General features: G+C 49.3%; 44 protein-coding genes (2 of these 44 only partly in view). 27 read left to right on the forward strand and 17 right to left on the reverse strand.

Annotation, left to right across the window (positions count from 1 at the left end; translation table 11 throughout):
• The 8 genes from LQ567_RS00665 to LQ567_RS00700 form a co-directional block, all read left to right on the forward strand.
• On the forward strand, window positions 1-1118 hold the end of the coding sequence (locus tag LQ567_RS00665; protein ID WP_231002108.1) for a SusC/RagA family TonB-linked outer membrane protein. It extends 2026 nt beyond the left edge of the window; only the last 1118 of its 3144 coding nucleotides appear in the window; its start codon lies off the left edge, out of view; the stop codon is at window positions 1116-1118.
• A gap of 21 nt (window positions 1119-1139) precedes the next feature.
• Window positions 1140-3080 carry a RagB/SusD family nutrient uptake outer membrane protein gene (locus tag LQ567_RS00670; RefSeq protein ID WP_231002110.1) on the forward strand — a complete coding sequence of 647 codons (1941 nt, stop codon included), beginning with the start codon at window positions 1140-1142 and terminating at the stop codon, window positions 3078-3080.
• Between the two features lie 43 nt (window positions 3081-3123).
• Complete coding sequence (locus LQ567_RS00675) at window positions 3124-4293, forward strand: DUF5000 domain-containing lipoprotein (protein ID WP_231002112.1); 1170 nt, start codon at window positions 3124-3126, stop codon at window positions 4291-4293.
• A 128-nt stretch (window positions 4294-4421) separates the two neighbouring features.
• The gene (locus LQ567_RS00680; protein WP_231002114.1) at window positions 4422-5630 is read left to right on the forward strand and encodes a DUF4998 domain-containing protein; all 1209 of its coding nucleotides are present in this window, start codon (window positions 4422-4424) and stop codon (window positions 5628-5630) included.
• Window positions 5631-5663: 33 nt separating this feature from the next.
• Entirely contained in the window at window positions 5664-6380 is a 717-nt protein-coding gene (locus tag LQ567_RS00685; RefSeq protein ID WP_231002116.1) for a basic secretory family protein, read from the forward strand.
• Window positions 6381-6472: 92 nt separating this feature from the next.
• On the forward strand, window positions 6473-8752 hold the full coding sequence (locus LQ567_RS00690) for a GH92 family glycosyl hydrolase (protein ID WP_231002118.1): 2280 nt from the start codon (window positions 6473-6475) through the stop codon (window positions 8750-8752).
• 40 nt (window positions 8753-8792) lie between these two features.
• Window positions 8793-10130 (forward strand): glucosidase family protein, encoded by a 1338-nt coding sequence (locus LQ567_RS00695; protein ID WP_231002120.1) that lies wholly within the window; start codon window positions 8793-8795, stop codon window positions 10128-10130.
• Between the two features lie 471 nt (window positions 10131-10601).
• Window positions 10602-13742 carry a GH92 family glycosyl hydrolase gene (locus tag LQ567_RS00700; RefSeq protein WP_231002121.1) on the forward strand — a complete coding sequence of 1047 codons (3141 nt, stop codon included), beginning with the start codon at window positions 10602-10604 and terminating at the stop codon, window positions 13740-13742.
• 1088 nt (window positions 13743-14830) lie between these two features.
• Here LQ567_RS00700 and LQ567_RS00705 read toward each other — a convergent pair.
• Window positions 14831-17398 carry a M1 family metallopeptidase gene (locus LQ567_RS00705; protein WP_231002123.1) on the reverse strand — a complete coding sequence of 856 codons (2568 nt, stop codon included), beginning with the start codon at window positions 17396-17398 and terminating at the stop codon, window positions 14831-14833.
• A 119-nt stretch (window positions 17399-17517) separates the two neighbouring features.
• Between LQ567_RS00705 and LQ567_RS00710 the strand changes: the two genes are divergently transcribed.
• The 7 genes from LQ567_RS00710 to LQ567_RS00740 all read left to right on the forward strand — a co-directional run bounded on the left by LQ567_RS00710 (window position 17518) and on the right by LQ567_RS00740 (window position 26274).
• Window positions 17518-19236, forward strand: a complete 1719-nt coding sequence (locus tag LQ567_RS00710) for an FAD-dependent oxidoreductase (RefSeq protein ID WP_231002125.1) — start codon at window positions 17518-17520, stop codon at window positions 19234-19236.
• 324 nt (window positions 19237-19560) lie between these two features.
• On the forward strand, window positions 19561-20871 hold the full coding sequence (gene rimO / locus LQ567_RS00715) for a 30S ribosomal protein S12 methylthiotransferase RimO (protein ID WP_231002127.1): 1311 nt from the start codon (window positions 19561-19563) through the stop codon (window positions 20869-20871).
• An 815-nt stretch (window positions 20872-21686) separates the two neighbouring features.
• A complete protein-coding gene (locus LQ567_RS00720) occupies window positions 21687-23039 on the forward strand; it encodes a PhoPQ-activated pathogenicity-related family protein (protein WP_231002129.1) in 1353 nt (450 codons plus the stop codon).
• A gap of 116 nt (window positions 23040-23155) precedes the next feature.
• Window positions 23156-23701: a dihydrofolate reductase family protein gene (locus tag LQ567_RS00725; protein WP_231002131.1), complete on the forward strand. Its 546-nt coding sequence runs from the start codon at window positions 23156-23158 to the stop codon at window positions 23699-23701.
• A 106-nt stretch (window positions 23702-23807) separates the two neighbouring features.
• Entirely contained in the window at window positions 23808-24407 is a 600-nt protein-coding gene (locus LQ567_RS00730) for a hypothetical protein (protein ID WP_231002132.1), read from the forward strand.
• Between the two features lie 72 nt (window positions 24408-24479).
• On the forward strand, window positions 24480-25418 hold the full coding sequence (locus LQ567_RS00735; RefSeq protein ID WP_231002133.1) for a helix-turn-helix domain-containing protein: 939 nt from the start codon (window positions 24480-24482) through the stop codon (window positions 25416-25418).
• Between the two features lie 91 nt (window positions 25419-25509).
• Window positions 25510-26274: an SDR family NAD(P)-dependent oxidoreductase gene (locus LQ567_RS00740; protein ID WP_231002135.1), complete on the forward strand. Its 765-nt coding sequence runs from the start codon at window positions 25510-25512 to the stop codon at window positions 26272-26274.
• A gap of 92 nt (window positions 26275-26366) precedes the next feature.
• Here LQ567_RS00740 and LQ567_RS00745 read toward each other — a convergent pair whose 3' ends face one another.
• From LQ567_RS00745 to LQ567_RS00755, 3 genes are all read right to left on the reverse strand, one after another.
• Window positions 26367-27128: an SDR family NAD(P)-dependent oxidoreductase gene (locus LQ567_RS00745; protein WP_231002138.1), complete on the reverse strand. Its 762-nt coding sequence runs from the start codon at window positions 27126-27128 to the stop codon at window positions 26367-26369.
• Between the two features lie 10 nt (window positions 27129-27138).
• Window positions 27139-28851, reverse strand: coding sequence for an IlvD/Edd family dehydratase (locus tag LQ567_RS00750; protein ID WP_231002140.1), 1713 nt, complete (start codon window positions 28849-28851; stop codon window positions 27139-27141).
• A gap of 349 nt (window positions 28852-29200) precedes the next feature.
• Window positions 29201-30097 carry a LysR family transcriptional regulator gene (locus LQ567_RS00755; RefSeq protein ID WP_231002142.1) on the reverse strand — a complete coding sequence of 299 codons (897 nt, stop codon included), beginning with the start codon at window positions 30095-30097 and terminating at the stop codon, window positions 29201-29203.
• Between the two features lie 97 nt (window positions 30098-30194).
• Here LQ567_RS00755 and LQ567_RS00760 point away from each other — a divergent pair, with 97 nt between their 5' ends.
• The 5 genes from LQ567_RS00760 (at window position 30195) to LQ567_RS00780 (ending at window position 33779) form a co-directional block, all read left to right on the forward strand.
• Complete coding sequence (locus tag LQ567_RS00760; protein WP_231002144.1) at window positions 30195-30812, forward strand: NAD(P)H-dependent oxidoreductase; 618 nt, start codon at window positions 30195-30197, stop codon at window positions 30810-30812.
• On the forward strand, window positions 30809-31693 hold the full coding sequence (locus LQ567_RS00765) for an NAD-dependent epimerase/dehydratase family protein (RefSeq protein WP_231002145.1): 885 nt from the start codon (window positions 30809-30811) through the stop codon (window positions 31691-31693). Before LQ567_RS00760 ends, LQ567_RS00765 begins: the two co-directional genes overlap by 4 nt.
• A 15-nt stretch (window positions 31694-31708) precedes the next feature.
• The gene (locus LQ567_RS00770) at window positions 31709-31993 is read left to right on the forward strand and encodes a putative quinol monooxygenase (RefSeq protein ID WP_231002147.1); all 285 of its coding nucleotides are present in this window, start codon (window positions 31709-31711) and stop codon (window positions 31991-31993) included.
• A 76-nt stretch (window positions 31994-32069) separates the two neighbouring features.
• The gene (locus LQ567_RS00775) at window positions 32070-32750 is read left to right on the forward strand and encodes a type 1 glutamine amidotransferase domain-containing protein (RefSeq protein ID WP_231002149.1); all 681 of its coding nucleotides are present in this window, start codon (window positions 32070-32072) and stop codon (window positions 32748-32750) included.
• 21 nt (window positions 32751-32771) lie between these two features.
• Window positions 32772-33779, forward strand: a complete 1008-nt coding sequence (locus LQ567_RS00780; RefSeq protein WP_231002152.1) for an aldo/keto reductase — start codon at window positions 32772-32774, stop codon at window positions 33777-33779.
• Window positions 33780-33873: 94 nt separating this feature from the next.
• Here the strand turns inward: LQ567_RS00780 and LQ567_RS00785 are convergent, their stop codons facing one another.
• The 3 genes from LQ567_RS00785 to dcd all read right to left on the reverse strand — a co-directional run bounded on the left by LQ567_RS00785 (window position 33874) and on the right by dcd (window position 37057).
• On the reverse strand, window positions 33874-34698 hold the full coding sequence (locus LQ567_RS00785) for a glycoside hydrolase family 16 protein (protein ID WP_231002153.1): 825 nt from the start codon (window positions 34696-34698) through the stop codon (window positions 33874-33876).
• Between the two features lie 383 nt (window positions 34699-35081).
• Window positions 35082-36404 carry a dihydrolipoamide acetyltransferase family protein gene (locus tag LQ567_RS00790; protein WP_231002155.1) on the reverse strand — a complete coding sequence of 441 codons (1323 nt, stop codon included), beginning with the start codon at window positions 36402-36404 and terminating at the stop codon, window positions 35082-35084.
• A 116-nt stretch (window positions 36405-36520) separates the two neighbouring features.
• On the reverse strand, window positions 36521-37057 hold the full coding sequence (dcd, locus tag LQ567_RS00795) for a dCTP deaminase (protein ID WP_231002157.1): 537 nt from the start codon (window positions 37055-37057) through the stop codon (window positions 36521-36523).
• Between the two features lie 55 nt (window positions 37058-37112).
• Here dcd and LQ567_RS00800 point away from each other — a divergent pair, with 55 nt between their 5' ends.
• Window positions 37113-37721, forward strand: coding sequence for a 4'-phosphopantetheinyl transferase family protein (locus tag LQ567_RS00800; protein ID WP_231002159.1), 609 nt, complete (start codon window positions 37113-37115; stop codon window positions 37719-37721).
• 377 nt (window positions 37722-38098) lie between these two features.
• On the opposite strand, the gene recN is transcribed toward LQ567_RS00800, so the two are convergent.
• The 7 genes from recN to LQ567_RS00835 all read right to left on the reverse strand — a co-directional run bounded on the left by recN (window position 38099) and on the right by LQ567_RS00835 (window position 48601).
• Window positions 38099-39754 carry a DNA repair protein RecN gene (recN, locus tag LQ567_RS00805; RefSeq protein ID WP_231002161.1) on the reverse strand — a complete coding sequence of 552 codons (1656 nt, stop codon included), beginning with the start codon at window positions 39752-39754 and terminating at the stop codon, window positions 38099-38101.
• A gap of 247 nt (window positions 39755-40001) precedes the next feature.
• Window positions 40002-40757 (reverse strand): zinc ribbon domain-containing protein, encoded by a 756-nt coding sequence (locus LQ567_RS00810; RefSeq protein ID WP_231002163.1) that lies wholly within the window; start codon window positions 40755-40757, stop codon window positions 40002-40004.
• A 54-nt stretch (window positions 40758-40811) separates the two neighbouring features.
• A complete protein-coding gene (locus LQ567_RS00815) occupies window positions 40812-41906 on the reverse strand; it encodes a Nif3-like dinuclear metal center hexameric protein (RefSeq protein ID WP_231002165.1) in 1095 nt (364 codons plus the stop codon).
• Window positions 41907-42325: 419 nt separating this feature from the next.
• Window positions 42326-42646: a hypothetical protein gene (locus LQ567_RS00820; RefSeq protein ID WP_231002167.1), complete on the reverse strand. Its 321-nt coding sequence runs from the start codon at window positions 42644-42646 to the stop codon at window positions 42326-42328.
• Between the two features lie 259 nt (window positions 42647-42905).
• A complete protein-coding gene (gene tnpA / locus LQ567_RS00825) occupies window positions 42906-43367 on the reverse strand; it encodes an IS200/IS605 family transposase (protein WP_231002169.1) in 462 nt (153 codons plus the stop codon).
• A 348-nt stretch (window positions 43368-43715) separates the two neighbouring features.
• Window positions 43716-46094 (reverse strand): hypothetical protein, encoded by a 2379-nt coding sequence (locus tag LQ567_RS00830; RefSeq protein WP_231002171.1) that lies wholly within the window; start codon window positions 46092-46094, stop codon window positions 43716-43718.
• Between the two features lie 110 nt (window positions 46095-46204).
• Window positions 46205-48601, reverse strand: coding sequence for a hypothetical protein (locus tag LQ567_RS00835; RefSeq protein WP_231002172.1), 2397 nt, complete (start codon window positions 48599-48601; stop codon window positions 46205-46207).
• Between the two features lie 200 nt (window positions 48602-48801).
• On the opposite strand from LQ567_RS00835, the gene LQ567_RS00840 reads away from it, so the two are divergent.
• The 6 genes from LQ567_RS00840 (at window position 48802) to LQ567_RS00865 (ending at window position 55182) form a co-directional block, all read left to right on the forward strand.
• Window positions 48802-49356 carry a nucleotide exchange factor GrpE gene (locus LQ567_RS00840; RefSeq protein ID WP_231002174.1) on the forward strand — a complete coding sequence of 185 codons (555 nt, stop codon included), beginning with the start codon at window positions 48802-48804 and terminating at the stop codon, window positions 49354-49356.
• Window position 49357: 1 nt separating this feature from the next.
• Window positions 49358-50515, forward strand: a complete 1158-nt coding sequence (dnaJ, locus tag LQ567_RS00845) for a molecular chaperone DnaJ (protein WP_231002176.1) — start codon at window positions 49358-49360, stop codon at window positions 50513-50515.
• A gap of 103 nt (window positions 50516-50618) precedes the next feature.
• Complete coding sequence (locus LQ567_RS00850; protein WP_231002178.1) at window positions 50619-51470, forward strand: DUF1835 domain-containing protein; 852 nt, start codon at window positions 50619-50621, stop codon at window positions 51468-51470.
• Window positions 51471-51483: 13 nt separating this feature from the next.
• Window positions 51484-51852, forward strand: a complete 369-nt coding sequence (locus LQ567_RS00855; protein WP_231002180.1) for a DUF4260 domain-containing protein — start codon at window positions 51484-51486, stop codon at window positions 51850-51852.
• Window positions 51839-54361: a DNA gyrase/topoisomerase IV subunit A gene (locus LQ567_RS00860; protein ID WP_231002182.1), complete on the forward strand. Its 2523-nt coding sequence runs from the start codon at window positions 51839-51841 to the stop codon at window positions 54359-54361. Before LQ567_RS00855 ends, LQ567_RS00860 begins: the two co-directional genes overlap by 14 nt.
• A 173-nt stretch (window positions 54362-54534) precedes the next feature.
• Window positions 54535-55182: an MgtC/SapB family protein gene (locus LQ567_RS00865; RefSeq protein WP_231002184.1), complete on the forward strand. Its 648-nt coding sequence runs from the start codon at window positions 54535-54537 to the stop codon at window positions 55180-55182.
• 161 nt (window positions 55183-55343) lie between these two features.
• On the opposite strand, the gene LQ567_RS00870 is transcribed toward LQ567_RS00865, so the two are convergent.
• The 3 genes from LQ567_RS00870 to LQ567_RS00880 all read right to left on the reverse strand — a co-directional run.
• The gene (locus LQ567_RS00870; protein ID WP_231002186.1) at window positions 55344-56702 is read right to left on the reverse strand and encodes a Gfo/Idh/MocA family protein; all 1359 of its coding nucleotides are present in this window, start codon (window positions 56700-56702) and stop codon (window positions 55344-55346) included.
• A gap of 410 nt (window positions 56703-57112) precedes the next feature.
• The gene (locus LQ567_RS00875; protein ID WP_231002188.1) at window positions 57113-57415 is read right to left on the reverse strand and encodes a cell division protein ZapA; all 303 of its coding nucleotides are present in this window, start codon (window positions 57413-57415) and stop codon (window positions 57113-57115) included.
• A gap of 15 nt (window positions 57416-57430) precedes the next feature.
• Window positions 57431-57671, reverse strand: the 3' portion of a protein-coding gene (locus LQ567_RS00880) for a hypothetical protein (protein WP_231002190.1). The gene runs 50 nt beyond the window's last position; 241 of the gene's 291 nt are visible here — the last part of the coding sequence; its start codon lies beyond the right edge, outside the window — the gene reads right to left on this strand; the stop codon is at window positions 57431-57433.

Consider the following 57671-nt stretch of genomic DNA (forward strand, 5'->3'; position numbering starts at 1 on the left):
TTTACCTGTCCAATGTAAGTCTGAATGATGACAATTACCGGTATTACTTTGGAGAGAACTATGCCCAATCGCGTCCGGGTGTGTCCATATCCAGGTATCCCAATGAAGGCATTACCTGGGAAAAATCAAAGAAAGTAAATGTGGGGATGGACCTGGGCCTGTGGAACGCGTTCAATGTAACGGTAGATGCCTATAAGGAGCGCCGCAGCAATATCCTGATGGTGCGGTCCTATATTCCCACCACGATGGGATTGGGTCCCAATGTAAGTGCCAACGTAGGGGTGGCTGAAGGTTTGGGTGTGGATGTGGCCATGGATTATAACAAAACCTTCGGCAGGTCCTGGTTACAGGCCCGCGGTACATTTACCTATGCCGCCAGTAAACTGCTGGTAAATGAAGAACCGGAGTACCCGGCAAACATGCAGTACCTCTCCCGTGTTGGCCAGTCGCTGGGACAGGTATACGGACTGGTTGCAGAGCGTTTGTTTGTAGACGACGAAGATGTAAAGAACTCACCCAAACAAAACTTTGGCGAGGTGAGGGGCGGAGATATCAAATACCGCGATCTGAACGGCGACGGACAGATCACCAACCTGGATATGATCAACGGCCTGGGATACCCGGTCACTCCCGAGATCATTTATGGATTTGGCTTCTCCTTTGGCTTCGGCAATTTTGATATCAGCACCTTCTTTCAGGGCTCTGCACGTTCTTCGCTCTTCATCGATCCCGCGGCCATTTCTCCCTTTGTGGCAGACGGGGCCAATCAGCATGGCCTGCTTAAAGTGATCGCCGACGACCACTGGTCGGAGGACAACCGCAACCTGTATGCCTTTTGGCCAAGGCTGGGGCTTACCCAAAATAACAACAACAACCAGCAATCGAACTGGTGGATGCGCAACGGTGCCTTCTTGAGAATGAAAAGTGCGGAGCTTGGCTATAATATCGGCACCAAAGGATTGAAGAAGTACCGGATATCCGGACTGCGGCTTTACGCCAACGGCAGCAACCTGTTTTTGATCAGCGCCTTTAAGCTTTGGGATCCGGAGCAGGGTGGCAATGGATTGGGGTATCCCATTCAACGGGTATTCAATTTCGGAATCAACGTTCAGCTATAATACAGATAAAACCAAAAATATATGTACGCAATAGATCGCCATTTACAAAATATAAAAATAACCCGGAAGGGGCTGCGCATCCTCTGCTTATGCGGGGTACTGGCACTGGTGGCCTCCTGTAAAAAAGGCTTCCTGGATCTGGTGCCGGATAATGTGCCCACACTGGATCATGCATTTTCCAACCGGCTCGAAGCCGAAAAATATTTATATACCTGTTATGCTTTTCTGCCGCAGGAAGGACACCCGGATAAAAATCCTGCCTTCAGCGGCGGAGATGAAGCCTGGACCTACTGGCCGATGATCGAGGATTTTTTTTACCGCGATCCTTATCATATTGCCCGCGGTGAGCAACGGCAAACAGAACCCTATATGAATTACTGGGATGGCTATGATGGAAAGTCGCTCTGGCAGGGAATCCGCACCTGCAATATCTTTCTTGAAAATATCGACCGCATAGCAGATCTGCAGCCCTATGAAAAAACCAGGTGGATTGCCGAGGCTAAATTCCTGAAGGCCTATTTTCACTGGTACCTGTTCCGCATGTATGGCCCCATCCCGATCATGGATCAAAACCTGCCCATTACCACCGCACCCGCCGAGGTAAAAGTGTACCGGCAGCCGGTAGATTCCGTGGTCAATTATATTGCCGGGCTCATTGATGAAGCCGCTGCCGGCGATAATAATACCGGGCTGCCGTTAACGATTACCAGCACGGCCACCGAGCTTGGGCGCATTACCAAGGTGGCGGCGCTGGCTATAAAAGCCCGCCTGCTGGTTACGGCGGCAAGCCCGTTGTTTAACGGCAACAATGATTTTACCGGGTTAAAAAATAATAACGGCCAGGTACTGTTTAACCCGCAGTATGATGCCGGCAAATGGACACGGGCCCGCGCGGCCTGTAAGGTGGCCATCGATGCGGCGCAGGCTGCCGGTTTAAAACTGTACTATTTTAATCCGTCCATTATTACCGTGGATAATGCTACCCGTATTGAAATGAATATCCGGAACGCGGTATGTGAAAAATGGAACAGCGAGCTGATCTGGGGACTCACCACGGGCGGCGATCCTACTTTTTGGCTGCAGACCTATGCCTGCCCGCAGCTGGACCCCAACCAATTTAACATAAACCTGAAAGGTAAACTGGCACCGCCCATGAAAATGGCCGAGCTGTTCTATACCAAAAACGGTGTACCCATCGAAGAGGATAAAACCTGGGACTATACCAACCGGTTTCACCTGAAAACGGCCACCGGCAAAGACACCGGTATCCAGGAAGGATATCAGACCGTGGCACTGCATTTTGACCGCGAGCCCCGGTTTTATGCCGATATGGCTTTTGACGGTTCCAAATGGTTTATGCGCAACGGGAACTATAACATCCAAAGTAAGCTGGGCGAATACTCCGGCAAAAAGCAAAGCCGCATCTATTCCGTAACCGGGTATTTTACCAAGAAGATCGTAAACTGGAACCTGGTTTACAGCAACACTTCTTTACAGGTAGAATCCTATCCCTGGCCCGTGATGCGGCTGAGCGATCTGTACCTGTTATATGCCGAGGCGTTGAACGAATCCGGCGCATCCGCAGAAGCCCTACCGTATCTCAACCAGGTACGCGCAAGAGCCGGACTGCGGTCCGTAGAACAATCCTGGTCCATGTATTCGAACCGGGCCGCAAAATACCAGTCGGTAGAAGGCCTGCGGGAAATCATCCGGCAGGAGCGCGGGATAGAGATGGCATTTGAGGGCAGCAGGTACTGGGACCTCCGCCGCTGGAAAACAGCGCCGCAAACATTAAGCACGGCCATTTACGGCTGGGATATCCTGCAAACAACCTATGCCGATTATAACCGCAGGGTACTGTTATACAGTCCGCAGTTTATTGCGCCCCGCGATTATTTCTGGCCGATACGGGAATATAACCTGCAGATCAATCCCAACCTGGTGCAAAACCCCGGCTGGTAGCCGCAGGCGTATTTAATTACCAACTATGCTTAAATGTATTGAAATGAAAAAATGTATTTGTTATTATAGTCTTATTTGTTTTTTGCTGGTAACCGCGGCCTGCAAACGGGAGGTGGCCGGTCCTGCATTGAAGGATGACGTAGCGCCGGAGCCCGTAAGCGAGGTAACGGTAGAGAACCTGAACGGCGCGGCAAAGATCAGCTATGCATTGCCCGAAGATCCGGACCTGCTGTATGTAAAGGCACGGTATACCACCCGGCAGGGCGTTGTAAGGGAAACAAAGGTAAGCCGCTACAACCGCAGTATTATGGTAGATGGTTTTGGCGATACCAGCGCCTACCAGGTAGCGCTCTATACGGTAGATAAAAGTGAGAACAGCTCACCGGTTGTTGAGGTAACGGTACACCCGCTGGAGCCACCGGTTTGGATCGTGCGTAAGCAGCTGAAGCTGGCGCCGGATTTTGGAGGCGTTAATGTACGGTATACCAATCCCGGGGAACACGACCTGGCCATTGTAGTGCTGGCCAATGATTCACTGGGACAATTTTCTCCGCGAAGCACGAATTATACCAATCTGAAAGCTGGTGATTTCTCTACGCGCAACATGCCCGATGTTCCGACCCGGTTTGGTGTGTATGTACGGGATCGCTGGGGGAATCTTTCGGATACCTTAATTACACAACTTACACCGTTGTTTGAAGCCTTGCTGGATCGCACAAAGATGAGGGGACTGACCCTGCCCACGGATGCGCCGCTGGGTTATGGCGGCAGTATTGCCGGGCTTTTCGACGGAAACACCACCAGCGGGTTTTATCATTCGGGTGACGCTGCAAGAATGCCGCAATGGTTTACGTATGATATGGGGGTAACGGCCAAATTAAGCCGGCTTGCATGGTTTATGCGTCCGGGTTTTTACTACACCCTGCATAACCCCAAAGAGGTAGAAATATGGGGATCGAATAACCCCAACCCCGACGGCAGTTTCGACGATAGCTGGGTTTTGCTGGCCACCGCCACGCAAACCAAACCCTCCGGGCTTCCGGAAGGACAGCTTTCGCAGGCGGATACAGATGCGGCACTGGCCGGCTATACCGTCGTATTCCCGCTGAATACGCCCAAGGTCCGGTACATCCGTTTTAAAACCCTGAAGAACTGGTCGAACGGAACCTATGTAAACTTTTATGAAATCATGATGTGGGGCGATACCAAATAATTCATCTTAAAAAGAAATACGAATACATGAAATGACCATAAAAATTTTCGGGTAAATTTTTACCCAGAACGATGAAAATTTTTATGCAAAATTCCATCTGATCACTAAAAAAAATAAAAAATATACAGATGAAATGGATCAATAGTATAACAGTTTTAGGAATGCTGCTGGTTGCCGGTATGCTTTCCTGTACCAAAACCAGTGGCGATGCCTATCGCAGGTACCTGGAGAGCGGAGAGCTCACCTACCCGGGACGGCTGGATACGGTGATTGTGCGGCCCGGGCATAACCGCATACTGCTTTCTGCAGTACTGGGTAATGATCCGCTGATAAAGCGGCTTACCATCCATTGGAACAATGGCCGGGACTCAATGGAGGTTCCCGTAAAGCGCACCAAGGGCGTCGATACCATCGATGTACTGGTGCCCGACCTGAGGGAAGGGAACTATAATTTTACGTTGTATACCTATGATAAGGAAAATCACCAGTCGGTAGTGGTCAATGCCTTTGGTGTGGCATACGGACAAAACTATACGGGTTCGCTGGTGAACCGCACATTGCGATCGGTGGAGCAGTCGGAAGACGGGCAAAACCTGGTCCTGAACTGGGGCGAGCCGGCCGGTGGGGAACTGGGCGTGGATGTAGACTATACCGGCGCAAACGGAAGCGCGCAAAAGATTACAGTAGCACCAACAGAAACGCGTACCGTGTTGCCGGATTACCAGGATCGGTCGTTACTTAGTTACCGTTCCAAATACAAACCGGACTCCACCGCTTTTGAATTCTTTTATCCCGCAGCCTCCACCGTTACGTTGCCGGCATTTGAGCGCCGGCTGCCAAAATCGGGCTTTAAAGTACTGGAACTGCCCACCGATGTAAAAGACGGGGGATATGGCTGGTTGCTGCCCTACCTGTGGGATGAAAAATACGACCCGCCGGGCTTTGCCACGCAATCGATCATTCCCTGCTGGTTTACGATCGACTGCGGATCCGCAGCAGCGCTCAGCCGTTTTAAAGTATGGCAGGCCAACGACCGGTTATATCAGCTGGAAAGTGTGAAAACATTTGAATTGTATGGAAGCCATAACCCGGCAGCAGATGGCAGCTGGGCTAGCTGGACGAAGATCGGGGCGTATCAGTCAGTAAAACCTTCCGGGCTTCCGGTTGGAGAAAATACACAGGCGGATATAGACTATGCAAAGGCCGGGGAGGAATTTGCAGTACCGGAAGGCACGGCGAAGTACCGGTACTACCGGCTTAAATTATTGTCGAACTGGGGCGGCAGCAATTTTATGACCCTGGAAGAAATAACCTTTTATACCCGCGACCGGCAGTAATGACCGTTTCTTTCATATATTTAAAATTACAGGATGCATTTTCATTTGAAGTTTTACAGGAAGACCCCGTTGATCCTTATAGCTGTTGTGCTTTGTACGGGATTTGGTACCCGCAATATAAGCCGGGAAACCGGCGCGGATCCGTTGGCAGATACCATCCGGCAACAGGGGATTACATTAATTTTTTCGGACCGGTCGGAAGGCATGGACAGCCGTCAGAAGCAGGACCTTATCCGCACTTTTTTTACAATTTATCCCCGCTTTATAAAAACCTTCAACCCGAAGGCGATCCGTACCATCCATTTTAAAATAGACTCCGGTTATACAGGTGTGGCGTATGCCGATGCAAAAACGGGCATGGTATGCTATGGTGCGGACTACATGAAAAAACATCCAAAGGATGTGGATGTGGTTACACATGAAGTGATGCACATCATACAGAACTATCCCTCCGGACCGGGATGGGTTACCGAAGGCATTGCCGACTATGTACGGCATGTATACGGATTGAACAATGCGGCCACAGGCTGGGCGTTGCGCAGCCCGCGGCCCGGCGAATCGTATACGAACGGTTATGGCACTGCCGCAAGGCTTTTTGCCTGGATGGAGCTCCGGGTGAAGAAAGGGATCGTTAAAAAACTGGATGCCGCCATGCGCTCCGGCACTTATACCGATGGTTTTTGGGTAAAAGAAACAGGGAAGGATATGGACCGGTTGTGGACGGATTATACAAACCGGCCGGAGCTTTAAGAAGAATTACCCGGTATTAAATACTTTTAGGACTGGGGATACAGGAAGAGATGATCGTATAAGCCGTTGAACTATAAAGCAGCGATTAGGGAATGGAACATTTTATTAAAGCCTTTTGTACCGTTTATGTGGTGGCCTTTACCGGCCTGTTTGCCCATGCACAGCAAAAGCAACCCATCGATTATGTGGATCCGTTGATCGGTACATCTAATTCCCGGTGGATGTTGTTTCCCGGTGCAACCATGCCCAACGGTATGGTGAAGCTGAGCCCGGATAACCAACGCAATGTTTGGCAGGGCGGATATGAGTATTCCATCGGAAGCATTCATGGGTTTAGTCATATACATGGATGGACCATGGCCGGTTTGCTCACCATGCCCACCAACGGGGATCTGGCATTGACGCCCGGACTCCCGGATGATCCCTTCAAAGGCGCCGGCGCCGGGTACCATTCGCGGTTCCGGCATGAGGATGAAAAAGCCGCGCCGGGTTATTATGCGGTGTACCTGATGGACTCACGTATAAAAGCAGAACTCACGGCCACAGAGCGCACCGGTGTTCAGCGCTACTCTTTTCCTGCCGATCCATCCAACCGGGTGATGATCCAGCTGAACCTGCCTTCGGAATATGGTATGGAGCTAAAAGACGCCGTAATTACCCGGGTAAATAACCAGGAAGTGGAGGGCTTTGCCCATACGGTTACCGCCGGTTTTAATGATTACCGGCTTCATTTTGTAATGCAGTTCAGTAAACCCTTTGCGTCCTTTCACGGGTTTACAGGTCAGGGCACAACAAACGGCGATACGGCGCGGCTGAAGGATGGCATCGGCGCTTATGTAAGTTTTCCGATGACCACACCACAGCAGGTGATCGTTCGTACCGGTATCTCCTTTGTATCGGCTTCGCAGGCAAGGCTGAATTTACAGACGGAGTTAAAAGATTTCGGATGGGATTTTGATGCCATTGTAGCACACAGTCGTAAAGCATGGAGTGCCCTGCTGAATACCATTTCGGTAAGCGGCGGATCCGAAGAAAATAAAACAAAATTCTATACCAATCTCTATCGTTGTTTTACCGCCAAAATGATCATGAGCGATGTAAACGGCAACTACCGGGATGCCTGCGAAAAGGAGCAACAGCTGCCCGCGGGACGAAAAGTGATGATTGGCGGCGATGCGTACTGGAACAGTTTCTGGAACCTGAACCTGTTGTGGAGCCTGGCTACACCGGAGCTGGTAGAACAGCTGGTGGATACGCAGCTGGAATTATTTGAAAAGACGGGCTGGCTTTCGAAGGGGCCGGCGGGCATCGAGTACTCCGGTATCATGGAAGGCTCGCACCAGATGGCATTAATGGCCAGTGCGTACCGGAAGGGTATTGTAAAGAAAGATGCGGAAACGGCCTATGCCGCCATGAAGAAGCATGTTACGGTGGAGCCGCAGCCGCTTTGCGGAGGAAATCCGGGTAACCCGCAAATAACCGTGTATGCAGAAAAGGGCTTTGTTCCGGTTGAAAAAGGTGTTACCTCCAAAACCTTGGATTATGCTTATGACGACTGGTGCGTGGCGCAGATGGCCGGCCTGCTCCATAAAAAGAACGACTACCGGTTTTTTCTCAAACGGTCGGCCAGCTGGAAAAATGTATTTGATACGGTGCGGGGATATGTAGTGCCGCGGAAAGCAGACGGTACATTTATCGACGGGTTCGACCGGTTCTCGGTCAACCATTTTATTGAAGGTAATTCCTGGCAGTATTCTTTTTATGTGCCGCATGATGTGGAGGGACTGGTGCGCCTGATGAAACCGGAACGCTTCTTAAGCAGGTTAAAAGAGGGCTTTGAAAAATCGGAATTTTACCGCTTTGCAGCTCATGCCCTGGATCGCACCATGGGACAATCGGCGGAGTATTACATCAATCATGGAAATGAGGTGAATATGCAGGCGGCCTATCTTTTCAACTACGCCGGCCGGCAGGATCTTACCCAATACTATACCCGCAAGATCCTTGATACGTTTTATGATGCTTCGCCCTATGTAGGCTGGAACGGTGACGAGGACGAAGGGCAGATGGGTGCCTGGTTTGTGATCAGCGCGCTGGGATTGTTTGAAATGAACGGCGGTACCGCTGAAGACCAGCGGGTAGATATCACCAGTCCCTTGTTTGCTGAAGCACGCATCCGCCTGAACCATGCCTACTATAAAGGGAAAGAATTTGTGATCCGGGCACATGATCATACCCCGGAAAATATTTATATCCGGTCCATGAAATTGAACGGCAAAACACTTAAAGAACCCTACATTCGTTTTAATGATATCGTAAACGGAGGCTTGCTGGAACTGTATATGACGGCAACGCCACCCAAACATCCATAAACCTGTATTAACGATTTAAACAGAAGAATAAATAACATTTATGAAGCGACTATTTTTATTGAACATTGTTTTTTTACTGGCCGGGGCGCAGGCGCAAACCGGGAAGCTGAGCCTGGCGTCCTATGCCGGCCGGGTGGCAAAGGGTGGTATCAGCAAAAAAGAGCTGGCCGCACAGATTCTGACCGATGAGCGGCTGGATACTGTAAGGGCCCGTGCGTTGCGGATCCTTACCGGGTTTAATGCCGGTACCGGTTATGGAGAGATCTGGATCCGCGATTTTAATACCTTTATTAAGGGCTCGCTGAAGGTAAGGGATCAAAAGGATGTAAAGGATGCCCTGTTATTGTTCTTTAAAATACAGGGTGCCGATGGAAATATTCCCGACGGGGCCATCAATAAAAAACAGGCAAACATCGGTTATAACTACAGCTATTCCACGCTGGCACCGGATTGGGCCGCTCATAAGAATACCGTGGAAACCGACCAGGAATCATCACTGGTGCAGGCGGTAAAGAAATACATCGATGTTACCGGTGATAAAGCCATCCTGCAGGAAACCATCGGCGGACAAACCGTACTGGAGCGGCTGGAAGCGGCACTGAACTATGTAATGAAGGAGCGCTGGTCGAAGGAATACGGGCTGGTGAAGGGCGCCACCACCATCGATTGGGGCGATGTGCAGCCGGAAAAGGGCTGGGGTGTGGCATTGAATGAAAAAACAAAATGGTCCATTGATATTTATGATAACGCTATGTTTGTAATGGCCCTGAATGATTTTATCGGAATGACGCCGCAGTCCGGGGATCTGCATAAAAAATGGCAGGCCACGGCCAATACCATCAAAAAGAATATCCGCAAACAGCTCTGGGATGCCGGACGGGCAAAATACATTCCCCATATTTATTTAAACGGAAGCCCGTTTTCAAAAAGCTTTGATGAGCGTAGCATCCTGTATACCGGTGGTACCACCTGTGCCATTCTTGCAGGTATGCATAGCAATGCAGAAATAAAAAAGATCAATGATCAGTTTTTAAAAGCCGCAGAAAAGGAAAAATTCGCCACGATCGGCATGACGGTTTACCCGCCTTATCCCGTGGAAGAATTTCCCAATATGGCCGCCTATCATTACCAGAATGCGGGAGACTGGACCTGGTTTGGCGGACGGATGATCCATGCGCTTACAGCCAACGGGATGGCCCGGGAAGCCTACGCGGAAATGAGTCCGATGATTGACCGGGTATTGAAGAATAAAGGCTTTTACGAATGGTATGATGTGCGCAACGGCAAGGCCTCCGGGTCGGGCGATTTCAGGGGAGAAGCCGGGGTATTGTATGACGCGATAGAAATGTTAAGGGACTGGGCAAACTCGGTGAAGTAGGGGGCGCTTAGTAATGAATAGGCCGTGGTGAATCAATGTGATTAAGCGATTTTATGATTGCCGCAGATGCGCTGATTGCGCTTGCGGTTCTGATTTAACCGCGAAGGACGCGAAGCATCCGCAACGGTCGCAATGAACGTCGTTGTGGGAGATATCCCTGGCGCACTTCGCGTGACCCTCGCGCTCTTTGCGTTAAAATGAAATCATGAAGAATCGATTGAACCGCGAAGGACGCAATGTATCCGCAACGGTCGCAATGAACGTCGTTATGGGAGATATCCCTGGCGCACTTCGCGTGGCCCTTGCGCTCTTTGCGTTAAAATGAAATCATGAAGAAGTGGTTAAATTCAATCACCAGAAATTCCGGTTGCCGATCGTGTTACTAAAGCTGAAATGTGCGACGCAAGTAAAGCCCATAGCAGTACAAAAGCCGGCCACCCGATCAAAAACGTTCTAATATCAATAAACATTATGCATACATATATTTTACTGAAAAGAATCGTACTGTCCGTTTATCTTACAGCGGTTGCCATCCTTTGCAACAGCCAGGAACGGATGATCTGGAGCATCGGGAAAAAAGACAACAGTGCCGCCGAGTTTGCCCTGGCGCCCGGCAGGTACCAGGATTTTCTGAAGGAAGATTTTGGATGGGAAAACCGGCAATACATCGTCGGGCATTCGGATCCAAAAAAAAACTGGCCCTATGTGCTGCCCGGTCCGGCCGATGCATGGGGCGGTACCAGTCCTACCGCCGGCATCCGTACCCAGGTACTGAATGTATTGTTTGAACTGAAATCGGCAGACCCTGCATCTGCCGGTAACCTCATCGTGGATATCCTGCAAACCCATTTTAAGATACCGCCTTACCTGAAAATTACGGTCAATGGCCGGTCGTGGAATTTTCGTTTGCCCGGGGGCACTGCTGAAGGAGCGCCTGAGGGAGAGAGCCGGAACCCGCTGCAGCACACGATCACGATACCGCTGGATGCAGCCACTCTTAAAACAGGAGTGAACGAAGTACAGCTCGCCAGTCTTGAAGGTTCCTGGCTGGTGTTTGATGATCTTCGCATGACCGGCGGAGGAAACACGATCCTCAGCCCGGCGCCGGCCGCTGTACTCATCCGGAACATAAAGGCGGCTCCCTGGAAACTGGATGCCGCGATACAGCCGCTGCTGGTAGATATGGTGCATACAGATGGCCGGCCCGTGTTAAACGTGAGGCTGGATGGGCGCACTATTTTTAATAAAAAACTGGAAGCCGGTGCGGCGGTACTGGAGGTACCCATGCCGGCGGCAACAAAGAACATCCGTAGCCGGTATACCATCTTTGCTGATGGAAAGCAGGTGGCTTCCGGTGTGGTTAACAGGGGGCCGCAGCCATTGGTGCTGCCTTCGGATTATGTGAATACGTTCCTTGGTACCGCACATTCCCGGTGGATGATTGCGCCGGGACCCTGGATGCCCTTTAGCATGGTAAAGATCAGTCCGGATAACCAGAATGCCGGCTGGCAGGCGGGTTATGACCCGGTATTTGAAAGCATCGGCACCTTTAGCCATGTGCATGAGTGGACGATGGCCGGGCTGGGAACGCTGCCGGTGAACGGACCGTTAAAGATAAAAATGGGCGATGAGTCTGCGTTGAAAAATGATACCACCGGCTACCGGTCGCGGATCAATAAGGCTACGGAGGAGGCCCCGCTGGGTTATTATAAAGCCGACCTGGTGAACTACAATATTAAAGCGGAACTGACTTCCACCACCCGTTGCAGCTTTCAGCGGTATACCTATCCGCAAGAGCAGGACGGGCGTATTATGATCGATCTGAAAATTCCGGCGGAGTATGATTATAAAATTCTCAAAGCCCGCATCACACGGGTAGATGCGCAGGCCATTGAAGGGTATAGCATACAACAATCAAAAAATGTATGGTCGGCCGATGCCGATCAGGATTATACCATTTATTTCCGTATGGAGTTTGACCGGCCCATTAAAAAGATGGGCGGCTGGATCAATGATGCGGTAACCGGTGAGCGCGGGTTGGAGGCGGAGCAACCGGACGAGATGGGCTGTTATGTGGAGTTTGATACCCGTCAAAACCCGGTGGTGCAGGTGCGTACCGGCATCTCTTATGTAGATGCCGCCGGGGCGCGGCGCAACCTGCAGGAAGAGGTTACCACGCCATTTGGCTGGAATTTTAATGCCGTGCGGCAACACCAGGTAAACGCATGGAATGCGCTCCTGGGCAGGGTTACCATCACCAGTGACGACAGCCGGGAAAAAATGCGGTTCTACACCAATCTTTACCGCAGCTTCTGCAGGAACACGTTTAGCGACGTGGATGGGCGCTGGGTAGATGCCACCGAAAAGATACAACAACTGAAAAAACCGGGAGACCATGCACTGGGTTGCGATGCCTTCTGGAATACGTTCTGGAACCTGAACCAGGTGTGGAACCTGGTGGCACCGGAATGGTCCGGCAAATGGGTGCGTTCACAGCTGGCCATGTTTGATGCCAATGGCTGGCTGGCAAAGGGACCGGCAGGAATGGAATACATACCGGTAATGGTGGGCGAGCACGAAATTCCGTTGCTGGTAAGCGCTTACCAGATGGGCATCCGGGATTATGATACCGAAAAGCTGTTTAAAGCGGTGGTAAAAACAGCTACATCAAAGCCGGAGCGGGTGGGCAATGGATTTGCCGGTAACCGCGATATTGAAGCCTTTCTAAAATACCAATATGTACCGGCAGATAAGGGGCGGTTTTCCAACACGCTGGAATACGCCTATGATAACTGGACGGTAGGGCAGCTGGCAACGGCCATGCGCAAACCCGAAGCGGCCGTTTTTAATGAACGGGGAAGCTGGTGGAAACATGCGATCGATACGGTTTCGGGCTATGCCCGCATGCGGTACAGCAACGGGCAATGGGAACAAAATTTTGATCCTTATAAATCCGGCGCCAATCATCAGTATGTAGAGGGCAATGCCTGGCAGCTTACGTATTTTGTACCGCAGGATGTGCCCGCACTGATCCGTGCCGTGGGTAAGGAACGCTTTGCAGACCGGCTTACAAAGGGATTTAAAGCCAGTGAACCCTGGCGGTATAATGCACCCGGCGATCAGTACTGGGATTTTCCGGTGGTGCAGGGCAATCAGCAATCCATGCACTTTGCCTTCCTGTTTAACTGGGCCGGCCAGCCCTGGCAAACACAGCAATGGAGCCGTTCCATCCTCGATCGTTATTATGGTTTTGGTACCGCCGATGCCTACCTGGGCGATGAAGACCAGGGCCAAATGAGCAGCTGGTTTGTGATGGCCGCGCTGGGTCTGTTTCAAACGGATGGCGGCTGCAATGTGAACCCGGAATATGAGATCACCAGTCCGCTGTATAAAAAAGTGGTTATTAACCTGGGCAACCGGTATGGCCGCGGAACGCAATTTGTGATCAGCGCCCCGGCGGCATCAAAGGAAAATAAATATATACAAGGGGCGCGGCTCAATGGCCGTGTGCTGCATAGCTTCCGTTTTCCCGCCGGCGAACTGCTCAAAGGCGGCCGGCTGGAGCTGGAGATGGGGCCAGCACCCAATAAGGATTGGGGTATTGGGCAATAATGCTGTTTAACCAATCACTTCATTGTTTTATTTGTTATTTCCCGGCAGCATGTTCTACTAATATCATGCCGTTTCCGCAGCGTCTCTCGCAGCCGACGCTGCGGAGGAAGATGTTTTCCGGGTCCCTTTCAGGAGACCCGGAAAAGAAGGCAGTTCCCGTAGCGTCTCTCGCAGAGGACGCTGCGGAGGAAAGGTTTTCTGGCGCTCTTGATTTGGGCGTGATGAAAATAAATGCAGCACCTGCAGATTGATTAACTGGACGCTGTGGATAAAGATGTTTTCTGGGTCCCTTTCAGGAGACCCGGAAAAGAATGCAGATGTTTGCCTTTCCCGTAGCGTCTCTCGCAGCGGACGCTGCGGAGGAAAGGTTTTCCGGTGCTCTTGATTTTCCTGGGCTTGATAAGAATAAATGCAGCACCTGCAGACCGGTTAACTGGGTGCTGTGGAGGAAGATGTTTTCCGGGTCCCTTTCAGGAGACCCGGAAAAGAATGCAGATGTTTGCCTTTCCCGTAGCGTCTCTCGCAGCGGACGCTGCGGAGGAAAGGTTTTCCGGCGCTCTTGATTTGGGCGTGATAAGAATAAATGCAGTACCTGCAGATTGATTAACTGGGCGCTGTGGATGAAGATGTTTTCCGGGTCCCTTTCAGGAGACCCGGAAAAGAAGGCCGTTCCCGTAGTGTTTCTTGCAGCCGACGTTGCGGAGGAATAAATGCAGCACCTGCAGACCAGTTAACTGGACGTTGAGGATTTAATATCAAAAATATTGTTGACTGTTAACCAGCGTTTGAAGGTTTCCGGGTGCTCCGGCGTAAAATGCACGATGCTTTTATTTTTAAGCATAATCGAAAATATACCCGATGATTCAGCATATTTATACAGCTGTTCATGCGTATAATTAAAACCGGGATAACTGGCCGGGCTTGTGGTATGGGCATCCAATGTCATAGGCATTCGTTGCTAAATGTGATGGACATAATTAAATCCGGCGCAATTTATACCAGTTTACAGGAACCGCAAATTAACACAGGTTAATTTATGTTGCAAGGCATCATAAACGGAAGGCGTGCTAAATAAAGGCCGGTACCGCCTACCGTGCAATCATCCGCGCCCTCCGCAGGTTATCGGTACCCTGCAGGATCTTTGCTTTTAAATTGGGATCCAGCTGCGCATGCGTCTGCAAAAAGCGGGTTACGATTGCATAGGCGGATGCCGACTGGTAGCTGCCAAAGCTGGACTGGATCCAGTTGCCCGGGAAGAAGATATCACCCGTACGCTGGATCTCCGGCAGCAGCTCCAGGGTTTTGTCGAGGTATTTTTCTGCCGACGGCTGCCGCAGCGGATGATGCAGGTAGCCAAGCGCGGTACCTGTTGCTGATTCGTTGGACCGGTTTTCGCGTTTTTGCAACCCGGAAAAAAACGCGTCGCGAACGGCCGCATCAAGCGAAAGCGCCGGCATGATGATGCGGAACCGTTTAACGCGGTCGGGGTCCTTGATCCGGCGAAGCTGCTGCTGCAGGATGCTGTCGGTTTTTGGGGTCCTTAACGCCAGCGCAAAAGCAAGACTGGTATAGTCTTCTTCTTTTAAAACAACATTGGCCGGCGGTTCCTGGCTGTACCAGATGGCGTAGAGCTGCGCCAGGGCCGGTTCGGTTTCAAATACCGATTGATAACAGCCAAAGAGGATCTTTTTGTTGTTAGGGTTTTTTTGTTGCTGCAGGGCACTCCAGATACTGTTTTCCAAACGCCCGGTCCATTGCCGGCGCTGTTGCGGTAGCATAAAGTTCCAGTAAATAGCACTGATATAGCCGGTAAGCAACCGCATGTTTAGTTCCACGGTTTCTTTGCGCAGCCCGTCTGCAAAAAGCTGCAACAATTGCGCGGGCGTATTGTAGCGACCGTTGAGCATATTTTCATACAGCGTAATATAAGCCGAGGCGCGGCTTACATAATTTTCGATGGTAAATAAGTGCGGCAGCATGGCGGTATCAACCGGCCATACACCATAGCCCATCCCGGAGGCATTGAACTGAATGAACAGCGGGCGTTTCCGTTCCGTGGCGCGTGGTACATCCTGCGCCGCCAGGCTATCGCCAACGGTGATGGTGCGTACCAGTCCTTTATAATAAAAGCTGATATCAAAACGTTGCGGCCAAACCCGGCTGTGGCCGGATTCCGGTTGTTGTGAAACGGTAAAACCGGTGATCTGGTTGCCGGCCGCATCATAGCTGGCCCGGTAGTCAAATACAGGCCGGCCCGGTTCGTTCACCCACACCGCATTCCACGCGTTAAGATCCGCCGGGGTGTAGGCATCCAGGATCCGGATCAGGTCGGGCCAGGAAGCATTCTTGAAGGCGTAGTTTTTCAGGTATTGTTGTATGCCCTCCCGGAATGCAGTGGCGCCCATCAGCTCTTCCAGTTGTCGCATCATCACCGGCGATTTATGATAAATGATCCCGCCGTAAAGGGTGCCGGCTTTTTCAAGATTCTCCAGCGGCTGCCGGATGGGGTTGGCGCCCGTGGTACGGTCGATGGCATAGGCCGGTGGCAGATGATCCGTAAGAAACTTCAGGGAAAAACCCTGTTCACGGCCGGGGATGGTGGTGGCTTTATCTGCCATGAAATTGGCAAAGACCTCTTTCATCCATACATCAGAAAACCAGCTCATGGTAACCAGGTCTCCAAACCACATATGGGCCGCTTCATGAGCCAGCAATTGCGAGCGGCTGTTGAGTTGTCCTTCAGTAGCATCCCGGGTAAGGAAGAGGGTGGAGGCCTGTAATAAGATGGCACCGGGGTGTTCCATGCCGCCAAACTGGAAATCGGGGATGGCTACCAGTCCGTGTTTTTGAAAGGGATAGGGGATGCCGGTCCATTCTTCATAAAAACGGATCACCTTTTTATATTCATCAAAAATCGCCTGCAGGCTGTTGCTGGTCTTCTCCGCATCGGTTTCACGATAGAGGAATTCGATCGTGTCATTGCGCCATTGCTCCCGCGCCACGTTAAATGTGCCTGCAACAAATGAAAAGAGATAGGTACTGATCCGGTCAGACGGTGCAAAGCGCAGGGTCTTGCGGCCATTGCGGATGACAGAATCGCGCAGCCGGCCATTGGCAATGGCTGCCCAGTGCTGCGGAATCACCAGGGTGAGGTTAAAGACGGCTTTAAGATCGGGCTGGTCAAAACAGGGAAAGGCCGTCCGGGCCCGGTCCGGTACAAACAAGGTATATAAAAAGTCATCCCGCCGGTTCAATGCCTGGTTGCCTGCAATAAAATCGATAACGATGGTATTGTGCCCTTTTCTTAGTAAGTCTTCGTGAATTACAAGATGTTCATTGCTGTAACGGATGGGCACCTCCTTTCCATTTACCAGCATCTTCTTCAGCTGACCGGTATCTGCCTTAAAATCGAGGAGCAAGGGCGTTACAGCGGTACCGGAATACCGGAATGCCACCTTTTCCCGGGCGGCAATGGGCGCTGCTTTGTTTTCCGGGATATCAAACGATAATTCATATTGAAGATCGGTAATGGCATGCCGGCGGGTATTGGCCAGTGTATCGGAAACGCCGTTGCTGATGGCAGTTTCCTTTAACCGCTCCTTGCACGATGTGATGCCCAACAGGAATAAAAAAAAGCAAACCGGTATCCATTTCATAGCTGTAAAGATATTACGGTTTTACTTGCTGTGTTTAAAGTATTTGCCGGGTATGTATGCAGCGGATGAATGAAAGAGTTTGGCTATATTAGCAGCATTTATACGATTGTTCAGCATTTATGAAGCGAAGAGATTTTATGGAACTGCTGGGTGGAAGCAGTACTGGAGCCGTTTTGAGTACGGCGTTGCCGTTTACCACTGCAGCAACCACCGCAACAGTTAAGGGCAATGGAACGGCGCAGTTGCAGGCCGATGTAGTGATTGCAGGCGGTGGTCTGGGTGGCGTGGCCGCAGCCCTTGCCTGTTTAAGAAACGGGTTTACAGTGATCCTTACAGAAGTGACCGATTGGCTGGGCGGACAGCTCACTTCCCAGGGCGTACCACCCGATGAACATTCCTGGATTGAAACACACGGAGCGCCGCAGTCTTACCGGAACCTCCGCAACCATATCCGCAATTATTACCGGCAGTATTACCCGCTGTCGGAAAAAACAAAGAATCATCCGCAACTGAACCCGGGCAATGGCGCCGTGTCCCGCCTTTGCCATGAACCGGCTGTAGCGGAAACCGTCATCCGGCAGTTCCTGATGCCCTATATGTCCAATGGACAGTTGGTGTTGCTGACGGAGCACAGCGCGGTAAAAGCAACAGTTGCCGGTGTGCGGGTAAGCGCTGTAACCGTAAAGAATGAAAGGAGCGGGGAACGGATCCTGTTGAAAAGCGGTTTCTTTATTGATGCTACCGAACTGGGCGATCTGCTGCCGTTGACCGGTACCGCTTATATGACCGGTACCGAGTCGCGCGGGCAAACGAACGAACTGCATGCACCGTTGTTAGCGGATGCCGGCAATAACCAGGCATTTACCATGTGCTTTGCCATGGACTATATTGAGGGCGCCGATCATACCATATCCCGGCCGGAGGATTATGGCTTCTGGAGCAACTATATACCGGCATTGCAACCGGCCTGGCCGGGAAAATTGCTGAGTCTGCAATATGCACAGCCCCAAACCCTGCAGCCCAAGGAACTGGGTTTTGCGCCGGACGGCAGTGCCACGGGCTCCTTGCTGAATTTATGGAATTACCGGCGGATCATCGACCGGAAGAACTTTAAGGAGGGATTTTATAAAGGCGATATTTCCCTGGTTAACTGGCCGCAGAATGATTACCTGCGGGGGAATATTGTAGATGTAACGTCACAGGTGTTTAAGAAGCATGTAGCACATGCCAGGCAACTCAGTTTATCGCTTTTATACTGGCTGCAAACGGAGGCGCCCCGGCCCGGCGGTAAAGGATGGCCGGGATTGCGGTTGCGCAACGATATAATGGGCACGGCCGATGGATTGGCAAAGTACCCGTATATCCGCGAATCGCGGAGGATCAAAGCACAGTTTACCATACTTGAAGAACATGTAGGGCGGGAGCAGCGGGCAGCGGTAACGGGTGCCGCTCAGCCGAAGGCTGCGGATTTTTTTGATTCGGTAGGTGTCGGGTATTACCATATTGACCTGCACCCCAGCAGCCGGGGTAATAATTATATCGATTTTCCTTCCCTGCCGTTCCAGATCCCGCTGGGCGCCTTACTGCCGGAGAAAATGGAAAATATTTTCCCTGCCAATAAAAATATCGGCACTACTCATATCACCAATGGGTGCTACCGCCTGCACCCGGTGGAATGGAGCATCGGCGAAGCCGTTGGATTGCTGCTGGTATTTGCAAAAGCACAGGGGGTAATGCCCGCCATGGTGCGTAAGGACCGGAAACTGTTGCAGCAATTCCAGGAATTTATCCGCGGTCAGGGGGTAGAAACCCAATGGCCGGAATCGGCAGGAGGATAACTGGCCGTTTACCCGGAAATGTACAAAAGCTCCAAAAAGCAAAACCCAAAAAGCAAAACCCAAAAAACAAATTTCAAAAACCAAGATCCATAACGGCAAAGGATAAATATTCCCTGGCTGTTTCCAGCTAAGGGCAACATCCGGTTTTCGCCTCATCTTCATTTTCACATTTCCATATTTTCAAATTTTCAAATTCAGACCAGCTGACAGCTGAAAACCAGCTATTTAATTAATAAAAACCAGCTCGTGTGTATTGGTGCAATTGTTGGGGCCCATGTCCGCCTCAAATCGTACCTTTGCAGCTTCTAAAATTGAAAATCCGGTTTGAAAGCAAAAACATTAAAGAAGGATAAGGTAAACATCATTACCCTTGGGTGCAGCAAAAATATGGTAGACAGTGAGGTGCTGAGCGGGCAGCTAAAGGCCAATGATATTGATGTAACCCACGAGAATAAAAAATTTGATCACAATATTGTGGTGGTAAACACCTGTGGTTTTATTGATAAGGCCAAGGAGGAAAGCATCAATACGATTTTAGAACAGGTAGAATACAAGAAGCGCGGTAAACTGGATAAGGTATATGTTACCGGTTGTTTGAGCGAACGGTATAAGAACAACCTGGAAACAGAGATTCCGGAAGTGGACGCCTTTTTCGGCACCATGGAACTGCCGCTGATATTAAAACAGTTTGAAGCCGATTATAAAACCGAACTGCTGGGCGAACGCCTGCTGGCAACGCCCCGGCATTATGCCTACCTGAAGATCTCCGAAGGCTGCAACCGCACCTGTTCGTTTTGTGCCATCCCGCTGATGCGCGGTAAGCATATAAGTAAAACAATGGAGCAGGTAGTAGCGGAGGCGGAAGGCCTGGTAAGGAAAGGCGTGAAAGAGATCATGCTGATCGCACAGGAGCTCACTTATTACGGCCTGGACATTTACAAAAAACGGATGCTGCCCGACCTGATGAACCGCCTGGCAGATATTCCCGGTCTGGAATGGATCCGCCTGCATTATGCGTATCCGACAAAATTTCCGTTGGAGATCCTGGATGTGATGCGTCAGCGGGATAATATCTGTAACTATCTGGATATGCCGCTGCAACACGCGGCAAATAATATGCTTAATGCGATGAAACGGCAGATTACCCGGGCAGAGATGGAAGACCTGGTGAGCGCTATCCGCGAGAAAGTTCCGGGAATTTGTTTGCGTACCACGCTGATCGCCGGTTTCCCCGGTGAAACCCTGGATGATATTGAAGAATTAAAGCAATTCCTTGCAAAAGAACGGTTCGACCGGGTGGGCATCTTTACCTATTCGCATGAAGAGGATACCACTGCTTACCAGCTGGCGGATACCATTCCCCAGGAGGAAAAAGAGCGCCGTGCCCAGGAAGTTATGGAATTCCAGCAGGAGATCTCCTATGAACTTAACCAGGAAAAAGTAGGGAAGACCTTCAAAACCCTGATCGATAAAAAGGAAGCGGGCCGTTATATCGGCCGTACCGAATTCGACAGCGTGGAAGTAGATAATGAAGTGATCATTACTGGTACCGATAAATTAAAGATCGGCGAATTTTACAATGTACAGATCGAAAAAGCCTATGATTATGATCTGGAAGGTATGGTTGTAAAATAGCGCCTGGCTACAAATCCTCCGTCATTTCGACCGCAGCGGAGAAATCCCTACGTATCATACAAACCAGACTGGATTACAAGACCGGAAGCATGGAGGAATCCATAGAGACTCCTCCACAAGGGTCGGAGTGACGATGATATTTCTTTCCTGCAAAAAAACTTCCGTCATTTCGACCGCAGTGGAGAAATCCCTACGTCATCATACAAACCGTGCCGGATTAAAAGACCGGAAGCATGGAGGCATCCGTAGAGACCCCCCCACAAGGGTCGGGGTGACGATGATATTTCTTTCGTAAAAAGACTTCCGTCATTTCGACCGCAGTGGAGAAATCTTTACGTTATCATACAAACCAGACTGGATTAAAAGACCAGAAGCATGGAGGAATCCATAGAGACTTCTCCACAAGGGTCGGGATGATGAGGAGATTTCTTTCGTAAAAAAACTTCCATCGTTTCGACCGCAGTGGAGAAATCCCTACGTCATCATACTAACCAGCCGAATTAAAAGAACCGAAGTGTGGAGGAATCCGTAGAGACTCCTCCACAAGGGTCGGAGTGACGATGATATTTCTTTCCTGCAAAAAAACTTCGTCGTTTCGACCGCAGTGGAGAAATCCCTACGTCATTATACTAACCAGATGGGATGCGGCTTATTTCATTGAAAATTGTCTGCCACCGGCAAATGAAGCATCATTGGAACCGCTGGTGTATCTTAGTGCAATCGAATAGTTCTCCTGCCATGGGCATTTTGAAAGTGATACAGAGCAGGTGAAAGCCCTTGCCGGAGCGTAAATGATATAAATAAACCCCAACGCAATGAAAAAAGCCTTTGTGTATTCCATCCTGCTGCAACTGCTGTTTACCGTACAGGCAATGGCACAGCCGGCCGTTACAGCTACCACGGCGCTGGAGCGGTACCTGCATAATGGAGATACCGCCTATAAATGGGAGCTAAGGGATTCCGCAGAACTGGAAAACAGCACGGCATACCAATTGTTATTGACCTCGCAACAATGGCATGGCTATACCTGGACGCACCAGCTCACCGTGCTTATTCCAAAAGAAACCCGCTATGATGGCGCATTGTTGTTTATTACCGGAGGCAGCAATAATAAGGAAACCGGCATGCCCAACTGGAGCGGTAAGAACGACCGCCTGGTACAGCAAATGGGGGCCATCGCTGCCCGCAATGCCGCCATTGTAGCAGTGTTGCGGCAGGTACCCCATCAACCCATTTTTAACAACCTTACGGAAGACGCGGCGATTTCATATACGCTGCACCAGTTTAAGCAAGACAGTGATTACAGCTGGCCCCTGCTGTTTCCCATGGTAAAAAGTGCTGTGCGGGCCATGGACGCCGTACAGGCCTTTTCCCAACAGTGGCAGCAGCAGGTGTTGAACCGCTTTGTAGTGGCGGGTGCCTCCAAGCGCGGCTGGACCACCTGGCTCACCGGTGCCAGTGATCCCCGTGTAGCAGCCATTGGCCCGATGGTGATCGACGTCCTGAATATGCCGGCCAACCTCCAGCACCAGATCGATGCCTATGGTGGTTACAGTGTGGAAATAGAAGACTATGTAAAACTGGGGATCGTACAGGGTATGACAAGCCCGCAGGGCCGGGAGCTGGTGACCATGATCGATCCGTTCGCTTACCGGGAAAAACTTACCATGCCGAAAATGATCTTTATAGGAACCAATGATCCGTATTGGGTGGTGGATAATGTAAAGAATTACCTGGACTCCATTCCCGGCCGCAACCTGCTGCATTATACGCCCAATGCGGGGCATGATCTCAACAGGGGTATTACCGCCATGCCGGCGCTGAGTGCCTTTTTGGGTATGACCCTGGCAAAAGAACCCTACCCGGTATGTAACTGGAACACAAGGGTGAAAAAGAAACGGGTTGAACTGGATATAACGACAACCACAGCGGGGCTAAAAGGTATTACGGTTTGGTATGCCGGTTCTGAGGACCGTGACTTCCGGAATGAAAAATGGATGAGCCGGGAGCTGCCGGCCGGTAATGGATCGTCCATCAGGGTTAAGGAGCCGCTACCGGTTAAGGGGTATCACGCGTTTTATGTGGAGCTGAAATATGAGCGCCCAAACGGTGATCCGTACACGGTTTGCACGCGGGTGTTTATGACTGATTCGAAACGGATTTTATAGATGTCAGCGATCAGCTTTTAGCAATCAGCAGGGCGTCGCCCAGGTCTTCCAGTCCCCCAAATCACAGAAATACGGCCTCAATATAATTTCCTATTTTTACCGGCAAATAAACCAATATGAAAAAAGTGATCCTGGATCTGGCCACCACGCTCGATGGATTTATTGAAGGCCCCAATGGCGAAATCGACTGGTGTATCATGGATGATGATATGAACTTTGATGATTTTCTTTCCGGTATTGACACCATCTTTTACGGCCGGGTGAGTTATGATCAGTGGGGCCATTTTCAGCCGGATGCGGCAGCCGGCGATGCGGAGCAACGGTTGTGGGCGGCGGTACATTCAAAAAAGAAATATGTTTTTTCATCTCATGACCGGCAGGATGATCAGGCAACATTTATAACCGAAGATATGGTTGCGCGCGTGCGTGAAATTAAACAACAGGAGGGCAAAGATATCTGGCTCTACGGCGGGGCCAGCCTGATCAAAACCTTTATCCATGCCGGTTTGATCGATGTATACCGGATCTCGGTACACCCCATTGCCCTGGGAAGCGGCAAACCGTTGTTTGAAGACCTGAAGGAACGGCTGGAATTGAAACTGGTGGAAACACGTGCCTTCCGGTCTGGTGTGGTACAGTTGATTTATGAGCGAAAAGCATAAAATGGGAGCTGGTTTTGATAAAAAATCAGTCAATGTTAAAGATATTAAAGACAGCTTTCTGTTTTGCAAACAGGCAGCGTTTTAAAATGGTTAGTTTTGCTCATTAATGGAAAATAACGATCGATATTCAGGTCCTGCAACCGTCATACGTTCTTACATGAATGCGTTCCTTGTGGAATGTCCACGTTGTAAGCATTGTGCCACCGTTTCAAAGGGGCAATCCTTTGATAAGGCAGATGCAAAGCTGACTTGTCAAAATTGTAACTATAGCGAACATGCGACGCAATTGGTGCGATATAACGCGATTGTAAAAAGAGCTTGTGACAATTGTGGAAAAGCAATTGAAGCGAAGATTCCGAATAATAAGGAACAGATTAAGGAATTAAACCTGAGCTGCCCCCATTGTGGAATCGTAAGAAGTTACAAACCAAGAAATATAGCCTATAATTTATTTTATAAAAATTCGGGACCAGGGGATCCGGTGTTCAACCTGCCACTTTGGTTTCAGGCGGAAATAAGAGGAACCTTGTTTTGGGCGTATAACAGGGAACATCTGAATGAAATAAAAAATTACGTTATCGCCAAGTTGAGAGAACGACAAACGTTGATGTATACCACAATGGTGGAACGGCTCCCTGATTTTATCACAACGGCTAAAAACAGGAGCCTGGTAATAAAAACAATCGATAAACTATTAAGAAAGTAGCGGCTATCTGGTGTTGGCGGATTTCTTAACTGTGTAGAGATGACTGATTTGATTTTTGCAAACGGCAAATTTATGAATACGATTAAACCCACATCCCTGGAAACCTTCTATGAAGAAGCGGCGGCCTTAACGGGTAAGGAGGTGAATGCGTTATTGCCGCCGGGCATCGGCAGGGAGATCGGGCATTTTAATGTGTTTGATATTGCCAGCACGATCGAAGCCGTAAAGCGGAAGAAGGAAATGCCCTATAACCGCAGGGCTTATTATAAGATCAGCCTTATACGGGGAAAGAACCGGGCCGAATATGCCGATAAAGTGATTGATATTACCGGTAACGCACTCTTGTTTGCGACCCCCAAAGTGCCGTACCACTGGATACCACAGGACCCGCATCAGTCTGGTCATTTTTGTGTATTCACAGATGCCTTCCTTGTAAAAAATAAAAGTGGAGTGGTGCTGGAAGAGCTGCCGATCTTTCAACCGGGTGGCTATCCTGTTTTTGAAATTACCAGTGAGCAGGCAACGGAAATAGAATCCGTCTTTCTGAAGATGAAAAAGGAGATCGCTTCCGATTATGCCTTTAAATACGACCTGCTGCGCAATTATGTGCTGGAGCTGATCCATTACGGGCAAAAGCTGCAACCGGCCCCTGCAACTGTTGTCAGTCAAAACGCGGCGGCCCGGGTTACCGCACTTTTTATCGAGCTGCTGGAGCGGCAGTTTCCCATTGAATCGCCGCAGCAGCAACTACAGCTGCGCACGGCCAAGGACTATGCCGGCCGGCTGGCGGTTCATGTAAACCATCTCAATAAAGTATTAAAAGAACATACCGGAAAAACCACCACCGCGATGATCTGCAACCGCATATTACAGGAGGCAAAGATCTTATTAAAGCAAACCGATTGGACGATTTCGGAAATTGCCTACAGCCTCGGTTTTGAGGAAGTGGCGCATTTTTCAAACTTCTTTAAGAAACAGGCGGCTGTTACGCCGGTTGTATTCCGTTCCTGACGATTATTTGATTTTTGCAAATATTGGATTGATGTTTGCAATAACAGGTAACGCAGACTGTTGCAATTTTGTGTATCAAAATAATCATGATATGAATGCTAAAAGTAAAATAGCCCTGGTAACCGGGGGAAGCAGGGGATTGGGTAAGAATATGGCCATCGCCCTTGCAAAAAAGGGAATCGATGTGGTGTTAACCTATAACAGCAACCGGGAGGCGGCGGATGCCACCATTGCGGAGGTACAGGCACTGGGACAACAGGCGGCGGCCTTTCAGCTGGATACCAGCAATGCCGGGTCTTTTGATGATTTTGCCCGGCAGCTGACGGATTATTTAAAAGCGGAAACCGGTAGTCCGAATATTGATTTCCTGGTCAACAATGCCGGTACCGCTTTGTACGCACCGGCTGTTGCTACTACGGAAAAGCAACTGGACGATATTGTGAATATACACTATAAGGGTGTGTTTTTCCTTACACAAAAGTTGCTGCCCTTTATCAATGACGGCGGTAGTGTGGTAAATATATCATCCGGACTTACCCGTATCACCCTTCCTGGTTCCTCGGTATATGGATCCATAAAGGCAGCGGTAGAGGTACTCACCCGCTATCTGGCCAAGGAATTGGGCGCACGGAAGATCCGGGTGAATGTAGTGGCGCCCGGTGCCATTGAAACGGATTTTGGCGGTGGTCATACAAGGGATAACAAAGAGATCAATGCCCAGATCGCGGGCCTTACTGCGTTGGGACGTGTAGGCCTGCCGGATGATATCGGTGGTGTGGTAGCGTTCCTGTGTACCGAAGATGCCCGGTGGATCAACGGGCAGCGGATTGAAGTATCGGGCGGCCAGGCGCTATAAGGCCGGTAAATGGCCCATCACTTTTTGTGCGCTTTCGCCGGTATCCCATGAACAAAGCCCGGTGGCCTTCAATACGGCTATCGCATCCATAATCAATCCGGCTGAACGCCCACACAGCTCCAGCCGCCGTCAATCACAATGTTTTGACCATTGATGTGCCGCGCTTTTTCATGCACCAGGAACAGTGCCGCTTCCGCAATGTCCGCTACGGTTGCGGCCCGCCCGCCCGGTGTGATCTTTTCCCATTTGGAGGCATAGTCCGCATCTGCCAAAGTGCGTTCCGTAAGTGTGGCGCCCGGTGCAATGGAGTTGCTGTTAATGCCGTAGGGCGATAGCTCAATCACCAGGTTGCGGGCCAGCATTTCCAGTGCAGCCTTGGTCATGCCATAAGCCACCAGCCCCTTATGCGCCAGGTGCCCGGTAACGGAAGACATAAACAGGATGGAACCCCCTGTGCCCTGTTCCTTCATTTTATGCGCTGCTGCCTGCGCCAGGAAAAAGGAGCCGCCCAGGTTTACCTGCAGCACCTGGTAGAATGCTTCCTGCGAATAATCCAGGAAATCGCCAAACAGCGTAATGCCGGCGTTGGCAATTACAATGTCGAGGTGACCGTATTGTTCCACTGCTGCTGTTACCAGCTGGCGGATCACTGCCGGGTTGCTGCAATCACCGGCTACGGCATACACGCGTCCGGGGTATTGCGCATGTAGGACTGCTGCGGCCTTCTGGCCCAGTGCGGCATCTACATCATTCAATACTACAGCGGCACCGGCGGCTACTAGCCGGTGGCAGAGTTCGAACCCGATGCCCTGACCGGCGCCTGTGACAATAGCTGTTTTATGATTAAATTCCATGGTAGCGGGTTTAGTGTGAGTCTTTTGTTACGTCGGCGCCGCTGCAGCCGGTTAAAAAATCAAGATCGGCTCCCAGGTGGGCCTGCTGCACCCGTTGGGTATACAGGTGTACATAGCCCCTGGAAACATGCGGTGGGAGCGGTTTCCAGGCATTCCTGCGCTGCTCTAGCACTGCTTCCGTTAATTGTACCTCCAGGGTACGGTTCTCCACATCCAGCGTAATGAGGTCTCCGGTTTGCAGTACGCTGAAATTGCCGCCCAGCGCCGCTTCGGGAGAAACATGCAGCACCACTGTTCCAAAACCGGTACCGCTCATGCGCCCGTCGGAAATGCGGATCATGTCCGTAATGCCCCGTTGTAACAGTTTTTTCGGAAGCGTCATATTGCCTACTTCCGGCATACCCGGATAGCCTTTGGGCCCCACGTTTTTCAAAACAAGTATGGTATTTTCATCCACATCGAGGTCTTCATTATTTATGCGGTTCTTATAATCTTCAATAGATTCAAAGACCAGGGCCGGCCCGGTATGCCGCATCAGGTGCGGGCTGGCGGCGGATGGCTTTATTACAGCGCCATCCGGGCAAATGTTTCCGGTTAACACCGCCAGACCGGTAGCAGCCGACACCGGATCGGCGGTAGCGGCAATCACTTCCCGGTTATAACACTCTGCAGTGGTGTAATTTTCACGCAGGGTTTTACCGTTTACCGTAAGCGCATCCCCGTGCAACAGACCGTCCAGTTCCTTTAACACTGCGGGCAGTCCGCCGGCATCATACAGGTCTTCCATAAAAAAAGCACCGGAGGGTTGCAGGTTTACCAGCAGCGGAATATTGTTGGAAAGCGTGTCAAAATCCTGCAGGCTCAATGGGGTGCCCATGCGGCCGGCAATGGCGAGCAGGTGGATCACAAAATTGGTGGAGCCACCGATGGCGGCATTGGCAATAATGGCATTTTCAAATGCCGGACGGGTAAGGATATCGGAAAGCCGGAGTTGCTCGCGTACCATTTCCACAATGCGACTGCCGGAATATTGTGCCAGCACTTTACGGCGGGCATCTACGGCAGGAATGGCGGCATTGCCCGGAAGCGAGAGCCCGAGGGCTTCTACCATACAGGCCATCGTGGAGGCGGTACCCATTACCGCGCAATGTCCCTGGCTGCGGCAAAGCGCATCTTCCATGGAATTGAGTTCGGTTTCATTTACACCACCTGTTTCCAGTTCCGCAGCCAGGCGCCATACATCGCTGGTGCCAATGCTTTTTCCTTTGTACCTGCCTGTAAGCATGGGCCCGCCGGATACAATGATGGTGGGCAGGTTCACGCTGCAGGCGCCCATCAGCAGGGAGGGTGTTGTTTTATCACAACCGCAAAGGAGCACCACACCATCCAGCGGGTTGGCCCGGATGCTTTCCTCCACATCCATACTGGCCAGGTTACGGAACAACATGGTAGTGGGCTTCATGAGGGTTTCGCCCAGGCTCATCACCGGAAACTCTACCGGAAATCCGCCTGCTTCCAGTATGCCACGTTTTACTGCGGCTGCCAGGTCGCGGAAATGTGCATTACAGGGGGTGAGCTCGCTCCAGGTATTGCAGATGCCGATCACGGGTTTTTTAAATTCATGATGGGGAATACCGTTGTTCTTCATCCACGCGCGGTAAATAAACCCGTCCTTACCCGTACGGCCAAACCAGTTGCTGCTTCTGAGTTGTTCTTCTTTCATGGTCAAGACATCGTTGTGCTGCAATCTACTATTTATTTTCTGGAATCGTTCCGGTTTATGCATCATTCGGATCAGAGATCGATCCTTGTTCAGGGGCTTGTACAAATCATATGATCCGCTGCACCGGAGCAGGCCGTTCTGTTGCAGCATTGATGGTTATGTTTGTTTTTAAGCGCAACGTTGCGCGGCAGCTTTGTAATGACAGGCAGGCGCTGAATGCCCGGTCGGTTAAGTAAGCGATTTTTTTATAATAGTAAAGCTGGTACCGATCTGTGCATCTGCGTCCTTCACCAAACGACAGCTGCATGATGAACGGAAGTCTCAAATGGTATTCCGGAAACGCCCATGCCTATTTCATCACTTTCCGGAACAGTCCTTTTATCAGTTCAATTTCCTTTGCATAGGTGGTGTTTTTCCGGCACGCAAAATAGAGCGTGTTTTTGAGTTGCCGGTGTCCCTTCCAGAGGAGCTTTACCTGTCCACTTGCAATTTCCCGGCTGCATAAAAAATCCGGTATCACGGCCAGGCCCTTACCACTGCTCAGGCAACGCACAATGGAGTTTAGATTGGGAACAATATAATTTGGACGGAAATCGGGTGTATGTCCGAAGTTTAGCTGCCAGAAGCGGAAGAGGTGCTCCATATCGCCCGTGGTGCCATACCATTTCTGCTGCTTCAGCCACTCTTCTGCCTCCGTATATTTCTTTTGCCTGACCAGCTTTTGAAAGGGGGCATCTTCCTGATCGCTGCCCGTTACCAGTACAATCGTTTCCGAAGAGAATGCCTGGTGCTCGATCTTAGAGGAAGTGCCTTTGTGCGGGGTGATGATCAGGTCCAGGATGCCTTTGTCCAGGTTGTCCAGCATTTCATGATAATCACCAAAACGGATGATCACATTAAAGGGCAGGGTTGAAATATATTGCTCCAGGGTGATCTGGAAAGTTTCGAAGCACATACCGATGCTGATGGTAGGCGTATGTTTTTCTGTGCTGCGCTGGAAGTTTTTCTCAGCCTCTTCCAGCGTGGCCAGGCTCTCGGAAACAGCATTGTAAAGGATCTTGGCCCGTTCCGTAGGGGCCATTTTTCTACCGGCACGCTCAAACAATTTATAGCCTACATAGCTTTCCAGTGAGCTTAAATGCAGGCTTACACCCGGTTGGGAAATAAACAGGGATTCCGCAGCACCGGTAAGGGTTCCGCTTTGATAAATAGCCTTAAAGGTTCGGTACCATTCCAGGTTGACCATAGTTGTTATTATTTTTATGATACAAATCTATAAATTATATTATTTTACTGATAATATTTTACGGAATAATTTTGTCATGTCAATTAAAAGAAAAGCAATGAAGAAAATTTTTATCATCAACGCAGGACAACATTTTGGTCATTCCGGTGGCCGGTTTAATAACACGGTTGCAGACGAAACGCTGGCATTTTTCAGCAGCAGGGAAGGCGTGGAAGTAAAACAAACGGTGATCGCGGACGGGTACGATCCTATGGAAGAGGTGGAGAAGTTTGTGTGGGCCGATACGATCATTTATCATACCCCTATCTGGTGGTTCCAGTTGCCGCACGGGTTTAAACAATACATCGATGAAGTGTTTACCGCAGGACATCAGAAAGGTATTTATCATAGTGATGGCCGTACATCGGCAAATCCCCGTATCAACTACGGAACAGGTGGTATGTTGCACGGAAAAACCTATATGCTTACCACCAGCTGGAACGCACCTGAAACAGCGTTTACCCTGCCGGGTGAGTTTTTTAACGAGCATAGTGTGGATGAAGGTCCGTTGTTTGGCTTTCATCGCATGAACGCCTTTGCCGGCCTGCAGCCGCTAACGAGTTTTCACTTTCATGACGTGGAAAAAAATGCCGATGTTATACGGGATATGCAACGGTACAGGGCGCATCTCAAAACCCATTTTGAAACCATCGTAAATCCCGTACTGGTAGCATGAAAAAAGTATTGATAACCGGCATTACCGGATATATTGGCGGAACGGTAGCAAAGAAGTTACTTGAAAAAGGCTATCGGGTTGCGGGTCTGGTCCGCAATGAACAACATACAGCGGAGCTGGCATCACTGGGCATTGAATGTATAAAAGGCACGATACACGATGAAGCGGTTTTAAGCGCTGCCATCTCCGGGGCCGATGCACTGATTCATACCGCTGATTCCGCCGACGATGCCTATGCGGCAGACAGCATGATCCGGGCATTGGAGGGAAGCGGCAAAACATTCATTTTTACTTCCGGTTCCGCCATTTTTGGGGGAAAAGAGAATGGAGAAAAAAATGATTTTGTTTTTACGGAAGATATTCCGCTCAACCCGAGACTGGAAATGGTTTCAAGGGTTCATATCAACCAGTATGTGCTCCGGGCCGCACAGAAAAATATAAGAAGTATCGTGATCGTTCCTACCATGGTATATGGTGACGGACTGGGAATAAAAAAAGATAGCATCCAGCTGCCTGCCCTGATCCGCTTTTCAAAAGAAAAAGGCTTCGGCGTGTATTTTGGAAAGGGCGAGAATAGCTGGTCAAATGTACACATTGAAGATCTGGCAGATCTTTATGTACATGCTTTGGAAAAAGCAAAACCCGGGGCACTTTATTATGCAGAGAACGGCCGCTCCACCATAAAAAACCTGGCCCACCATATCAGCGAATGTTATGGGCTCATGCCGGCACAATCGGTAAGCATACAGGAGGCCGTTGACCGCTTTGGTCCCGCGGGTGCTTATTTTGGATTTGCGTCCAGCAGTTTATGCAATGCAGATAAGGCAAAGCAGGAGCTGGGTTGGAAACCTAAGTATGATGCGATCGAAGCATTTATTTAACTGTAAAAAGCTGTTATGAAAATTTATCTTACCGCTGTTATTGAAGTAAAACCTCCACACAGGGCGGAGGTGCTGGAAGTATTGCAACAGATGGTGGCGGCCACGCGCCGGGAGGAGGCCTGCGAATTGTACCGGCTTCACCAGGACATGGAAGACGAAAACCACTTTGTATTCTATGAGATCTGGAGCAGCCCGGAAGGATTGGAGCAACACAACCAGCAACCCTATATCAAAGCCTTTGGAGCATTGACCGGAAAACTTCAGGAAGCGCCCCGGATTTACAAAACCACCATCCTTTAAAATGAAAACCGTATTGTTAGGAATCGCTGTACTTACAGCCACATTCGTTTTTGCGCAAAACAAGAAAACAGAAAATATGAAAAAGAAGATCCTGTTTGTTGTAACCAGCCATGGTCAAAAAGGAAGCACCGGCGAGCCTACCGGCTATTACCTGGGCGAAGTGTCGCATCCATGGGAAGTATTGCACAAGGCCGGCTATGAAATTGATTTTGTAAGCCCCAGGGGAGGTGTGCCGCCGGTTGATGGGTTGGATCTGACTGACCCGGTGAATAAAGCATTCTGGGAGGACAAAGCCTATAAAAGCAAAATCGATCATTCCTTAAAGCCCGCGCAGGTAAACCCGGCAGATTATGCGGCGGTCTTTTATGCCGGAGGGCATGGCGCAATGTGGGATCTGGCGGATGATGCCACACTGGCGGCCATTGCAGCAGCCATTTACGAGAACGGAGGCATCGTGGCCGGTGTTTGTCATGGCCCCGCCGGATTGGTAAATATTAAACTGAAAGATGGCCGTTACCTGGTGGATGGTAAAAACATCAATGCGTTTACGAATGAAGAGGAAGCCGCTGTAAAATTAACAAATGTGGTTCCGTTTCTTCTGGAGGATACATTAAAATCCCGCGGTGCCCGGTTTCAAAAATCGGCACCCTGGCAGCCCCATGTAGTTACCGACCGGCGGGTGATTACGGGGCAGAACCCTCAGTCTGCAAAAAGAGTTGGGGAAGCGATCCTGGCTGCGTTGAAAAGCAAGGGATAAGAAAATAAAGCAATATAAAATATGCAATACAGAACATTAGGAAATACAGATCTTAAATTATCCGTTATAACCCATGGAGCCTTTGCGATTGGCGGCCATATGTGGGGCGGTAATGAAAAACAGGATTCGATCAACGCTATCCGCGCTTCATTGGACCATGGCATTACTTCGATCGATACCGCGCCGTTCTACGGCTTTGGTTTAAGTGAAACATTGGTAGGCGACGCCATTAAAGGAAAAGACCGTTCCAAAATACAATTGTTGACCAAGTTCGGGCTGGTATGGGACGGCAGCAATAATGGTAAGGGTACATTTTTCTTTGACGCTACAGAAAATGGTAACACCGTTCCGGTTTATAAATATGCCTCCAAAGAAAATGTGATCAAAGAAACAGAAGCAAGCTTAAAGCGCCTGGGTACGGATTATATCGACCTCTTGCAGCTGCATTGGCCGGATGCCAGCACGCCCGTCAGTGAAACCATGGAAGCCCTGGGGCTCCTGATACAGCAGGGTAAGATACGTGCCGCCGGTGTCAGCAATTACGATGTAGCACAATTACAGGAAGCGGCACAAACCCTGAAACCCGCCAGCAACCAGGTTTCCTACAGCATGCTCAACCGCAGTATTGAAAAAGACCTGGTGCCCTATGCCCTTGAAACACATACCGGCATTATTGCATATAGTCCGATGGAGCGCGGCTTACTCACCGGGAAATATTTTAAGGAGCATCGTTTAGCAAGCGATGATCATCGCAATGGTTATTTTACGCAGTTCAACCTGGAAAAGGTAAAGACCCTGTTGCAATCGATGGAACCCATGGCGAAGCGTAAGGATGCCACACTGGCACAATTGGTGTTGCGCTGGACGACTTTGCAACCGGGCATCAGCGTAGTGCTGGCCGGAGCCAGAAATGCTGCGCAGGCCATTGCCAATGCAGAAGCCATGAACCTGGAGCTTAACCCGGAAGAGCGGCAATCGATTCACCAGCAACTTTCCGGTTTACAACAACATAGTACTGATCATTTATAAACACACTACAATAGAAGAGGACCGTAACAACAGGCTTTCGTCTTACCAATCATATAAGCATCACGGTAAAAGATCTTTAAAGATCAATTCAACGTCACTGGTATACTTTTACCCAGTCAACGATCATCTGTACCGGTAACTGCAGCGGGTTTACCTTACCCACCCAGCTGCCGCCCAGCTGCTGATCGATCAGAAGATAAAAGGGCTGATCATAAGGCCACTGGCTGGCATCCACCCCGGTAATGCGCGGATATGTGAAGGTTTCTTTTCCGTTTACAGTAAATACGATCTTATCCGGGAACCATTTAATGCCAAACGTATTAAAGCCGTCCCTGTTAAAGGCAGCTGTTCCGGAGTGCGGCGGGTTATTCGTCTGCTTCAGGTTGAGTGTGTAGTAGGAGTGCGTGGTTTGATAAACCTTGTGTTCAAAATTCAGGTGCTCCATAATATCGATCTCCCCGTTTTTGGGATAGGCACCGTATTTATTTTGCTCGGCCAGCATCCACATAGCCGGCCAGGAGCCGGTAGCACATTCCAGCTTCGCCCGTATTTCAATTTTTCCATATTGAAAAGCAAATTTGCCTTTTGTATATATACCACCGGTGATAAAGGGACGCGGGTCCGAAGCCGGATCCGGGTTGCGGATACCCCGGAGGTACACATACCCGCTGTCCATGCGGAAGCAGTCCTGGTGCGTGCTCATATGCTTGTTCCAGTCGGATGTACCTGGTGGAATCCTTGTCCATTTGCTGGTATCCAGGTTAGGGCTGTTAAAATCATCTTTCCAGACAAGGGTCCATTTTTTTTCGGGCCGGTGTTGTTTTTGAAGATAGATGTAGCCCGTAGAACGGGTGTAGGGATTGCTGCACGCTGTGCCTAAGAGAAGCAATACCAGGGTGGAAATGGAGAACAGTTTCATTATTGTAAATGGCTTCCGGCAATTGAGTAAATAATATTTGCAAGATAGCTACTGAGGAGAATAAATGGAACGGATGTGCAAACGGATGCACAGACGCGCTGTAAGCGGGTAGTTTAAAGTTCAAAGTCGGAGTATGCTTATAAGCTGATGGCCGGCAACTAAGCATGTGTTCCAGGTTTAACGTTTAAAGTTTCAGGTTGGATACGTTTTATACTTGATGTGAGATCCGTTTTTAGCTGTTAGCTTTCAGTGCTCAGCGATCAGTTTTCAGTTGATGCCGCTGTGGATTTAGCTCCAGCATCAAACAAAATCCCCGTCCCCCAAGTCTTCCTGTCTCCCGACGCCTAACCTGGAACTATATAACTGAAACATGGAACCTGAAACTAAATTTCGATCGGAACAAAGCTTTCCAGCTCCTTGGCAACAGCGCTGAGGAAGGTAGCGCCCAGTGCCCCATCTACCACGCGATGATCGTAGCTCATGCTCAGCACCATCATATGACGGATGGCAATGCTGTCGCCCTGCGGGGTTTCTACCACTACCGGCCGCTTTTTAATAGCGCCTACTGCCAGGATGGCTACCTGTGGCTGATTGATAATAGGCGTTCCGGCAAGGCTGCCGAAGGTGCCCACATTGGTGATGGTAAACGTGCCGCCCTGTGTATCTTCTGCCTTAAGCTTATTATTGCGCGCGGCATCTGCTAAACCGTTTACACGTTTGGCCAGGCCCGTCAGGTTCAGCTGGTCGGCATTTTTGATCACGGGTACAATCAGGTTTCCACTTGGAAGGGCGGTTGCCATCCCGATATTGATGTCTTTTTTGATGATGATCTTATCGCCCTCAATCGAACTGTTGATTAACGGAAAACGTTTGATGCACCGGGTAATGGCTTCAATGAACAGGGGCATAAAGGTGATCTTGGTGCCTTCCCGTTTTTCAAAATCTTTTTTTACTTTCTCCCGCCACATGACCATATTGGTTACGTCGGCTTCGGAGAAACTCGTCACGTGCGGGCTGGTCTGTTTGCTGCGCACCATATGCTCCGCAATCAGTTTGCGCATCCGGTCCATTTCAATGATCTCTACATTGCCACCATGCCGGCTGATATCCAGGGTACCGGGTTGCGGTGTTTGCGTTGCAGGTGCTACGGTAACGGCCGGCGGCGTAACGGCAGCTGCCGGTGCCTGTTGGCGGGAGCGGTTGGCTACATAGTCCAGGATATCATTTTTAGTTACACGGCCTTCCTTGCCGGTACCGGGTATCTGTTCCAGCTCGCTCATGGAAATACCTTCACTGGCGGCTATATTCAATACAAGCGGGGAGTAAAACCGGGCGGCAGCGGATCCGGAGGGTTCCGGTTTGATGGTGCTGGAAACCACTTCTGCTTCCTGGTCCTGCGCGGCGATCACCTGCTCCGGTTGGGGGGCAGGGGCCGCTTCGGGGATAACGGTATCGCCGGCAGTACCTGCTGTACGGATACGGGCGATGACCGTACCAATAGGCACTACATCATTTTCATTAAAAAGAATGGCTTCAATAATACCACTGGCCGTGCTGGGCACCTCACTATCCACTTTGTCTGTAGCGATCTCCAGAACGGTTTCGTCCATTTCCACGGCATCACCCACCTGCTTCAACCATTTTAAGATGGTTGCTTCCATTATGCTTTCTCCTAACTTGGGCATTACCAGATCCTCTAAAGCCATAGAACAATTGTATTTATAGAATAAATTTAGTTTAAAATGCTCAGCCGGCGCAAAAATAGTGATTTCGATCCTAACTTTCGTTTGTTAGTCGATGTAAAAGGCCCGGAGTGAATGGGTTAAAACTTATTTTTCCACATCATGCTTTCGATGGGCCGGTCGGGCTGGCTGCTGTATTTGGCGTTTTGCTTCTGGTTATATTTTACTTCAATTTCCCCTTCAACCGGGAAGTAGATCAGCTGGCCGATGGGCATACCCTTGTAGATCTTCACTGGTTGTTTTACGGAAATCTCCAGGGTCCAGTGGCCGCAAAAGCCCACATCTCCCTTACCAGCGGTGGCGTGAATATCGATCCCCAGGCGGCCGGTTGAGGATTTACCCTCGAGGAAGGGTACATGTGCATGAGCTTCGGTATATTCGAGGGTAACACCAAGGTAGAAAATATGGGGATAGAGCACAAAGCCTTCATCCGGGATTTCGAAATAAGCGATCTCATTGTGTTGCTTTGCATCCAGCTGGTGGTTTTTATAAGTGGCCAGCCAGGCGCCCAGGTGCACATCGTATGAATTACTACCCAGGCAATCCCGGTCATAGGGTTTGATGAGAATAGTGCCTTTCTCCATTTCTTCCAGTATGCGCAGGTCCGATAAGATCATAAGTTGTACTTTGTGAAATCCTTAACTTGCACAAATTAAGTGAATCCGATTATTTATGCCCGTTATTTTTCAAGAAGAAATTAACAATGCCATCCGGTTGGGGATCTGGAAGATTGAGGAGCCGCCTGATTTTTTCCGGGAGAAAGTACCGCTGCACCGGGCGGTAACCCATCCGCATAAAATGCTGCAGCACCTGGCCGGCCGGTTTTTGCTGCAATACCTGTTTCCGGGGTTTCCGTATCACCTGATTCAGATTGCAGAAACGCGAAAGCCCTTCCTTCCAGATGAAGCGTTTCATTTTTCCATTTCACATTGCGGCGACTATGCAGCGGCGATTGTAAGCCGGGAACAGCGGGTTGGAATTGATATTGAAATTCCGGTAGCGAAAGTAGTTACCATCCGGCATAAGTTTATGAGTCCCGCAGAAATGGAATTGCTAAACCCGCTTTCTATGGAAGAATATACGCAGGTGTGGTCGGCCAAGGAGGCCGTATATAAGTGGTACGGACTCGGTAAAGTAGATTTCCGGGAGCATATCCGGATTACAGGATACAATGATCTGCGGTCTGCGTTTGATTGCCGGTTTATGCTTACCAACAGCAGCCTGAAGGTGCACCTGCAGCAGTTTTCAGGGCTTTGTTTGAGTTATGTTGTTTCGGAATAGTGTCGACCACGGAGAGGTGAAGGCCTTGTGGTCCCGGGAACCTATTGAAATGGTTGGCATATAAAAGTAGCGATGATTGGATTGCCGCAGATGCGCTGATTGCGGTTCTGATTTAACTGCGAAGGTCGCCAAGCATCCGCAACGGTCGCAATGATGGTTGTGAAAAATATCCCTTGCGCACCTCGCGTGACCGTCGCGTAGCCCTTGCGGTAAAATGAAATCACGAAGAAGCGGTTTAACCGCGAAGACCTAAGTTGCACAAAGGGTAGGATCGATTTTAATGTTCACTGAATGCTTTACCAGGTACGCTTTACTGCAATGTTATAGAAGAAAAAAGGGTCTTAGTGTGTTCTTTGTGCCTTCGAGTCTTTGTGGCGTTACGCCTGCACCATTTCTCTTGCATTCTCCAACGCCGCCGCCGTAGGTTTTTCGCCGCTGAGCATTTTTGCAATGGCCGTAATTCGTTCTTCGGTATCCAGCTGACGCATGCCGGTGCGCACCTGTTTCCCGGATACTTCCTTGTATACAAAATAGTGGGCATCTGCACGGCCGGCAATCTGCGGCTGATGGGTAATACAGATCACCTGCCTGCTGCTGGCCAGGTCCTTCATAATAATGCCTACCTGTTTTGCTGCTTCGCCGGAAATACCGGTGTCAATTTCATCAAAGATCAATGTGGGAAGATTCATGCGCTGTGCCACCAGGCTTTTAATGCAAAGCATCAGGCGGCTTAACTCACCACCGCTGGCCACTTTGTTCACCGGTTTGAACTGTCCGCTTTTATTGGCATCAAACAAAAAGTCTACAGCATCTGCTCCCTGGGCGCCAGGGGCCTTTTTCTCAAATGAAACCCGGAGTGCTGCATTGGGCATGCCTACCTGGGTAAGGAGCGTGTCTACTTTTTTCTCAAAGGGGGCAATCTGCTTTTTCCGGGCCTCCGAAATTTTTTGTGCCAGGGTTTCCGTCGAGATCCGGCGCTGTTCAGTGGCCGCTTCCAGGGCGGCAATGTCTTCCTGGATATGCGCAGCCCCCTGCAGTTTTTCTTCCAGCTCTTTTTGCAGGGCCAGCAGTTCATTGGTAGTATGTACCCCATGCTTTTTCTGCAACCGGTATCCCATTGAAAGCCGGTCGCTCAGGGTTTCTATCTTTTCCGGATCGTAATGAATACCATTGCTGATATGTTCCAGTTCCGTTGCGATATCCTGCAATTCTACCTGTGCACTGTTTAAGCGGCTTACCAGGTCTGGCAGGTCTTTATGAAAACTGCTGTAGTTACCCAGCAGGTGTGCGACGCTTTTTAATTGCTGTACCAATGGTTGTTCACCCTCTTCCAGCTCACTGTAGGCCCGGCCCAGTGCTCCTTTAATGCCCTCGGAGTTGGAAAGGAGTTTGAGCGACGCATCAATCTCTTCCAGTTCGTTTTCCAGGAAGTTGGCTTCTGCCAGTTCATCGTATTGAAACTGGTTATAGTCGCTTTCTTTATCCAGCTGTGCCTGCTGTTCTTTCAGATGCTCCAGCTTTTTTTTGTGTTGTTGCCATTCGGCAAATATTAGCCGGTAATCGCCGATCAGTTTTGCATTATTGGCCAACGCATCCAGCACATGCACCTGGAAGCCGGTGTCACCCAGCTGAAGGGTATCAAATTGCTGATGCAGATCTACCAGCAGCGAACTCAGCTGCTGCAATTGCGCCAGGTTTACCGGTGTATCATTAATGAATGCACGGCTTTTGCCATTGATGCCGATTTCCCGCCGGATGGTAATTTCAGGAGCGGGGTCGAGATCGTTGGCTTCCAGGAATTGGGTGATTTCGCTTACGGTTCCCGGGGTGAACAACCCTTCAATAATGCATTTCTTTTCTTTATCTACCAGTGCGGCCGTATCTGCCCGTTCTCCCAGTATAAGCGATAACGCACCCAGTATGATCGATTTACCCGCGCCGGTTTCACCGGTTACAATATTCATCCCGTTAGAGAATTGGATCTCCAGGGTATCGATGATCACGTAGTTCCTGATATGTAGTTGTTTCAGCATCGGAAGGCAAATTAAGAAAAACAATGTTCAAATCTCCATTCTCCATTCCAAATTTCTGTTTGCGAACGGGTTTAAACGCGGATCCCGGGCCGTTAACATGCGGAGCTGGTTTGCTCCGGTAGATTTTCTGCTGTGCTCGGCGCAAGAAACGGTTTTGATCCTCGTTAGGACCGGAAATAAAAACCCCCATTCTTGCAAATGGGGGAAAATAAAAAAGCCTGTCTGCAGGCAGACAGGAAAAAAGAATTTATTTTACTTCAACGTTGTTATGCAGCTCTTCATCTACCAGGATGCGGCCACAGTTTTCACAAGCGATGATTTTCTTATGTTGTTTGATCTCACTCTGCTTCTGTGGAGGAATGGCATAAAAGCATCCGCCGCAGGCATCGCGCACTACGGGTACCACAGCCAGCCCGTTGCGGAAGTTACCGCGGATTTTTTCGTAGCTGGCCAGCAGGCGGGGTTCTACATTTTCTTTCGCGGCTTCTGAAAGTTTCTGAAATTCTTTCTCTTCTTTTTCGTTGGCAGAGATGATTTTTTCCAGTTCGGTCTTTTTCAGATCGAGTACACCTTCTTTAGCTCCCAGGTTCTTTTTGGCTTTTTCCAGCAACACTACTTTGTCGGAAATTTCTTCATTCGCATCTTTGATATGCTTTTCTGCCAGTTTGATCTCCAGCTGTTGCATTTCGATCTCTTTGTTGATTGCCTCAAATTCACGGTTATTTTTTACATTCTCACTGTCCTTTTCGTATTTTTTGATCAGCTCTTCCGATTCTTTGATTGCCCCTTTCCGCTCTTCAATGAATTCAGTAACGCCATTGATCTCTTCCTCAATGCGTGTTTGCCGGGAATGCAAACCCTGGATCTCATCCTCCAGATCAGCTACTTCCATTGGCAGCTCACCTTTTAAAATTTTGATCTCATCCATCTTGCTGTCAATTTTTTGCAGATTGATCAGGGAGCCCAGTTTTTCTTCAATTGAAAACTCTTTAATTTGTGGCATATGTTTCTTACTGTTTGAATGTGTTTTAAAAATCAGACAATCAAAAAATCCACGTTACAAATAATGTACGGGATTGGTATTTATTGCTGTTTTAAGGACGGCAAAGTTAGGGATTTTTTCCTGTAAAACGTGTTGGAGCAATTCTATGGTAAACTGCTCGCTTTCATAATGTCCGATATCTGCCAGCAGGATCTTCCCATCTGCGTCAAAAAATTCGTGGTATTTGATGTCTGCGCTGATGTATGCATCTGATCCTGAATTGATTGCGGCTTTTGTTAAAAAGCTTCCGGCGCCGCCGCAAATGCTCACTTTTTTAACTTTTTTACCCAGGAGCGTCGTATGCCGTACCATAGGAAGATGAAAGACTTCCTTCAGTTTCCGGAGAAAGTCGGTTTCATCCAGTGTCTCCTGAAATTCCCCTGTAATACCGGATCCTACTCCCTGATGGAGGTTGTTGAGTGTAATGGTTTCATATGCCACTTCTTCGTAGGGGTGGCTTTCGCGCAGTGCCGTAATTATTTTATTTCTCAGGTAAAACGGGTACAGGATCTCCATTTTTAACTCCTCAGCCTCGTGCCGTACCCCAATTTCCCCGGTAAAGGGTTGGGCATCATCTCCCGGAAGAAAGGTTCCTTTTCCGGTTGCGCTGAAGCTGCATTCCCGGTAATTACCGATTTCACCGCCACCGGCGGCAAAAATGGCGGAGCGTACTTTTTCCGCATATTCCGGTGGTACAAAAAAATAGAGCTTTTCGAGCTGGCGTTCCTTTGGTGCAAGGATCTGCAGGTTCGTCAATCCGAGCTTTTCAGCGATCTTTCCGTTTACACCCTGCAGCACATTGTCCAGGTTGGTGTGGATGGCGTAAATAGCAATATCCTGTTTGATGGACTTAATAAGGGTACGCTCTACATAATTATTTCCATTGATCTTTTTCAAACCGGAAAAAACAATAGGGTGGTGGGCAACCACCAGGTTGCAGTTTTTTTCGATGGCCTCCTCCACTACGGTTTCAACCGCATCCAGGCAGCACAGGATACCGGTGCATTGCCAATCCGGCCGGCCGGTTAGCAAACCGGCGTTATCATAGCTTTCCTGCAGGGCAGGAGGGGCGATGTGCTCCAGGATTTTTATGATTGAACCGATGGTCATTAGCTACTTTTACGATAAAGATAAGGAATACAGATATGTGATAGGCCCGGGTGTGCCAACATACCCCTGCTGCGGGACAGGATGCGGAGCCGCGCAGCGGTTATTAATATTACCGCCGCGCTGCGGCTCGGTGTTTCGACGATTGTTTGTGTTACATCGATAACGATAAGTGATGCGCTGTACCTGTAGCTGGAGATTATTGGCAGTAGGATGTGCTGTCCCGCGGCGGCGGCCAAGCGCGACGATTTTTTGGAATGGTTGATATTACCGCCGCGCTGCGGCTCGGTGTTTCGATGATTGTTTGTGTTACATCGATAACGATAATTGGTGCGCTGTACCTGTAGCTGGAGATTATTGGGAGCAGGATGTGCTGTCCCGCGGCGGCGCCCAAGCGCGACGATTTTTTGGAATGGTTGATTTTACGCCGCGCTGCGGCTCGATGTTTCGATGGTTGTTTGTGTTACATCGATAGCGATAAGTGATGCGCTGTACCTGTAGCTGGAGATTATTGGCAGCAGGATGTGCTGTCCCGCGGCGCTGCCCAAGCGCGACGATTTTTTTGGAATGGTTGATTTTACCGCCGCGCTGCGGCTCGATGTTTCGATGGTTGTTTGTGTTACATCGATAACGATAATTGGTGCGCTGTACCTGTAGCTGGAGATTATTGGCAGCAGGATGTGCTGTCCTGCGGCGCTGCCCAAGCGCGACGATTTTTTGGAATGGTTGATTTTACGCCGCACTGCCACTCGGTGTTTCGATAGCGATGTTTGAAACAACGATGAACGGGGGGGCGCTACACCTGTAACCACCCCAGCCGCATTAGCGGCGTAAAAATTACTAGCTACAAGCAGGGAACGAAACCCAAGGTGCAGCGCACCGGTAATATTGCGGATGCCGGGTTATCTGCCTGGTTCTACATATCGTTCCAGCATTAATAGTTTGCCGGTGGTGAAGCCTCCGTTGTACAATTACAATGAGCATTGTTGAACCTCCGGCGGGTTAATCAAAAAAATCAAATAAATATTCATCCTTGAATTCAACTTCAAATGTGTTGAGCAGTTCATGGTATTCATCTTTAAAGGTCTGCTTTTTATGGTGCGCCTCCTGGTTGAGAACATAATTAATGACCGTCTTTACCTGTGCATGGGAATGACTGAACGCACCGTAACCGCGTTGCCATTCAAATTTGGAGTTGCAAAGCCTGTTGTATTTGATCCATGCAGTGGAGGCCGTTTTTATTGCTTCTACCAAATCCGGAATCAACTGGTTCAGGTGATATCCGATAAAAATATGAATGTGGTCGGGCATTGAGCCAATTGCCAATAATTTGTGCTTATAGTTTTGAATGATGCCCGTAATATATTTTTCCAAATCATTGTGCCATTGCCGGCTGATTAATGCTTGTCTGTTTTTTGGAGAAAAGACGAGATGCACATAGCATTGGGTATAGGTGTTTGCCATAGGAATGGTGTTTCAATAAAATTACTGAATTTACCAGATATATTGAATATTATCTGAATATTACCGCCGCGCTGCGGCTGGGTGTTTCGTGGTTTTTTGTTAAAACGGTTGGCGGTTTGCTGCAGCCGTTACCATCCCAGCCGCATTGGCGGCGTTAAAATTGAAATAGGATTTTCTTACGATATTTTGCGCATCACCGCCGCACTGCGGCTTTGTGTGGTGATGGTGATGTTGGTACAACGATGAGGGGTACGCTGCACCTGTGACCATGCCAGCCGCATTGGCGGCGTTAAAATGAATAGAACGAGGCCCAAGGTGCAGCGCACCGGTAATATTGCGGATGCCGGGTTATCTGCCTGGTTCTACATATCGTTCCAGCATTAATAGTTTGCCGGTGGTGGTGATGCCTTCGGCTACAATTTTAAACCGCCTGGTGCGGTCGTTGTTGTAAAAGGGGATGGCAATGCGCTGGTCTTTTCCGGAGACGAATATTTCCGGTTTCCAATCGAGGGTAAGCCGGTAATCGGTGTATTGATTTTCCGCCGGAGTGGCATAATCCGGTGCATAAAATTCTTTCATGATGCTGTAACCTTCATAGTCCACAATAGTTGCGGAAGATTCCATAGCATAGTTGAGCTCGTCACCCCGCTTGGTATATACTGCTAATACACCGCCAGCCCCGCCACCGGGCGCACCTACAAAATTGGGGAATACCTTTACCAGGGCAATGTCCGAAGGAGGAATGGATGCGATCATATCGGCATCCACGGGCATTTCATCGAGGTATAGCTGCATAGATTGCCGGGCCCCGGCCTGCCGGTAAAATAGCCGGTAATTTCCAAACTGCCCGCCGCGCTCAATGGTCAGACTGGGGATCCGCCCCTGCAGGTAATCAAAAATGTTCTGGTTGGGAATAAACTCCCGTGTAAGATCTATGGTGCGGGCATTGATACCGCCTGCGAACAGGCCGCTCATATACCGTTCTTCCAGTTTTTGCATGCGGGTTTTGGTGCCGAGTACTACCACACTGTCCAGCATGAGGCCTTCGCCGCGGGTATAATCAAAATAGGCGGAATTCATTTTGGACGCAAGGTTACCGGTGGTGCCGGCTGCAGGATCGAGGGGCAGCTTTAAAGGCGGCAGCGCATAAGAACGGGTAAGAGAATCGGCATTTAATTTTATAGTAAGGAATTTGTTTTTCTTCCCCATAACGTCGCTGAAGAGCACCCGGGCTTTATTAAAAAAGATCATCGAATCCATTTTGAACCGGCCTTCGGCATCTGTTTTAATCGTTTGCAAACTGCGTCCCGAATCGGTGGCTACCCAAACCAGCAGATCGCGGTCAGCAAAGGATTTGCCGGAGCCCGATACGGTTGCTTTACCGGAAAGACTGATAAAGCCCGGGTCTTTATGCTGCGGCGCGGGTAGGGCATTGGCGGCAACATCGGTCCATTTAAACCGGCGCCAGCCGTTGGTGAGCATCAGGAGTTCCACGGCTTCTGCTGCACCGGGTTCATTGCTCAGGTAATAGCCTGGTGCATGTACATACCCTGGGATATCGCTGGTAAGCAGGAAGGTACTGTAAATATTCTGTGGCCGGTAGCCTCCGGATTCATAGTCGGCATCGGTAATGGAAACCGAAAAGTTGCCGGTTACGCTGTCCGGCAGTGTAATGCTGAAATGATTTTTTTTGCGGGGAGCTGTGTTCAGCGTATCGGCCCTGAAGGTAGCGGGCAGGATGTATTCTTTATTGTTAATAAAGGTTAACCGTTCTGCAAGGGGCATACCATCCTTATTGAAAAAGGTAACCTGTAAAACGCCGGAGGGCAGGTTGCCGGTTTGAATGGTGCCGCTGATGCGGTTGCCGGCGGCAGGGTTCAGCGGTTGTTTAAATACAACCTGGTGCTGCATCTGGCCTACCATATAGGCCGGCGTTTGCCGGTTTCCCCGGTAACTGAGGGTAAAGGACTTGCTGCCGCTTCCGTTTGTGAGGTTTAGTACCAGGCCCTCCGGGCTGCTCTCCGGCAAATGAACCGGTGGCTGTCCGGCAATTGAAGCATGATACTGCATGCCGGCAGCAGGTGTAAGTATCAATTGTCCCATGCCGTCATGCTGGCTGGCAAACCGGGTGATCATCCGGTTTTGTTCATCCCTGATCTCTGCTGAAACTGCTACCGGCAGCCCGTTGGCATCAACGGCTTTAAACGCGATGGTATTACGGAACCCGGAAACCAGGTTGCCACCTTCCGGGAAGAAACGCAGTGTTGTCGCCGGCGCAGGGGCAGGTATTGCCCGCGGTTTATTGCGTCCATAAACCAGGATCCTTTGTGAAAACAGGTAGCTTTTATCGAAATTCAGCATCAGGGGTGTATAAGCCCGTAATTGATAGGAGCCGGTAGGAAGCGAATCCGGCAGGTCGAACTGGCCATAGGAAAGCGCACCGAAAACCGGAACGATCTTCCTGATGACCAGGTCTGACCGGTTGTTTAATAATTCTACAAATAAGGTTGAATTTGCTGCCGATGGCAGAAAGCCCGCTATGAAATAGGCCTTGAACCACAGGGTTTGCCCGGAAAAATACGCTTCGCGGTCAAGCTGCAGGTATGTTTTCTCAATGGGATTTTTTTCATTCCATGTGTCCAGGCGGGCAACAAAATCCTGGCCGTATACCGGCATCGCGCCGGTGATGGCCAGCAGGGCGGCCATGAGTTTAAAAAAGCGCATCATTACCTGATGTTTTATAAGAAAATTACAAAATAATCTGCAAATGGTTTTAGGATTGCAGCTATTTTGAGATGCACTTCTACCGGATATTACACAACAGGCTGCCGGAAAAATCAGTTACCGCCGATCGTCTTTTCGATCATCAGCATCCGGCCGTCGTTGGTGAGCCCTTCAATCACGACTCTAAAGCGTTTGGTGCGGTCGTTATTATAAAAAACAACCGGCACCCTGGGGCTTACATTGGCCAGGTAAATATCCGGCAACCAGGCCAGCGTCAGGCGGTCATCAGGCTTCGAACTATCTACATTTTTAAGATCGTAGTCCGGTGCATAAAATTGTTTGATGATCGAATATCCGCGGTACGTAACGATATCTGTAGCAGCATCTGTATTTGCGGTAAGATCGGCTCCTTTTTTCATGTAGATGGCCAGTGCGGCGCCACCACCGGCGGTGCCCACAAAATTGCCCATTAGTTTTACGAAGGCGATCTGGTTTACCGGGATGGATTCAATAAAAACAGGATCGGTTTGCATTTCATCCAGGTAGAGCGCCATTTTACCGTTTCCAAAACCGCCATCACGGTATTTTACCACGTATTGGCCCTCCTGGTCGCGGCTTACCGTTACACCAGGTATGCGACCCTGGATGTATTCAAAAATATTCATGCCGCCACCCGGCTCACTACGGAGATCCAGGATCCGGGAATTAATGCCCCCGGAAAACAGGCCGCTGGTGTATTCTTCTTCCAGTTTTTCCTTATCTGTTTTCTGACGGGCCTTTACGGTTACATTTTTTAAGGTGAGCCCTTCGGCTTTCAGGTAATCGTTGTAAGCGTCCAGCATTTTTTCCTCTACCTGGGCATTGAGTGTGTCGCGGAAGGGAATCTGGATCATCGGCATCTGAAAATTGCGGCGCAGGGAATCGCCGTCCAGCTGAACCTTTATGTACCTGCTTTTTGAACCCTTGGTATCGGCAAACAGGAACCGGTTGGCTTCATAAAACATCTGGGATTGCAGGTGGAAATAACCCATAGAATCTGTTTGAATGAACTTGGTTGCCCGGGCCTTGCTTTGCAGGGTATCTACGGGGCTCCGCATCATGATCACATCTTTGTTTGCAAACGGCTTCCGGGTACCCTCAATGGTGATTTTTCCCCTGAAGTTGATAAATCCCGGGTCCAGGTATTGTTTTGCCGGAAGAGTATTGCCGGCTACCTCACTCCATTTAAAGCGGGTCCAGCCATTGGTCATCATCACCAGGTCCAGCGCATTTTTTACAGAGTCTGCATCGGACTGAAAATAATAAGCGGGATTATGAATATAGCCTTTCAGGTCGCTGTTGAGCAGGAAATAGGCATAAATATTCAGCGGGCGGTAAGCTTCGGTTTCATAATCTGCGTCTGTAACGGAAACACTAAAGTTGCCGATAATGGTATCCTTTAGCTGGAGACTGAAATGATTTTTTTGGTGGGCCGTGGTATTGAGCGTGTCTGCTACCAGTTCCCCCGGCAGCATATATTCTTTATTGTTCACAAAAGTGAGCCGTTCGGCCAGGGGCATGTTGTCCTTATTAAATACGGTAACATGGAGAATGCCGGACAACAGGTTATTGGTTTGTATGACGCCGCCGATAAGGTCTTTTCCCTGCTGAAGTGGTTGTTTAAAAATTACCTGGTTTTCCATTTGGCCGATCATATAAGCGGCACGGAATTCCGCGGGTACCCCCTGGGGATGCTCAATTTTAAATTGTTTTCCTTTTGATGAGCTGGCGATACTGAAGGTGATCCCTTTTTCGGTAGCCGCCGGCAGCGCATATGGTTTGGATGGCACCTGGTCCAGCACTACGTTATATGTTTCGGAGGGTTGGGGCACAAGCGTAAGGATGCCCATGCCGTCGTGTCGTGTTGTGATTGAAGAAATAACCTCCCCTTTATTGTTCTTTAACTGCCCGGATACATTTACCGGGAACCCGTTTTGATCGACCGCTTTAAATGCTACATTGTTTAAGAGCGTGTTGATCAGGTTGCCCCCTTCTGGAAAGAACTGAAGACTGATGGAGCCGGCGGTTTCCTTGTTTTTTGCATCCTTGGTTGCCGTTCCAAATATTTCAATACGTTTATTATACGTAAAGCCGGGCTGGTTGAGCATCAGGGGTGCATAAGCACGCAATTGATAAGAGCCCGACGCGAAATTTTCGGGTATTTCTATCTGTCCCAGCGAAACGCCAAGGTAAGCCGGGAACACTTTCCGGATCACCACCGTTGACTTATTATCAAGCAGTTCTACATACACCGAAGAGTTTTTGGTACTGGGTACATAGTCCGACAGGAAATAGGCTTTAAACCAGATCGATTGTCCCGAAATATACGACTCGCGGTCGAGGTGGAGATACAGCTTCTCGATGGTGTTTTTCTCGCCCCAGGTATTGAGTGTTTGTTCCAGTATTTGTGCCTTTGCAGCAAGAAAACTGCCGATAGTGATGGCTAAAATGAACAGCTTTTTCAGACTCATGTGAGATTAGTGTTATTTTTGGGAATTGAAACTACTGATTTTTTGACTTACAAAAATCATAAAAGCTTAAAACAGAGGCGTTTTTTTTGGAGCATCGCTTTTCCGGGGCGGTTTCCTTAAATAAACCGCCATTTTGTCTTTATATGGGTATTGGCAATATTATTGACTACATAGGTTTGCCAACTAAATAAATAAGAAATATGAATGAAAATACGCAACTTCCTGAGGAAGAGAATAATGGTTTGAATATCAACGCCGATGAAAATGTTAGCGGAACGGAACATTTGACAGATCCGTTGGCAGAATCGGACCAGGAGGCACTGGAGGCTGAGCTGCGCGAAAGCAAGGATAAATACATCCGCCTGGCGGCTGAATTTGATAATTTCAGAAAAAGAACAGCAAAGGAGCGGATTGAATTATTTCAGACTGCCGGCCGGGAGGTGATCACGGATCTTTTAGATGTACTGGATGATGCGGACCGTGCCCAGACAGAACTTGAAAAAACGAATGATAATACAGCCCTGAAGGAAGGGGTAAGGCTGGTGTTTAATAAGCTCCGGAACGTATTGCAGGCCAAGGGATTGAAACCCATGGAAACCATCGGGAAGGATTTTGATCCGGATCTTTATGAAGCCATCACCGAAATTCCTGCACCCAGCGCGGATTTGAAGGGCAAGGTGGTGGATGAAGTAACGAAGGGCTACTATCTGAATGATAAAATTATCCGTCACGCAAAAGTTGTAGTAGGTAAATAACATGTCAAAGAGAGATTATTACGAGGTCCTGGGTGTTTCAAAATCTGCATCTGCAGATGAAATAAAAAAAGCCTATCGTAAAGTAGCTATGCAATTTCACCCGGACCGGAATCCTGGTGATAAAGCCGCAGAAGATAAATTTAAAGAGGCGGCCGAAGCGTATGAAATTCTGAGCGATGCCGATAAGCGGGCCCAGTACGACCGGTTTGGTCATGCCGGTGTAAGTGGCAACGGCCGTGGCTTTGGAGGCGGAATGAATATGGATGACATCTTCAGCCAGTTTGGAGATGTATTTGGAGAAGACCTGTTCGGAAGCTTTTTTGGTGGCGGACGCAGCGGCCGGCAGGGGCAGCGGGCACGGGGCGTAAGAGGCAGTAACCTGCGGGTAAAGCTGAAATTGAGTTATGAAGAGATCGCCAAAGGCGTTACCAAAAATATCAAGGTAAAAAAATATGTAAGCTGTACCACCTGCGGCGGCAGTGGTGCCAAGGATAAAGGCAGCGTGCAAACCTGTAGCACCTGTCAGGGCTCGGGCCAGGTACGCCGTGTACAAAACACCTTCCTGGGGCAGATGCAAACGGTTACTACCTGTCCTACCTGTAACGGAGAAGGTACTACCATCACCGCAAAATGCAGCAGCTGTAAAGGCGAAGGAAGGGTATATGCCGAAGAAACCATTACCATTGATGTTCCCGCGGGAGTGCAGGCCGGGATGCAACTCAGCGTAAGCGGTAAAGGAAATGCCGGGGAGCGCGGAGGTGCCGCCGGTGATCTGATTGTGCTGATTGAAGAAGAAGCACACAAGGAACTGCACCGGGAAGGACTGAACGTGGCATATGATCTGCACATTTCCTTTACCGATGCGGTTTTTGGTACCAGCCTGGAAGTGCCCACCATCGACGGTAGGGCAAAGATCAAAATTCCGCCCGGTACGCAAAGTGGCAAAATATTCCGGTTAAAAGGAAAGGGTTTTCCCAATGTGCATTCGCATTATGAAAAGGGAGATCAGTTGATCCAGGTAAACGTATGGACACCGCAGCAACTGACCGATGAGGAAAAAGAGCTGCTGGAGAAACTTGGTGAATCATCCAATATGAAACCGCAGCCCGAAAAGGCCGAAAAGGGTTTCTTTGACAAAATAAGAGACCTGTTCAGCTAAGCAGCTGTGCGGACTCAGGCAGATCAATTGATTGCAGCCTTAAACCCGTCTTGGGTTTGAGGCTGTTTTGTTTTAGATTTGCTGCCACTATAAAACACAAAAGATGATCCATATTGTATTTAACCAGGTAGAAGTGGAGCTGATGCAACAGGTTACAGCTCTGGATGAAACCCTGCAGGGGCCCGTAGTGCAGATCCGGGATGATTTTGCAGTGGGCCCGCTTGCCGGCCTGGATACAGAGGAAGGATGGCAGGCCCGGCTGGATTGGTGGCGCGAACTGCTGAAGGGCGCGCCTTACCCGGATGACCTGGTGGGCAGTTTTGACGACCGGAAGACCGTAGCGGCTTTAAAAGCGCAGCTTACTGCAGATCCGGAGGAAGTGATCTGGATATGGATGGGACAAAACCAGCATGATGTATGTGGCTACTACTGGCTTATTCCGCAATTGAAGGAATTTCAGGGGCGCATCATGGTATTATATATGAACAACCTGCCGTTCATCAACGACAAAGGCCAGATCTTTTACCCGTCCTGGCTGTCGGAGATCCGTCCTTCTGAATTTTTGAAGGCACGAAAGCTGGCCCGGCCGGTTACGCTGAGCGAGTTTGAAATTGATCCGGACGAGTGGAACAAACTGGTTCAGGAAAACGCGGTGGTGCGGATACTGGAAGGAGGCAAAAAGATCGCGGGCCGGGATGCCTCATTTTATGATGATGAAATTTTAAAAAACCTCACCGGTGAATGGCAGAAGGCAACACGGGTATTATCCAATACACTGAACCGGATGAAGATCAAAACCGGGGATCTGTTTATTATGTGGCGGATGAAGGAACTGATCACTGCCGGAAAAATCACCGCAGAAGGAGAAACGGATAAAGACTGGAAAAGCTTTGACGTTCGGCTGGCCGGAAAAAAAGAAACAGCGGAAGAACTGGCCGCGGATGCCGGATCATAAACCGGGAAAAATAATGAAAACGCTCCTTACCCTTGAAGAGATTGGAATGGCTTTGCTGGCCATCGCTGGGCTGTATCATTACGAGGCGCCGTGGTGGATCTATTTACTGCTGCTTTTCGGGCCCGATATCAGCATGACGGGGTACCTGATCAGCAACAGGGCAGGAGCCGTTTTGTATAATCTTTTTCATCACAAAACAGTGGCCATTTTGCTTTATCTTGCCGGCGTTGCGCTGGTTAGCCAGGTGTTGATTTTTTCGGGGATCATTCTCTTTGGCCACGCATCGCTGGACCGGATCCTGGGGTACGGACTGAAGTTAAAACAAGGATTTAATTATACGCATTTAGGACTTATAGGAAAGAAAGAACATGAAAGACGATAGCACAACAGCAGAAGGAACATTTGAAGACAATGAGATCACCGGGTTGCAGGGGCAGTTTAAAACCTGGTTCCTGGACTATGCTTCCTATGTAATTTTAGAGCGGGCAGTGCCTGCTATTGAAGACGGGTTAAAACCGGTGCAGCGCCGGATCCTCCATTCCATGAAGCAGATGGATGACGGCCGCTTGCATAAGGTGGCAAATATTGTAGGGCAAACCATGTCGTACCATCCGCACGGGGATATGAGTATCCGGGATGCACTCGTAAATATGGGGCAGAAGGACCTGCTGGTTGACACACAGGGAAACTGGGGGAACGTGGAAACCGGTGATGATGCGGCGGCCTCCCGATATATTGAAGCGCGCCTGAGCAAGTTTGCCCTGGAAGTGGCATTTAATGCTAAAACAACCGACTGGCAACTGAGCTATGACGGAAGAAATAATGAGCCCATCACGCTGCCGATGAAATTTCCCCTGCTGTTGGCACAAGGGGCCGAGGGGATTGCCGTGGGCTTGTCGACCAAGATCCTTCCGCACAACTTTATTGAACTGATCGATGCATCGATCAAATACCTGAAGGGTAAGAAATTTGAATTGTATCCCGACTTTCAAACCGGTGGTATGATTGACGTGGCGGATTATAATAATGGGAAGAGAGGCGGTAAAGTAAAAGTACGGGCGCATATTGAGGAGCTGGATAAAAAAACACTGCTGATCAAAAGCGTGCCTTACGCGGTAACCACCGATCAGCTGATCGAATCGATCGTAAAAGCCAACGACCAGGGGAAGATAAAGATCAAAAAGGTTACGGATAATACGGCAGCAAATGTAGAAGTACAGGTAGACCTGGCACCGGGTATTTCGCCCGATATCACCATCGATGCCCTGTATAAATTTACGTCCTGCGAAATTTCTATTTCCCCCAATGCCTGCGTGATCGTGGATAAAAAGCCGCGCTTCCTGTCGGTTCCGGACCTGCTGAAGATCTCGGTCGATAATACCAAGGACCTGCTGCAAAAGGAACTGGAAATAAAACTGGCGGAGCTGAACGAGAAGTGGCATTATACTTCGCTTGAAAAGATCTTCTTTGAAGAAAAGATCTATAAAGAGCTGGAGAAAAAATATGAGACCTGGGATAAAGTGATCATGGCAATTGATAAAGCCTTTGTGCCCTTTAAAAAGCAGCTGAAGCGGGATATAACCCGGGAAGATATCCTGAAGCTGACGGAGAAACCGGTGCGCCGGATCTACCGCCTGGATATCGATGAACTGAATGCGCAGATTAAAGGGCTGGAAGCGGAGATCAAACAGGTGAAACATGACCTGGAGCACCTGGTGGATTATGCCGTGGCCTATTTTGAAAACCTGTTGAAAAAATTCAGCAAAGGCAAGGAGCGTAAAACAGAGATCAAACAGTTTGAGGTAATTGAAGCGCGGAATGTGGTGATCGCAAATACCAAACTGTATATGGACCGTTCCGGCGGCTTTATCGGTACCGGTTTAAAGAAGGAAGAATTCTTATTTGACTGTTCCGACCTGGATGATATCATCGTATTTACGAAGCGCGGGATCATGAAAGTGATCAAGGTGTCTGATAAAACCTTTGTGGGCAAGGACATTTTGTATGCCGCGGTCTTTTTAAAGAATGACGAGCGCACCACCTATAATATGATCTATGTGGATGGCAAAACCGGTGTGAGCTATGCCAAGCGTTTTAATGTAACCGGTATTACACGGGATAAGGTATACGATCTTACAAAGGGCGATGAAAAAAGTAAGGTGCACTATTTTACCGTAAATCCAAACGGGGAGGCCGAAGTGGTAAAGATCACCCTGAGTCCGAATTCTACGGCGCGGGTGAAAGAGCTTGAATTTTATTTTGAAGAGCTGGGCATTAAAGGGCGCAGCAGCATGGGGAACCAGGTAACCAAGTACCCCATCAAGTCCGTTAAATTTAAGGAAGCAGGCCGCGCCACGCTTAGCGGAAGGAAACTTTGGTTTGACGATAAATTCGGCCGCTTAAGTGCGGAAGAAAAGGGGCAGTACCTGGGTATGTTTGAGCCGGATGATCGCATACTGGTGCTGTATACGGACGGCTATTATGAAATAACCGACCAGGAGATGACACAGAAATTTGATGCGGAGAAAGTGTTGCTGATTGAACGGTTTGACCCTGAAAAGATCATTACGGCCGTTTATGTGGATCAGAAGCTGTTACAGTTTAATGTAAAACGGTTTAAAATTGAAACATCAACCCTGAAGAATAAATTCCTGTTTATTAAGGAAGGCGATGGCAATTACCTGGAATGTGCCACCACTATGGATGAGCCGGTGTTGATGGTACAAAGCGGGAAGGGCAGCCAGATACGCAATGCGAAGTTTAAGCTCGCCAAGATCACAGACGTGATGGGCTGGAAAGCCGTGGGCGCCAAGCTGACCGATTATAATAAATCGGTGGTGATGGAGTGGGTTGAACATGAAAAGCCGACCAACCAGCAGGAGTTGTTTTAAGCGTTATCAGGCGGTATCAAGTCGTTTAAAACGTACAGTCTTTCTGTCCGCCGCAGCGGATCAGCATCTATGGATGGATAACTTTCTTTAGATGCCGGAACAATCCCCGCTTGTCGGGACGGCAAGACAAATAGAAGATTTTTGATACAGCCTAATAATAGTATATTTAAACAATGACAGATATTTTTGAAATAGCGGATCTGTATAAGGCCCTGCTGGCATTGCTGGCGGGTGTGATCCTTGGGCTGGAACGGGAGCTTAAGGATAAAGCTGCGGGCTTAAAGACCATTTCGGTTATCTGCCTGGGCTCGGCATTGTTTTCCATTTTATCATTGAAGATCACCGGTCCTTATGCAGATGGTGCGCGCATCGCTTCTTATATTGTGAGTGGTATCGGTTTCCTTGGAGCAGGTGTGATCTTTAAGGACGGCGCCAATGTTTCGGGCCTTACCACCGCCAGTGTGATCTGGATGGCTGCAGCCGTGGGCATGTCTATTGGCTTTGGTAAGATTTACCTCGCCGCCATCTTCCTGGCCACCTGTTTGCTGATCATTTATACCGGGCGCTATCTGAACCTGGCGCTTTTTTCGGGTAAAACCAACCGGGTATTAAAGATCATCTTGCTGCACAATAATACAACGATCAAAGACGAGATCATTAAACAGCTGAGGCCATACACGTCCAGACTGGAGCAGGTAAAACTGGAATCGTTTCCCGAAAAAATGATTGTATCCCTGAACCTGATGATTCCTACCAAAAAGCTGGCGCAGCTGGAAGAGTACCTGGTAAAGGAACACCGGATCGAAAGTTTTGAATTATAGCCATCAGCAGCCAGCAATCAGTTTTCAGCGTTCTTTAAACCATCTTCAGTCACCGAATACCAGAAACAAGCAAAAGTTTTATTTTTACTTACATGCAACAGCACAAAAGCGGGCCGCCTTGCCGGTGCCCGCTTTTGTTATATGAACACAATCCTGGTATCTTAATATTTAAATACTTTTCCGCCCGCCATTACTTCCTGTGTTTGCTCATTAAAAGTGGCTCTCATGCCCGTGCGGGCAGCCGCTGTAGCCATAATATTGGCAATGGAGTGCATATAGCCGGCTTCTGCGGGTGCATTGGTTTGTTTACGGCTGCGCACACATTCCATCCAGTTGAGCATATGGCTGCTGGTGAGCGGATCGGCGCCGGTATTGGCGGAAGTCTCTACCTTTTCTGCTTTATCCGTTAACGAAAATTCCGGCAGCAGGTTGGGCTGCATACCCATTGGTTTGGCAAATTTTTCTTCCAGTCCGCCATTGGGTGAAACCTTATTGGTGATCAGGTTCAGTTCACCGCCGTTGGAATAGTAAACCTCAGCGGGCCGCTCGTCTCCATTGGTCATACGGCTCATAAACACTACCTGGAAGCCTTTGGCAGCATCGTTTTCCGGGCCATAGTCAAATACCGCGGTTGTCGTATCCCAGTTCCGGCGACCGTCTTTCCACTGGTAAATGCCACCGTTGGCCGTTACGCTACGCGGATGTTTTAGTCCGCTGAACCAGTGCACCGTATCAATCTGGTGGCTCATCCATTGGCCAAAAGCCCCGGAGGAGTAGGGCCAAAACAGGCGGTACTCCAGGTATTTGCGCGGATCCCAGTCTTCATAAGGCCGGTTCATCAGGAACCGTTTCCAGTCAGTATCTTCTTTTTTTAACCTGGCTACCAGTTCCGGCCGGCGCCAGCGCCCGGGCTGGTTTACATTCCAGGTAAGTTCTACCATATTGATAGCACCAAATTTTCCGGATTTGATAAATTCGTCGGCGGCTTTATAATTGGCACCACTGCGGCGCTGAGAGCCGATCTGGATGATCTGTTTGGAGGCCTTAATGGCTTTTAAAGCAGCACGGGCATCGTCCATCGTTTCGGCAAAGGGTTTTTCCACATACGCATCGCATTTGGCGCTGACCGCTTCAATAGCGCAAAGGGCATGTTGAAAATCGGCGGTGCTGATGATCACGGCATCCACATCTTTGGCGGAATAGAGCTCCTCATTATTGCGGAACCCTTTTACCGGGTGCCCCAGTTTTTCTGAAAGGAAGGCCGTGCCCTGGTCGCGCCGGTAATTCCACAGATCGGACACTCCGGTAATATCGAAATTCAGTTTTTTATAATGATTCAGGAACGATGGAAAGAGGGAGCTGCGAAACCGGTCGGAGAACCCTACAATACCCACGCGCACCCGGTCGTTGGCACCCAGGATATTTCCATAACTTTTTGCAGACAAGCCCATGGAGGCCAGGTAGGTACCGGTGGTAGCCAGGGTAGCCTGTTGAATAAATTTTCTTCTTGATTGAGACATATGGCTTCGTTTTAAGGGCGGGTAAAAACTGCATACCGCAATCCCGCAGGTTAAATTTAGCCAACAAAGCGGAATAATCGCTTTTAAAAAACGGGTATTTTGCTATAACGTTTTCGGAGGGGAGCAGAAGCCGGATTCGAGTATTCAGATTCCAGATTTTTGAGATTCCAGATTTGAGAATCCAGAATCCAGATTCTACGTCGTTTACTTAAGCGATTTTTTTTAATTGCCGCAGATGTGCTAATTACGCCTGCACAGCTTTCCTTGTGGTATTTTGAGTGACCTGTACCGGATCTGCGCATCTGCAGCCTTAAGGAAACGACATTGTTTTCAGATTCGGGAATTGAGATACGAAATTGGAGTGCCACCGGATCCTGGAATCTCAAGTCTGGATTCCCGTATCTGACATCTTAGTCATTCCCCAACTCGCTGTCGAGGATGGCTTCCAGCTGGTCCAGCTTTTCCATAATGCTGCCGGAGTCCATGGATGATGCGGCTTCTGCCTTAAATTCCGTGGCAAACCAGATCAGTACCATCGATACATAATCCTGCATGTCCTTACCCGGAAATGTTTTTTTAAACTCCATTACTTTGTCGTTAATGATCTTAATGGAGTGGCGAACAGTTTCTTCGTCAGCCGGTTCTACCTTGATGCGGAAGTGCCGGTCGGCGATCATAATATTGGCGGGGATCAGATTTTCTTCCTGTGACATGATTTTACATTTAGGTTAAACACTCAGCAATGCAATACACCGGTCTATTTCGCGCAGATAGCCATTGATCCTTTTTTCAAAGGCCTTTCGCTCTTCCGTGTTCATGGGGGTGTTGCCATATCGGGCGATGTCCAGCTGCTGCTGTGCGGTTTCCATATTGGACACTGCCGTAGCGGCAGCGGCCCGGGTTTCTTCCAGCTCCTGCTTCAGGGCGCTATTTTCTTTTTCAATAGCGGCGTTTTTCCGGCTTAGCTGG

The sequence above is a fragment of the Niabella pedocola genome, assembly GCF_021044425.1.
Classification (GTDB): domain Bacteria; phylum Bacteroidota; class Bacteroidia; order Chitinophagales; family Chitinophagaceae; genus Niabella; species Niabella pedocola.

What these genes read in the sequence shown, in the direction of transcription:
- LQ567_RS00670 (WP_231002110.1), top strand. Translation starts at nt 1,140, where the DNA reads ATGTACGCAATAGATCGCCATTTACAAAATATAAAAATAACCCGGAAG.
- LQ567_RS00675 (WP_231002112.1), top strand. Translation starts at nt 3,124, where the DNA reads ATGAAAAAATGTATTTGTTATTATAGTCTTATTTGTTTTTTGCTGGTA.
- LQ567_RS00680 (WP_231002114.1), top strand. Translation starts at nt 4,422, where the DNA reads ATGAAATGGATCAATAGTATAACAGTTTTAGGAATGCTGCTGGTTGCC.
- LQ567_RS00685 (WP_231002116.1), top strand. Translation starts at nt 5,664, where the DNA reads ATGCATTTTCATTTGAAGTTTTACAGGAAGACCCCGTTGATCCTTATA.
- LQ567_RS00690 (WP_231002118.1), top strand. Translation starts at nt 6,473, where the DNA reads ATGGAACATTTTATTAAAGCCTTTTGTACCGTTTATGTGGTGGCCTTT.
- LQ567_RS00695 (WP_231002120.1), top strand. Translation starts at nt 8,793, where the DNA reads ATGAAGCGACTATTTTTATTGAACATTGTTTTTTTACTGGCCGGGGCG.
- LQ567_RS00700 (WP_231002121.1), top strand. Translation starts at nt 10,602, where the DNA reads ATGCATACATATATTTTACTGAAAAGAATCGTACTGTCCGTTTATCTT.
- LQ567_RS00705 (WP_231002123.1), bottom strand. Translation starts at nt 17,398, where the DNA reads ATGAAATGGATACCGGTTTGCTTTTTTTTATTCCTGTTGGGCATCACA.
- LQ567_RS00710 (WP_231002125.1), top strand. Translation starts at nt 17,518, where the DNA reads ATGAAGCGAAGAGATTTTATGGAACTGCTGGGTGGAAGCAGTACTGGA.
- LQ567_RS00720 (WP_231002129.1), top strand. Translation starts at nt 21,687, where the DNA reads ATGAAAAAAGCCTTTGTGTATTCCATCCTGCTGCAACTGCTGTTTACC.
- LQ567_RS00725 (WP_231002131.1), top strand. Translation starts at nt 23,156, where the DNA reads ATGAAAAAAGTGATCCTGGATCTGGCCACCACGCTCGATGGATTTATT.
- LQ567_RS00730 (WP_231002132.1), top strand. Translation starts at nt 23,808, where the DNA reads ATGGAAAATAACGATCGATATTCAGGTCCTGCAACCGTCATACGTTCT.
- LQ567_RS00735 (WP_231002133.1), top strand. Translation starts at nt 24,480, where the DNA reads ATGAATACGATTAAACCCACATCCCTGGAAACCTTCTATGAAGAAGCG.
- LQ567_RS00740 (WP_231002135.1), top strand. Translation starts at nt 25,510, where the DNA reads ATGAATGCTAAAAGTAAAATAGCCCTGGTAACCGGGGGAAGCAGGGGA.
- LQ567_RS00745 (WP_231002138.1), bottom strand. Translation starts at nt 27,128, where the DNA reads ATGGAATTTAATCATAAAACAGCTATTGTCACAGGCGCCGGTCAGGGC.
- LQ567_RS00750 (WP_231002140.1), bottom strand. Translation starts at nt 28,851, where the DNA reads ATGAAAGAAGAACAACTCAGAAGCAGCAACTGGTTTGGCCGTACGGGT.
- LQ567_RS00755 (WP_231002142.1), bottom strand. Translation starts at nt 30,097, where the DNA reads ATGGTCAACCTGGAATGGTACCGAACCTTTAAGGCTATTTATCAAAGC.
- LQ567_RS00760 (WP_231002144.1), top strand. Translation starts at nt 30,195, where the DNA reads ATGAAGAAAATTTTTATCATCAACGCAGGACAACATTTTGGTCATTCC.
- LQ567_RS00765 (WP_231002145.1), top strand. Translation starts at nt 30,809, where the DNA reads ATGAAAAAAGTATTGATAACCGGCATTACCGGATATATTGGCGGAACG.
- LQ567_RS00770 (WP_231002147.1), top strand. Translation starts at nt 31,709, where the DNA reads ATGAAAATTTATCTTACCGCTGTTATTGAAGTAAAACCTCCACACAGG.
- LQ567_RS00775 (WP_231002149.1), top strand. Translation starts at nt 32,070, where the DNA reads ATGAAAAAGAAGATCCTGTTTGTTGTAACCAGCCATGGTCAAAAAGGA.
- LQ567_RS00780 (WP_231002152.1), top strand. Translation starts at nt 32,772, where the DNA reads ATGCAATACAGAACATTAGGAAATACAGATCTTAAATTATCCGTTATA.
- LQ567_RS00785 (WP_231002153.1), bottom strand. Translation starts at nt 34,698, where the DNA reads ATGAAACTGTTCTCCATTTCCACCCTGGTATTGCTTCTCTTAGGCACA.
- LQ567_RS00790 (WP_231002155.1), bottom strand. Translation starts at nt 36,404, where the DNA reads ATGGCTTTAGAGGATCTGGTAATGCCCAAGTTAGGAGAAAGCATAATG.
- dcd (WP_231002157.1), bottom strand. Translation starts at nt 37,057, where the DNA reads ATGATCTTATCGGACCTGCGCATACTGGAAGAAATGGAGAAAGGCACT.
- LQ567_RS00800 (WP_231002159.1), top strand. Translation starts at nt 37,113, where the DNA reads ATGCCCGTTATTTTTCAAGAAGAAATTAACAATGCCATCCGGTTGGGG.
- recN (WP_231002161.1), bottom strand. Translation starts at nt 39,754, where the DNA reads ATGCTGAAACAACTACATATCAGGAACTACGTGATCATCGATACCCTG.
- LQ567_RS00810 (WP_231002163.1), bottom strand. Translation starts at nt 40,757, where the DNA reads ATGCCACAAATTAAAGAGTTTTCAATTGAAGAAAAACTGGGCTCCCTG.
- LQ567_RS00815 (WP_231002165.1), bottom strand. Translation starts at nt 41,906, where the DNA reads ATGACCATCGGTTCAATCATAAAAATCCTGGAGCACATCGCCCCTCCT.
- tnpA (WP_231002169.1), bottom strand. Translation starts at nt 43,367, where the DNA reads ATGGCAAACACCTATACCCAATGCTATGTGCATCTCGTCTTTTCTCCA.
- LQ567_RS00830 (WP_231002171.1), bottom strand. Translation starts at nt 46,094, where the DNA reads ATGATGCGCTTTTTTAAACTCATGGCCGCCCTGCTGGCCATCACCGGC.
- LQ567_RS00835 (WP_231002172.1), bottom strand. Translation starts at nt 48,601, where the DNA reads ATGAGTCTGAAAAAGCTGTTCATTTTAGCCATCACTATCGGCAGTTTT.
- LQ567_RS00840 (WP_231002174.1), top strand. Translation starts at nt 48,802, where the DNA reads ATGAATGAAAATACGCAACTTCCTGAGGAAGAGAATAATGGTTTGAAT.
- dnaJ (WP_231002176.1), top strand. Translation starts at nt 49,358, where the DNA reads ATGTCAAAGAGAGATTATTACGAGGTCCTGGGTGTTTCAAAATCTGCA.
- LQ567_RS00850 (WP_231002178.1), top strand. Translation starts at nt 50,619, where the DNA reads ATGATCCATATTGTATTTAACCAGGTAGAAGTGGAGCTGATGCAACAG.
- LQ567_RS00855 (WP_231002180.1), top strand. Translation starts at nt 51,484, where the DNA reads ATGAAAACGCTCCTTACCCTTGAAGAGATTGGAATGGCTTTGCTGGCC.
- LQ567_RS00860 (WP_231002182.1), top strand. Translation starts at nt 51,839, where the DNA reads ATGAAAGACGATAGCACAACAGCAGAAGGAACATTTGAAGACAATGAG.
- LQ567_RS00865 (WP_231002184.1), top strand. Translation starts at nt 54,535, where the DNA reads ATGACAGATATTTTTGAAATAGCGGATCTGTATAAGGCCCTGCTGGCA.
- LQ567_RS00870 (WP_231002186.1), bottom strand. Translation starts at nt 56,702, where the DNA reads ATGTCTCAATCAAGAAGAAAATTTATTCAACAGGCTACCCTGGCTACC.
- LQ567_RS00875 (WP_231002188.1), bottom strand. Translation starts at nt 57,415, where the DNA reads ATGTCACAGGAAGAAAATCTGATCCCCGCCAATATTATGATCGCCGAC.